Here is a 57,377-nt window from a genome sequence, read left to right on the forward strand (position 1 = left end):
ACTCTTGTTGTCGGATCCACGTGCACCAGATGATGCCCCACCACCAGAATGCCTGCCGATTTGACTTTAACGCCGATCGTTTGACCGCCGGGGATCACTTTCAGACCGGGTATGACGTGGACATTCACGGTTTTGAACGGAATTTTGCCGAACAACTTCAACGTTAATTTGGCGCTTCCGCTCTGTTGGGGCATCAGCTGAAGCGGATGCTGCGGAGAAACCTTCAGCGATGAAGCGGCGGAACCGTTCAGCTGAAGCACATCGGGACGGTCCACCGTAGCTTGTGCTTCCACCGGCATCGCCAGCTGAAAGGAGCTTTGATCGCCGGCAAACATCCTGATTTCGTTCGGAATCGACGCAAAACTTTTGACAGGTGCTGTCGTGCTGAAAAAAACCAGAAAGAAGACAATGAAAAGACCGAGCATTTTATTCCTGAGGCTGGAGTTCAATGGCTGTCACGCTCCCTTTTGCTTCTTTCGCTTGACGAAAAAGGTGGTCGCCAATTGCGTACCTTTAAGATTGCCCTGCCCCAAGTCTTTTATTACTGTCAATCATTACGCTGGTGCGGTTTTAACGGCCTTCCGCTCCTCCGCCAGCTTCAACATTTCTTGGGCATGATGGAGCGTTTTTTCGGTAATTTCGACGCCTCCAAGCATACGCGCAAGCTCTTCGACGCGCCCCTGGTCGGAAAGCTCCTCCACATGCGTCATCGTCCGTTCGCCTTCGATGTTTTTTTCGATCAAATATTGATGGTCCGCCATGCAAGCGACCTGCGGCAAATGCGTGATGGAGAATACCTGGCAGTTTTCGGCGAGTTTGTCCAGTTTTTCGGCGATCGATTGTGCAGCCCTTCCGCTGACCCCCGTGTCCACCTCGTCGAAAATAAGCACCGGAATCCGGTCATGCCTTGCAAAAATGCTTTTCATCGCCAGCATCATCCGGGAAAGTTCGCCGCCGGAAGCGATTTTGCTTAACGGCCGCAGCGGTTCGCCGGGGTTGGGCGAGATCATGAATTCGGCGGTATCGATGCCCTGCCGCGTCAGCCTGATCCTTCTGCCGTCGACTTCCACGCCTTTAGGATCCTCGATCCGGTCGAAACGAACTTGAAGCGAAGTCCGTTCCATATGAAGGTCCTTTAACTCCTTTTCCACTTGGCCGGCCAGGTCGGCCGCGCACATTTGGCGGGCTTCGCTGAGCTCCTCGGCCGTTGCGATCAGCGCCGCGAGCAATTCGTCGCGCCGGGTTTTAAGTTCCTCCAAACGTTCGTCCTTGTTTTCCAGCGCGCTGGTTTCCTGCAAAATATTGTTGTAGTACGCCAGGATCTCGTCCACGCTCTCCCCGTATTTCCGCCGCAGGGAAGAAATCAAGTCCAGCCGTTCTTCGACTTCGTCCAGGCGTTCGGGATTAAATTCGATGTCGTCGCGGTAGTTGCGAAGCTGAAAAGCGACGTCCTCCAGCTGGTAATACGCCGACTGCAGCTGCTCCAAAATGGGCTTCAGCTCTTTTTCGTCGTATTGCACCACGTCCTCGAGGCGCGATACCGCCGTACTGACGGCACCCAGTCCCTTCTCGCCGAAAACGAGGTCGTATGCGCCCGATACGGAATCCATCATTTTCTCGCTATGGGATAGCTTGACCCGTTCTTCCATCAGCCATTCATCCTCGCCCGATTTCAAGGCAGCCGCCGAAATTTCCTCCAGCTGAAAACGGTACAAATCCAGCATCTGGTACGTTTTTTGGCTGTTCATCATCAGCTCTTTGTATTCCTTTTCGACTTTCGAAAACGAGGCGTATTGCTCCTGATACGTTCTTTTGATCGGACCGATGACGGCTTCGCCGTACGTATCGAGAAGATGCAAATGGCGGTCGGCCCGCATCAGGTTTTGATGCTCATGCTGGCCGTGGATGTTGATCAGCTGTTCCCCGATTTCGCGAAGCATCGTCAAATTGACGAGCTGCCCATTGATCCGTGCCGTGCTTTTCCCCTGCTGGTTCACCTCCCGGCGAATGATCAAATGCTCCTCGGGATCGGCCTGCACGCCCATCTGCTCGAGCGACGCCCATACGGGATGATTGTGCTGCAGCTCGAAGCTCGCTTCGATTTCGGCTTTGTCGCAGCCGTAGCGGATCAGCTCGGCCGAACCCCGGCCGCCCGCGATGAGCCCCAGCGCATCGATGACAATCGATTTCCCTGCCCCCGTTTCCCCTGAAAGAACATGAAAGCCCGCATGAAAAGACACGTCGACCGATTCGATGACGGCCAAATTCCGAATACTTAATGTCAGCAGCATGGATTCAATCCCCCCATAAATATTGCCCGGTTTCCCTTATGAAATATAACTCATGATCAATTCGACCAAGCTTTCGCTGTCTTCGTTGGTGCGGCAAATCATCAAGATCGTATCGTCGCCGCAAATCGTGCCCATGATCTGGTTCCATTCCATGTTGTCGAGCAAAACCGCAATCGCGTTCGCCGTCCCGGGCAAACATTTCATGACCACCAAATTGTTGGTGTAATCGATATGCACGAAATTGTCCACGAGAGCCCGTTTCAGCTTTTGGAGCGGATTGTAGCGCTGGTCGGTCGGGAGCGAATATTTGTATCTTCCGTCGTCCATCGGCACTTTGATGAGCAGCAGCTCTTTGATGTCCCGGGACACGGTCGCCTGGGTCACCTGAAAGCCGGCGGCCCGCAGCGCTGCGACCAGCTCGTCCTGGGTTTCGATATCCTGCTGGGTAATGATTTCCCGGATTTTAATATGTCGTTGTCCTTTCATACATACCTCCTGGTAAAAGCTTATATTTATTCATCATATCCATTAGCGTCCTCTTCATCCCAGTCGAAATGGATGCAGGCAACCTCGTCGTTGTCCACGTCGACGTATAACACGCCGCCGCAGCCCGGATACAGGAGAAAATAAGGAAGCAGCCTGTCCCGGATCGAACTGCCCGTCCATTCCATCGGAAGCCGGCTTCGGGCCACCTTGACCAGATAAAGAACGTTCTCGTCATTTCTTGCGATAAAATCGATGAAGAGCCGGCTGTGAAAATCTTCCCCGTCCACATCGAACAGCAGCGGGATTTTGATCTTTCCGCCCAGCACTTCATAACCTGCATTCTCCAGCATGTCCACCGCCGGATGATCAGGGATATTCTCATTTATGGGCATGTCCGGCACGCGGGCGGGAAGGGGCCTAAAGAGCCACGTCCGAAGCCCGTGCGCGATCCAAACCAACAACAGCAATCCAATAAGAAGCATGACGAGCCAATCCGCCCGTTCCTCCATTTCGATCACCTCGATGGTTTATTTCGCGGCAGCCGGAAGAAAATCCTTTATAACCGTGAATGAACCGCATAAATATCAATTTCAAGTCCATTATATACCAAACATACGTTCTTATCAATTCACTTTTTGTGAATCTTCGGTCATGAACGAAAAGAAACTCATCCCTTGGATGAGTTTCCCGTAAACGTATGCGAGGCTTCCGCCACGATGTCATGGACGAGCGGCTGCAGCACGGCTTCAAACTCTTCGGTGGATGTCTCGTTTGCACCGCCCTCTTGATCGCTCACATGCCAGTGGGCCAAAAATTCGATGTTGCCTTCCCCGCCGGTGATCGGCGAATACGTCAGCCCCTTCAGCTCGAATCCGAGTTCATGGGCAAAGCTCAAAATGTTCACGAGCACTTCGCGATGAACGGCCGCCTCCCGGACGACGCCCGATTTTCCGACCTTCTCCCTTCCGGCTTCGAACTGAGGCTTGATGAGCGCCGCAACGTCCCCGGGGCGCTGCAGCAGCGCCTTTAACGGAGGCAAAATGATCCGAAGCGAAATGAAGGATACGTCTATGCTCGCAAAATCGGGCGCGGGTCCTTTCAAATCTTCAGGCGTCATATAACGGAAATTGGTTTTCTCCATCACGCAAACGCGCTCGTCGTTGCGCAGCGACCAGTCCAGCTGGTTCGAACCCACGTCGATCGCGTAAACGTATGCGGCCCCGTGCTGAAGGGCGCAATCCGTAAATCCGCCCGTGGAGGAGCCGATGTCCAGCATCGTTTTGCCCGCCAGATCAAGGCCGAATGTCCGAATGGCTTTCTCCAGCTTTAATCCGCCGCGGCTTACGTACGGATGAACGGCTCCTTTGACGCGGATGACCGTGTCCCTCGGAACCTTCATGCCCGCTTTTTCGATGCGTTCCTCGTTGGCGAGCACCAGGCCCGCCATGATGGCGGCCTTGGCTTTCTCGCGGCTATCGTAAAATCCCTGCTCCACCAGCAGGACATCAATCCGTTCTTTTGGCGAATTCATGATTATCTCCTGACTGTACGTTCCGCCTAGGAGGAGTACCCGGTTTTTCCGATCCCGAATGCATGCAGAGACATCAGCTTTTTGATCTCCGCGCATACGTTCTCGGCGGTCAATCCGGTTTCCTGGCGCTGTTCTTTGACGCTGCCGTGTTCGATAAAACGGTCCGGCACGCCCATCAAGGACACTCTCGTATCAAAAATATGCTTGGAAGCGTAAAATTCGAGCACGGCGCTGCCAAGGCTGCCTTTTTCGCTGGCCTCTTCCAGCACGATCATGTTCGTGTGGCTGTCGGCGAGTTCGATCAGCATCTCTTCGTCAAGCGGCTTGAGGAAACGCGCGTTGACCACGCGCAGGTTAATGCCTTCCCGCTTCAGCTGTTCGGCGGCTTCCAGCGCCACCTGCACCATAGGACCCGATGCCAAAACAGCGTAACCTTCGCCTTCGCGAACGGTTTCCCAGGAGCCGATCGGTATCGGCACAAGCTTTTCGTCCAAAGGAACGCCCAGCCCGTTAATCCGCGGATAGCGGTACGCGATCGGTCCGTCATCGTAATCCAGCGCCGTCTTCATCATGTGCCGCAGCTCGTTTTCATCCTTCGGCATCATCAGCACGAGATTCGGAATATGGCGCAAGAAAGCCACGTCGAACACGCCCTGATGCGTTTCGCCGTCGGCTCCCACGAAACCGGCGCGGTCGATGGCGAACATGACATTGGCGTTTTGGCGGCAAATGTCATGGACGATCTGGTCGTACGCCCGCTGCATGAACGTCGAGTAGACGGCGAACACCGGCTTCATCCCCTCCATGGCGAGAGCCGCGCACATCGTTGCCGCATGCTGTTCGGCGATGCCGACGTCGATCATTCGGCTCGGGAATTTTTCGCTGAATTCGATCAGCCCCGAACCTTTCGGCATGGCCGGGGTCACCGCCACGATGCGCGGATCCTTTTCCCCGAGCTCGATGAGCGTTTTGCCGAAGACGTCCGTGTACATCGGATTGCCGACGGACTTCAGCTCTTTTCCGGATTCGATTTTGTACGGCGAAATGCCGTGCCATTTATGGGAATCGGCTTCGGCCGGCTTGTAGCCTTTGCCCTTGGTCGTCAACACATGGACAAATACCGGGCCGCGCACGTTATCTGCCTGTTTGAAGGTTTCGATCAGCTTCTGGATGTCATGCCCGTCGACAGGGCCGAGATACGTAAGCCCGAGCTCCTCGAACAGCACGCCCGGCACCATCATGTATTTCAGGCTGTCTTTCAGGCGGGAACCGGTTTTAGCCAACATGCCTCCGATGGCCGGAATTTTTTTGAGCAGCACCTCGAGTTCGTCCTTCGCCCGCAAATAATGGCGGTCGGAACGAATTTTGCTCAAATAATTATGCATGGCCCCGACGTTCGGTGCGATGGACATTTCATTGTCGTTCAAGACGACCATCAAATCTTTTTGCTCATGGCCGATATGGTTCAACGCCTCGAAAGCCATGCCGCCCGTCAAAGCGCCGTCGCCGATGACGGCGATGACCTTGTTTTTTTCGCCCTTCAAGTCGCGGGCGACGGCCATGCCGATCGCTGCGGACAGCGAGGTGCTGCTATGCCCCGCTTCCCACACGTCGTGCTCGCTTTCATTGCGTTTCACGAACCCGCACAATCCTTTGTACTTGCGCAGCGTATCGAATTGGTCCATGCGCCCTGTCAACATTTTATGGACGTAGGCCTGGTGGCCGACGTCGAAAATGAATTTATCACGTGGACTGTCATAACAGTAATGCAGGGCCAGCGTGAGTTCCACCACTCCCAGGTTTGAAGCCAGATGACCTCCCGTCACGGACAGCTTTTCGATCAGAAATCGACGGATTTCAGCCGAAAGAAGGCCCAATTGTTCAACCGATAGAGATTTGATTTGTTCTGGCTGTTTAATTTGTGGAAGCAGCACGACAATCTCCCCGCTTTCCTCTATAGAATGGAATAATTTCTTCAAGTCCGGCTTCCATGTAAAAAGCCTCTTTTCATTATATATATGGTTAGCGCTTTCCTTGCAGAAAGACGATTCTTTTCGTCATTATATCACAAAACTTTACGCAATCCTAAGCACGGCGTCAATGATCGCGATTCATCAGGTAGTCGGCGATCTCCAGCAGGCGCGACGGGTCGGCCAAGCCGGCTTCGATCACCGCAGATTTCGCTTCGGCCGTCAATCTTTCGACCTCGCCCCGCGAAGCTTCAAGCCCGATAAAATAGGGATATGTTACCTTTTCCTGCTTCATGTCGCTCTGCGTTTTTTTGCCGAGTTTCGCCTCGTCGCCGATGATATCGAGGATATCGTCCTGAATTTGGAACGCCAGCCCGAGCTTTTGTCCGAACGTGCGGAGCGCTTCGAGTTTTTGTTCATCCGCCCCGGCGATCCTTCCCCCGGCAAGAAGCGAAAACGTGATCAAATCGCTCGTTTTGTGAAGATGGATGTATTCAAGCTGGGACAATTCGGTCAGCCCCTGCTCGCCTTCCATATCGGCCGCCTGGCCTCCGACCATGCCTTTAGGCCCCGCAAGCTCCGCCAAATCCATGGTGATGTTGACCACCTGCTCGGCCGGAACGCCATGGACCTGTGACAACCGGGCCACCAAATAAAAAGCGTGTGTAAGCAGCGCATCGCCCGCCAAAATCGCCGCCGCTTCGCCGAATACTTTATGGTTCGTCAGTTTGCCCCGACGGTAATCGTCATTGTCCATCGCGGGCAAATCATCGTGAATGAGGGAGTAGGTGTGCACCATCTCGACCGCGCACGCGGCGTCAAGCGCCGCATCCGCATTGCCGTCCAGCGCTTCGCAGGCAGCCATGACGAGCAGCGGCCGCATCCGCTTACCGCCGGCCATCAAAGAATAAAGCATCGCCTCCCGCAGCGAAGACGGGATTTGCCACTGCGCGGGAAGGCTCTCCTCCAGTCGCGTCGCGACCCGCTCGATGATGTTCTGATGATATTCCCTGAAGGAGGCACGTTCAGTCAATCGAGTCACCGCCATCCGGATCAAGCGGGCTGCCGAAAGGCTTTTTGCGCAATTCGCCGTTTTCTTCCACGATCATTTCGATTTTCCGTTCCACCTGCTCCAGCTTCTGGCTGCAAAGCTGCGAAAGCTTCATTCCCTGCTGGAACAGCTCGATCGCCTTCTCCAAAGGCACGTCGCCATGTTCGAGTTCACCGACGATATCCTCGAGCTGGATCATGGCGTCTTCGAATTTCAATTCATTTTCCTTTTCCGTCAATTTGCCCATCCTCCTTCATTCCCCATACCTGGCATGAAAGCTGACCGTCGCTTACTTTGATTTGGACCAAATCCCCAGGCTGTACGTCGTTTATAGATTTGATGAGATGCTGCTCTTTTTCGTCGTATACGAGGCTGTATCCCCGCGCCATCACTTTCAGCGGGCTTAACGCGTCCAGATGGCGCACCGATTCGCGCAGCTGCGACTGTTTGTGCTTCAAAATGGACTGCATCAGCGCAACCAGCTGTTTGCGGCTCGCCTCGTTTCGTTTTTTGGCGTAGGAAAGCTGTTCCTGCGGATGGTACCGCATCAGGCCGTGGTGAATCCGGAGCCGTTTCTCGCGGCTCTGGTTCAGCGCCGCGCGCATGCTGCCGTTTAACCGCATATGCAGCATGTCCAAGCGTTCGGCATGCTGCAGCAAATATCGCCGCGGGTGCATGAGCACCGGCGAACGCTGCAGCGACGCAAGCTGCTGGCGGCTGCGTTTGACCCGGTCGAGCAGCAGTTGCTTGAGCAGCCGCTCGAATTGGCGCAAACGATCCTGCAGCTCGGCCGCATGGGGAACCGCCAGTTCGGCGGCCGCCGTCGGCGTCGCGGCCCTGAGATCGGCCGCAAAATCGGCGATCGTAAAGTCCGTTTCGTGGCCTACGGCGGATATGACCGGGATCCGCGACTCGCGGATCGCCCGTGCCACCGGCTCCTCGTTAAACGCCCACAGTTCCTCGAGCGAGCCGCCGCCGCGGCCGACGATCAGCACGTCCGCCTCATCCATCTCGTTCATGCTGCGGATGGCGCGAACGATCGATGCGGCCGCTCCTTTTCCCTGCACGAGCACCGGGTAGAGCACCACCTTCGCTTGGGGATATCGCCGTCCGAGCGTAATGATGATATCCCGTACGGCCGCGCCCGTCGGCGAAGTGATGACGCCGACCGTCTCCGGGAATTCGGGAATCGGCCTTTTGCGTTCCGCGGCAAACAGCCCTTCTTCTTCGAGCTTTTTTTTCAGCTGCTCAAATGCCAAATACAAACTGCCGATGCCGTCCGGCTGCATATGCGTCGCGTAAAACTGGTACTGACCATCGCGTTCGTATACCGTGACGTTGCCACGGGCAATGACTTTGGCGCCTTCCTTCGGCTTGAAGGGCAGCCTTTGGTTATGGGACGCAAACATGATGGCGCGAATCCGGCTGCCCTCATCCTTCAAAGTAAAGTACATATGCCCGCTCGAATGGTGCGTGAAATTCGAAATTTCGCCGTGAATCCACACGTCGGACAACAGGCGGTCCGAGTCGAGCTTCATCCGGATATACCGGTTCAAATCCTTGATCGATAAAATTCGCTGCGGTTCCATGGCCATGCCCCCGCTTACATAAGCCCGTGATGGCGCTTTGCCGCGATGAGGGTGTTCTGCATGAGCATCGTAATGGTCATCGGACCGACGCCGCCCGGCACGGGCGTAATCGGACCGGACACTTCCTTCACGCTTTCGAAGTCGACGTCTCCCGCAAGCTTGCCGTTTTCGAGCCGGTTCATGCCCACGTCGATGACCACGGCTCCGGGTTTCACGTAGCTGGCGTCAATGAAATTGGCGCGGCCGATCGCAACGACCAGCACATCGGCTTGGCGCGCGATTTCCGCCATCCGCTCCGTACGGGAATGGCACATCGTCACGGTCGCGTTTTCCCGCTGAAGAAGAAGGGAAACCGGTTTGCCGACGATATTGCTTCGTCCGATGACGACCGCATGTTTGCCGGACAAAGAGATCCCAGCCCGTTTGATAAGCTCGATCACGCCGGCCGGCGTACACGGAAGCAGGCTGTCGTCGCCGATGACGAGGTTCCCGACGTTCACCGGGTGGAAACCGTCGACGTCCTTGTCTACGGCAATCGCGTTGATCACGGCTTTTTCATCGATATGTCCGGGCAGGGGCAGCTGCACCAAGATGCCGTCGATGTCCCCCTTGCGGTTCAGCCGGTCCACCAAAGCAAGCAAATCGGCTTGCGAGGTTTCGGCGGGCAGGCGGTGAACCTCGGAGTAAAACCCTAAATCGTGGCAAGCTTTTTCCTTGTTCCGAACGTACACCTGAGATGCCGGATCTTCCCCGACCAGCACGACGGCGAGGCCCGGAACGACGCCTTTGGCCGCCAATGCCCGCACTTCGCCGGCGATGCTGCCCCGGATCTCTTCGGATACCTGTTTTCCGCTGATGATGGTTGCTGTCATTTTACTCTCTCCCCCGTAATTAGAATGGTCAAATCGATATGCGGGCTTCGGTAACGCCAAGCGGAAGCGGCAAGGTCAGGAAAGGGTGTTTTTCAGCTTGTCCACTTCGCGGATCATGTTCCCCAGCACGCCGTTGACGAATTTGCCGGATTCCTCGGTGCCGAAATGCTTGGACAGCTCGATCGCCTCGTTGACGGCCACTTTCGCCGGAACGTCGCTCGAATAGAGCAGCTCGTAAGCCGCCAAACGCAAAATTTGCCGGTCGACCCGCGACAAACGGCTGATTTGCCAGCCTTTCAAATAATTTTCGAGCAAGCCGTCGATGGCTTGTTTCTGGCTCCATACGCCGTTGACCAGAGTCAGCACGTAATTTTTCAGCTCGATTTCGTTCGTGATGACGCGTTCCGTATCGTTTTCCTCGGCGGCCTCATCCAGCAGCATATTGACGGCTTCTTCGCTGCCCACTTCATTCATTTCCATTTGGTACAGACTTTGCACGACGATTTCCCTTGCCAAACGTCTTTTCATTTTGTTCCTCCTGAACCTGTCATTTATGGCACTTATCTTTATTATGGGTTACTGCGGATTGTTGCAATCTCCTATGGCAAAGGTTTTTCAAAGCATTTCCGCAAAAAAACCGCGATACGTTTCACCAGAAAATGGGCGTTATGAAGCTGCAGCTCTTTTTTCCGGAGAAAGCATATCACGGTTCATTTAAAAGGACGCCAGCGCTCGGAAAGCCATTTCCGCATCTCATCCCAGCGAAAAACGGACTCCATGCGCAAGTCTTTCCGCTTGCCGACGGCATATCCTATGAACACAACCAATGCAAAGAACAACATATCCCAAAATCCCGCGATCAAATAAATAAAACCAAAGAAAATCCCGCCGGCGATGCCGACGATCCGTCCTCTGTGACTCTCCCATACTTCCTTCAAGAATGCCATGGAAGACCACCCCTATTCCACTCTGCTCTTCATGGCCGTCGACTGGGCCACATTCGCGATATATACCGCCACATTCGATACCGGAATGCCCGTCGTCTCCTGAAGATAATCATGTACCTGCTTTTGAATGTCGGTCGTCATGGTCGGAATCGAAACGTCGCCTTCGACCACCGCCCGGATCTTGATTTCAAGCCCGGCTTCGGACACGCGGATCCGCGCCTTCAAATCTTTGGCTCCCCGGATGCGGGCTGCCGCCTTCAGGCATAAATTCTCGATCGTTTCCACCGATATTTGGATGTCCCCGTATTCGGTGCGCTGGTCGATCGAAGGAATTTGCGTACGATCTCGGCGGATCGAGATATAGAAAAATCGGACGCTAAGCAAAAACAAGACGGCGGCAATGACCAGCAGCGTGATTTCCAGCGTGGACGCATCCATGTATTCTCCCAAACCGGGAACCAAGCCGCTTAACCGGAGGAGGGCAAATACGCTTATGATTCCGATGCTCAAGCTGTAAATAAAGAGCAAAAATCTATCCAGTATTTTAGCCACGAACGGCGCAGCCTCCTTAAATTAGAGTAAACCCTCGACGTTCGTCGGGGGTTACGGATACGGAATGAACCCGGAAGCACGGCATGTTTCCAGGACTCATTCCTTCGGTCATCTCTTATTTCACGCGTTGTTGCGTCAAATCGATTTCTTCCGTTCTTTCGGCGCTTTTGAAATGGACGTCATGAATATGCACGTTCACTTCCACGACGTTCAAGCCGGTCATCATTTCGATCGATCGTTTGACGTTGCGCTGAATTTCGGTAGCGACTTGAGGCAGCCGGTTCCCGTATTCGATGATAACGGAAACGTCAACGGCCGCTTCGCGCTGCCCGACTTCCACCTTTACGCCTTTGGACAGGTTTTTGCGTCCAAGCAGCTCGGCGATGCCTCCGGCAAAACCGCCGCTCATGCCGGCTACGCCTTTGACCTCGACGGTCGCCAGTCCCGCAATCACTTCAATGACTTCGGGCGCAATCTGGATTTCGCCGATTTCGGTACGTTCAAACTCATTCGGTTCCGTGCTCATTATGGCTTAACACACCTTTCGGATAAGATGGATAAGAAGCACACCTTTCTGGACGCCGCATAATCACTCATACTATAACATTCGGGGCGATTCGTGACAAACGTCCGCGGAGGCTTATATCTCGTTTTCCTCTAAAAATTTGATATCGAAGTCGCCTCTGTTGAAGGTCGGATGATCCAGAAGCTTCATATGGAAAGGAATCGTCGTGTGAATTCCCTCCACGGCGAACTCGGATAACGCGCGTTTCATCTTGGCGATCGCTTCGTCGCGCGTCGGCGCCCATACGATCAGCTTCGCGATCATCGAATCGTAATACGGAGGAATGGTATACCCCTGATAAGCGGCGCTGTCAACCCGCACGCCCGGTCCTCCCGGCGGCAAGTAAAACTGGATTTTTCCTGCAGCAGGCATAAAGTTCCGATCCGGATCTTCGGCGTTGATGCGGCATTCGATGGAGCTGCCGCTGATCACGACGTCGTCTTGGTTAAAGGAAAGCGGATTGCCCTCCGCCACCGAAACCATTTCTTTAATCAAATCCACGCCCGTAACCATCTCGGTCACCGGATGCTCCACCTGGATGCGCGTATTCATTTCCATGAAGTAAAACTGACCATCCGGTCCGAGCAAAAACTCGAGCGTGCCCGCGCCGGAATAGTTTACGGCCTGCGCGGCGCGAACGGCCGCTTCGCCCATGCGCTGGCGCACTTCCGGGGAAAGCACCGGACACGGGGATTCTTCGACGAGCTTTTGTCTGCGGCGCTGCACGGAACAATCGCGTTCGCCCAAATGGACCGCGTTCCCGTAATTGTCGGCCATCACCTGAATTTCGACGTGCTTCATGCCGGTGAGGAACTTCTCCAGGTAAACGCCTGCGTTGCCGAAGGCTTTCTGCGCTTCCTGCTGAGCGGCCGTGATTTGCTTGATCAGGGTTTCTTCGTCTTCGGCGATGCGGATGCCTTTGCCCCCGCCGCCGGCCGTCGCTTTGATGATCAATGGATAACCGATATCCCGGCCGATCATCACGGCCTCCTCGATGTTTTCGACCAAGCCGTCCGAGCCGGGGATGACCGGCACGCCGGCCGCTTTCATCGTTTGCTTGGCGACCGATTTATCGCCCATCTTGTTGATGGCATCCGCCGACGGGCCGATGAACGTAATGTTGCAGGATTCGCAAATTTCGGCGAAGTCGGCGTTTTCGGCAAGGAATCCGTAACCCGGATGTACCGCGTCGCACTCCGTCAACGTCGCCACGCTCATGATGTTCGTAATGTTCAAGTAGCTGTCTTTGGACGTGGTAGGTCCGATACAGTAAGCTTCGTCCGCAAGACGGACGTGAAGCGCATCCTTGTCCGCTTCGGAATAGACCGCAACCGTCGAAATGCCCAGCTCTCGGCAAGCGCGAATGATACGGACGGCAATTTCGCCGCGGTTGGCGATCAGGATTTTTTGGAATTTCATGCAGATAACCTCCCTTTCGAATGCGGTGTTATTCCGTTTTCACCAGAAACAGAGGCTGCCCGTATTCAACCAATTGTCCGTTTTCCACGAGAATTTCGACGATTTCGCCTTTCACTTCGGCTTCGAGTTCGTTCATCAGCTTCATGGCTTCAAGAATGCAGACGACCGTTTTTTCATTGACCTTGTCCCCTACGTTCACGAACGGGCCCTTTTCAGGGGAAGGCGATCTGTAGAACGTGCCGACCATCGGGGATACGATTTTATGTAGGTTGGGATCGGCTGCTTTCGCTTCGGCTGCCGGCTGCTGGGCGGCTTCCGCTGCCGCAGCAGGGTTCTGGAATTGGGGAGCGGCCTGCTGCGGAACCTGAACGTACTGCGCAGGTACGGACGGCGCTGCAACAACCTCGGTTTTGTTTGCTTTGCGGATCGTTAAATGAGTTCCTTCCAATTCAATATCCAGTTCATGTACAGAGGTCTGATCGACCAATTGTATCAACTCTTTAATCTCGCTTAACTTCAACATGTACAATTCACTCCTTCGAGGGAAGCTTTCGGAAGCTTCCGGACATACATACACATAACGATAAGTATTATATCATAAACAAGCAAAATGGAAAGAGTCCGGGGAAATCCGGACTCTTTCGACATATTCCGTGCTTACCGCATCTTATGGCGCCATGTATTGAACGCTCACTTTGTCCTGGGTGACGTTCAGCTCTTTCATCACCAGTTCAACGATGCTGACGGCCTGCTTCACGTCCGGTTTGTCGCTGAGGACAAGCACTTGGTATTTATCGGTTTCTTCTTTGATAAACGCGTTGGCGAAGGAATATTTATGCTCCAGCTCCTCCTCGATGCCCTTGATTTTTTCTGTTTTCGTTTCCAGCGCGTTCAGTTCTTCGCTTGCTTTCGCGGTTTCAGCGGGATCCTTGCTCATGTCGTTCATGGCAGCCAGCAGATCGTTATATTTGGACTCGTTTTTTTGGTCCCGTTCCATCAGGAAGGAGTCGAACTGACTGGAAGCGGTGCTTTTTTGCGCGGCCACTTCCTTCAGCACTTCATCGTCGCTTTTTCCGGCTTGCGCTTCCTTGCCGCTATCCGTTTTTCCTGCCGAAGCCGATTTATCCTCTGCGGCCGTATCCTTGGCGGCGTCCTTGCCGTCCGTCTTAGCGGTCGTTTTGTCGCTGCTTTCTTTTGAAGCATCCTTCGCCGCGTCTTTCGTCGTGTCCTTGGCCGTGTCCTTGGCGGCTTCCTTGGAAGCATCCGCGCTGCTTGCGTCCGTTTTGGCGGCGGCCGCATTCTCGTTGACTTTGCCGTCGGTGATCACTTCGGTTACTTCCACTCCGCTTTCCGTCGTCGTCTTGGACGCCGTTTCCTTGGCGGACGACTTATCCGCGCCGCTCACCTGCTGGCTGTCGGCAACCGGGGTTTTCGGCGTTTTCGACGATCCCGAGTCCTCCGTAAACAGGTAGTAAGCGGATAACACAACCATCAAGCTCAGCATGGACACCAACCAAATCGTTTGTCTTTTACTGTTCATTCGTTAAATCCTCCTCAAATTTGAACTCATTATTTGAATTGCTGCCTACCCCTGTTTGCGCGGAACGACCGAGATCCGGTATTCCGGAACGTTCAGCCCTTTTTCGACCGCATCGACGATCAGCTGTTTGACGACCTCGTTTTCGGCGCCTTTGGCGACGACCAGGACGCCGCGGATTTGCGGTTTCACCCTCTTCGTAACGATCGGGGCCTGGGTGCCTGACTGCTCGTATGTAACCACTTCCCCGTCCCGCGTATATTGCGTCGTGCGGCGTTTGCCTCCGTTCGCGTCGTTTTCGTCCGATTGCTGCTGCGAATCCTTCATGTTTTTCTGGTAAACCACTTCTTCCGTCGAATCCACGTTGACCAGGACGTCAACGGTGCCCACTCCGACGATTTTTTCGAGGATCTCCTTCATCTTGTTTTCGGCGTCTTCTTCGATGCTGCTGAAGGCGTTTCTCTCCCCGCCGGCATTTTGCGCGCTTTCGTTGACGGTGGGTTGCGCCGGCGGTTCCCGCCCGATATTTTCGTTGTCCAGTTTTTTGACGTTGACGAAGGAGTTGAAGAGGATGATCGCCACCCCGATCAGTCCCACGATGATCAGCCAGCGGAAGGTGTTGATCCTGCTGCCGCCGCCCTGCCCTCCGCCTCCGATCCACTGCTCCAGTTTCTTGAACCATTTCCCCACGTTTATCACCTCTTTTTATAGCTTCCCGTTTTCGGCTGTTCCGTTTCGGACGGCGATGATTTCCGGGTCGATTCCCCATTCGCTTCCGATGATTCGTTTGATGGCTTCCGCGTTCGCGCCGCCGTTCTCCTCGCTGCTCGTCGCCGCTTCCCGTCCCGATTCCGTGCCGCTTGGATTTTCCTTTGGCGAGCCGCCGATTTCGATCTGCACGGGGAGCACCGGATCGATTCGGATTTCGCCGGACGCCGGCGGGGCGGCAGCCGTTTCTTCCGAGGCGGGCCCTGCTTTTATCGTGACGGTCACGTTTTTGATATAGGGGCTCTGGTTCGCGTCCTGCGCCGTCCCCTCCGGCATCGCCAGGACCACCGCCACGTCCGCGCCTTGCTCCCCGCTTTCCTTGCGGATCTGGTCTTTCATCTTCGCGGCGACTTCGCGTGCCGCCCATTCAAGGGACTGCTTCTGCTGCCGGGTTTGCAGCTGCTTCGCTTCGTCCATGATCTGCTGCAGGCTGCCTTTTCCTCCGGCCTCGTGGCTCTGGTTCATGCCGTTAAACACGGCCGCGATCTTGATGTCCGCCGCATCGGTCAGTATTTTGATCAGCGGCCCGAGGAGCGTGAGCAGGATCAGCAGGCTCAGCACCAGCTTGACGTAACGCTCCATGGAACGGCTCGGAAGGATGAGATCCACGAAGGAGGCCAGCAGAACCACCATAATCACTTCTTTCAGCCAACTGCTCAGCCAGGCCATCTTACGCCTCCTTCCTTACCTCATCATGACGGTGACGTTCCCCGCCGTAAGCATGATCGTGATCGCCAGGAAAAACATCAGTCCGACGACGGCCAGCGCGGCAAACACGTACAGCATGCTTTTCCCGATCGTTTCCAGGCAGGTCGTGATCGGCGAGTCTCCGAGCGGCTGCATGACGGCTGCGGATACCTTGTAGATCAACGCGAGCACCAATATTTTGATTGCCGGAAACGCGCACAGGAACAGGATGATGATGACGCCGACCAAACCGATGGAGTTTTTGATGAGCAGCGAAGCCGAGATGACGGTATCCGTTGCATCGGCGAACATTTTCCCCACCACCGGGATGAAGCTTCCGGACACGTATTTGGCCGCCCGGATCGTCACCCCGTCCGTCACGGAGCTCGTGATGCCCTGAACCGAAATGACGCCCAAAAAAATGGTCAACAGTACGCCGAGAAACCCTACGCTGATGTTGCGAAGCAAGTTGGCCAGCTGCGTCAGCTTGTATTTGTCGGAAAGGGAGCTGACCAAATGAAGCACCGCCGAAAAGAACAGAAGCGGGAAGATCAGCGTGTGGATGAGCGTGCCGACGGTGTTGATCATAAAAATGATGAGCGGATGCGTGACCGAAACCGTGATGACGTTGCCCATGGAGGCCAAAAGCGCGAACAGCAGCGGCACCATGGCCATCATGAAATCGATCATGCGGTCGATCGCTTCTTTGGCGTAACCGATCGCCACGTTGAAGCTGTTGATCGCCAGGACGATGATGACCATGTAACATAATGCGTAAGCGACCTTGCTGACGGTTTTTCGTTCGAACGCCGATTGCAGCGTCTCCAGAATCATGCTCATGATGCTCAGCATGACGATGGTGACGAGCAGCTTCCCGTTGTAAAGCACTTCGTGCCACATGAAGGAACCTAACGCCGCCAGAACGCTTTTGACGCTGAAGCCTTCTCCTCCGGGAAGCAGGATATCCATAAAGGAAGGCACTTTTTGATCCGGGAAAAACCCGCCGTAATCCTTCATCAGGCTTTCCCAGTAGGTTTCGACCTGGTCCTTCGGCAGCGACTCCGCTTGATGCTTGATCCACTCTTCGGCCGGGGAATCAGCGAAAACCCGGGTTGTCCCCGCGAGCAAAAACAGGATGAAAAAAAGGATCAAATGCCGTGTATCCCGGCGCGGTTTTAAAAGCATGGGTATTCCCACTTTCTCCTACGCTGGCAGCAATTTCAGCACGGTTTCGATGATGATGCCGATGATCGGTACCGCAAGGACCATGATCAGCATTTTGCCTGCCAATTCGATTTTTGAGGCGATATTCTCCTGCCCGGCGTCACGCACGACCTGAGCTCCGAATTCGGCGATATAGGCGATGCCGATGATTTTCAGGATCGTTTTCAGGTAGATCAGTTCGACGCCGGAGGACCTGGCCATCCGCTCCAGCTCCGAAACGACGGTGCTGATTTTGCCCATCAGGAACATGAAGATCAGCACGCCCGTCGCGGCGGCCAGCAGAAAAGCAAACATCGGCTTTTGCTCTTTGACGATCAGGATCAGAATCGTTGCTATGAGTCCAAGACCCACCACCTGTATAATTTCCATAAGCAACCCCTAATGGAACAGAAAAATGGTTTTGATCTCCTGCAGCAGGTTATCGAGCAGCCGGACGACCATGAACAGCACCACGACAAAGCCGATGACCGTCACCCAATGAGCCATATCTTCTTTTCCCATTTGCTTGAGTACCGTATGAATCATCGCAATGATGATGCCGATTCCCGCAATCTGGAAAATTGCGTTCACTTCAAAGTTCATTCCTTGGCACCTCGCTAAAAGATCAAAATGACGATCAATGCTCCAACCAATAGCCCGAGACTCCGGCTGATCTTTTCGTATTTCGCCTGCTCGTCTCTTGCCAGTGCTTCTTCATGCTTCAGCTGCTGGGCGGCCAAGGCAATATGCTTGATTTGATCCTGCCTGTCGCTTGTCCCAAGCGTAAAGCTGAGCTGATGGAGAATATCGCGCTCCGGCGCTTTCATCGCGGTCCGCTTCCAATGGTCGTGCAGGGAGCGCTGGATGCTTTCCTGAGCCGTATTTCCGCTCCCCGACGCCATATGGTTCGCCGCGCTTTTGAAGATGCTCCGCAGCGGTTCCCCGAGCTGCCCGGCCAATCTGCGGAACGCATCGGGAAGCGGCGTAAAGCCGTACGAGATTTCGGTTTCGAGCCTTTGCATCGCAAGAATGAGTTCGCGGATTTGCTTCGGCCTTGCCGCAAACCGGGCGGCCTGGTGAAATCCTGCAAGCGTTCCGGCCAGGAGGATCAGCACCGCCCCGAAAAGCTTAAGCATGGTTGGCTTCCCCCTTTGCCTGAAGCTGGAGCAAGCGCATCTGCCGGTCCATGATCCGGAATGCCGTTTTGCCGCGCATGCGGTGAAGCAGGACGTAAACTTCGAACATCCGGTTGTCCATCAGCCGTTTCATCGCCGGGCGGTTTTGGAGTTCCTCCGGGGCGCTGCCGTGAGCCGAAGCGATGACGGATATGCCCGCATGCAGCGCCTCGGTGACGGCTTCGGCATCTTCTTCCCTGCCGATCTCGTCCACGATGAGGACATCCGGCGACATCGAACGGATCATCATCATCATGCCTTCGGCTTTCGGGCACGCATCCATCACGTCGGTCCGCGGGCCGACATCGAAGCTTGGCACCCCGTGCACGCTGCCGGCAATTTCGGAACGTTCGTCGATGATGCATACCTTCATGCCCGCGGGCTTCGCAATCGGCGCCTCCATGCCGCCGGAGCTGATCTGCCTTGCCAAATCCCGAAGCAGCGTCGTTTTCCCGTGCTGCGGCGGCGAAAGGATCAGCGCGTGTTTCATTCTTCGCTCCCTTTCGTCGTACAAAAACGGCAGAATGGCGTTTGCGGCCCCCCTCACTTCCCGGGCGATCCGGATGTTGAATCCGCTGATGTCCCGGATATGCTCCACTTTCCCTCCGGATAAGACCGTTCTTCCGGCAAGCCCGATGCGATGCCCGCCCGGGACCGTAATAAAACCTTTCCGCAGTTCCTCCTCCAGGGTATATAAGGAATGGTTGCTGATCAGATCGAGAAACCTGCGGCTATCGTCGCGGCTGGGCCTGTACGCCTTGTCCCCGTCCAGCGTCGGCTGCCCCTCTTCGGTGACGAAGCGGTGCCCGCCCGATTCATTCACCTCCAGCGGCCTTCCTTCGCGGATCCGAACCTCTTCCAGCTTCCCGAGGAGTTCCCTCGGCAATCTTAGCAGGATGGACTTGATCCGGTCGGGAAACAGTTCTAGCCAGTTTGGATTCGTAATACGACCACCCCCAAGCTGTCTTCTCTTAAGTCCGTGAGCTTTTCGTTTATAGACTAGTAGATGTTTTTTATACCACATGTTTATGCTTGTACTTCAAAATTATGACGACCGAATCTATCATTTTTTTAAAATTCCGATTAAGAGACAGGAAACCCCTACGAATATCCAGGCGATCTTGCCCCATGACAGCTTGTCGGCAAGGCCGATCAGGCCGATGGAAGTGGTCAGGATCAGCACGGTCGGCCCTACGAAAGCCAGGAGCGAATTGATCGCCAGCGCCTTATCGACCTGGGCGAGCCTCAACATGAACAATGCCGCCGCAATTTCGATGCCGCCGGAGAGCATGCGCAGCGTAGCCATACTTAACACGAACTTGTCCAATCGGGAAACCTCCTTGAATTGAAATGTTCATCTTTTATATGGATATGCCGCATTCTCTCTTTTTAGTTATGTTTTGCGAGAAAAGCGTCCGGAACATTTCCGCGCCTGCTGCATATATTAGTTTTGAAGTTGCAATTCTCTGCGCGCAAAAACATGCTGATAGAGATTGGGACACATAAAGTGAAGGGCTTAAGGAGGATTTGACCCATGCGGGTGGATGTGATTGCCAATGTGGACGATATCAGATCGGAGGATTTTATTCAGAAAAGCGCTGCCGTCATCGATGTGCTGCGTGCAACCAGCACGATGATCACGGCGTTGGCCAAGGGCGCTTGCGGCCTGCTTCCCGTTGAAACCGTCCCCCAAGCCCAAAGCAAAAAAAGCGAACATACCTTTGTCGGCGGAGAACGATATTACAAGAAGATTCCCGGCTTTCAGGCAGGCAATTCCCCTCACGATTACATGACGGAAGAAGTTGCGGGCAAACTTGTCGTTCTGACGACCTCGAACGGAACAAGGGGGCTTCTCAAATCGCAGCGGGCAGCCAAACTTCTGGCGGCCTCCTTCATCAACGGCACGGCCGTCGCTTCGGCGCTCGCGGCCTTCGACCGCGACGTCATCCTGCTATGCTCGGGCTGCAGAAACGAGTTTTCGCTGGAGGACGGGTTGTGCGCAGGCATGATTATCGATGCCATGGAATCCATGGTGGACGGCCCGCTCCGCCTGAACGATTTGGGGCTGGCCATGAAACTCGCCTACAGGCAATGCCGCGCCAATCTGTACGAAACCGTCATGGAGGGAACGTCCGCCAAACAGCTGGTCAAGCTGGGATATGCCCATGACGTGGAATACTGCACCGGAATCGATACCGTGCCGGTCGTTCCCATCGCCAAAAACGATTTGATTCTGACGCCGTTATACGCGAAGGCTCCCTGCTGACCCGAGAACAAAAAAAGGCCCGAAGCTTCTGCTTCAGGCCTTTTTTCTATCTTTTTTCTATATTTTTTCTTCATTAGTATCCTAAAACGGAATCGATCCTTAACGTCTGACTTGCGGTCCGCCGACGTAAACCTGCGCGTCGGTATCCAGGTTGTAAGCGGTATGGAGAGCACGCACCACTTGCTCCAGGTTGCCGTTTTCGATGACGCAGGACGTTTTGATTTCCGAGGTGCTGACCATCTTGATGCTGACGCCTTGCTGCGAGATGACGTCGAACATTTGGGCGGCTACGCCCGGATGGCTGATCATGCCCGCTCCGACGATCGAAACTTTCACCAGGTCGCGTTCAGAGGTGACGTCACGGTACGGCAGCTTCGATTTGAGGCCTTGAATGACCTCCAGCGCAAGATCGCATTCGGCCAGCGACGTCGTAAAGGAAAAGTCCGCTTTGCCGTCCTGCACGCCGCTTTGCACGATAATGTCGACGTTGATCTGCGCTTCGGCAAGCGCCCCGAATACTTGGGCCAGCACGCCCGGAACGTCCTCCACGCCGAGGATGCTGATTCTTGCCACATTTTTGTCATACGCGATGCCGCTTACTACAACTCCCTGTTCCACGCTTGTTTCCTCCTTAACCGCTGTGCCTTCGTTATAGTTAAAGCTGGATCTGACCACCAGCTGGACGTTGTGATGCTTGGCGTATTCCACTGCCCGCGGATGCAGGACAGCCGCCCCCAAATTGGCAAGCTCCAGCATTTCGTCGTAGGAAATTTCCGCAAGCTTGCGCGCGCATTTGACGATCCTAGGATCCGTCGAATAAATGCCGTCCACGTCCGTGTATATTTCGCACACGTCCGCCTTGATCGCCGCAGCCAGCGCAACCGCGGTCGTATCCGAACCGCCGCGGCCCAGCGTCGTGATTTCCCCGTCTTCCGTCATCCCTTGGAAGCCCGCAACGATGACGATGTGGTTTTCATTTAGGGCGGACATAACCCGCTCCGGCGAAATATCGGTAATCCGCGCTTTTCCGTGCACGGGTTCGGTCCGGAATCCGGCCTGCCAACCGGTCAGCGAAACGGCGCTCCGCCCCAGATCGTGAATGGCCATCGACAACAAGGCTATGGAAATCTGCTCCCCCGTCGTCATCAGCATATCCATTTCCCGTGCCGGAGGATTCGGATTCAGCAGCTTTGCCTGGTCAATGAGATCGTCCGTCGTATCCCCCATCGCGGAAACGACCACGACGCATTGATGCCCTTCATCCTGTTTTTCGACGATGCGTTTGGCTACGCGCTTCATTCGCTCCGTATCCCCTACGGAACTTCCTCCGAATTTCATGACGTACAGTGACAACTTCGATTCACTCCCCACTCGTTTGAGGATCGCGCAACATCCGAACGATCGCCCTTCCGATCCATGCCGGATCATGTCGATTGAGATCGAGTGTTGCGACAATCCCGATTTAAGCCAATCCATGGCGTCATCGGCCCAAACAGCCCATGAAAACCGAGATGGATTGATGCAAATGTCTTTTTACGCTTTAACATAGTATAATACGAAAGTTCATCGGGTAGGTAGACTTTTTTTGCGGCGGCCGCGTATATAAAAATCCCCCTCACCGTTCGTGAGGGGAATCCGAAATTAAACCGCTTCTTTGTTCCTGCCGAAACGTTACGCGCGGGAAATGTATTTGCCTTCGCGGGTGTCGATCAGAAGCACGTCGCCTTCGTTGATGAACAGAGGCACCTGAACGTTAAGGCCGGTTTCGACCTTGGCGTTTTTGGTTGCGCCCGTCGCGGTGTTGCCTTTGATTCCAGGCTCGGTTTCAACCACTTTCAGCTCGACGCTGTTCGGCAGGTTGATCCCGAGGATTTCGCCTTGATAGCTGACGATGTTTACGATCATGTTTTCTTTCAGGAAGTTCAGTTCCCATTCCAGTTGTTTGCTGTCCAGGCTGAACTGGTCATACGTTTCGTTATCCATGAATACATGGTCTTGTCCGCTTGCATACAGGTACGAAACGGCGCGGTTTTCGATCATCGCGCGGCCGATCGTTTCGCCGGCGCGGAACGTGCGCTCAACCGTGTTGCCGTTGCGCAGGTTTTTCAGTTTGGAGCGGACGAACGCCGCGCCTTTGCCCGGTTTTACGTGCTGGAATTCAAGAACGGTAAAAATATCGCCATCCACTTCTACCGTTAGTCCTGTTTTAAAGTCGTTTACTGAAATCACAAAAATGCCTCCTAAAATTAAGTATATATTGCTTCAATCACGCCGGTAATACGGTATATTCTTTCGGCGAATGCGTCAAGACAGCATTTCCCGTTTCCGTGATCACAATATCGTCTTCAATGCGCACGCCGCCAAGGCCCGGTATGTAGATGCCCGGTTCGACGGTCACGACCATGCCCGGCTTCAGGATATCGTCGCTCAGCTTGGACAGGCGCGGATTTTCATGCACTTCCATGCCGAGTCCATGCCCCGTGCTGTGGCCGAATTGGTCGCCGTAGCCGTATTTCGCGATGATGTCGCGCGCCAGCGCGTCGGCTTCCCGCCCGGTCATGCCCGGTTTGATGTTCGCAACCGTATGCAATTGGGCTTCCAGCACGATATCGTAAATTTCCTTCAGCTTCGGATCCGGTTTGCCGATCGCGATCGTGCGGGTCAAGTCGGAGCAATATCCGTCCAGCAGCGCGCCGAAATCGAACGTAACCAGCTCGTTCCCCGCGATCACGCGCCCGCTGGCCACGCCGTGCGGCATCGCGGAGCGTTCTCCCGAAGCGACGATCGTATCGAACGAGGAGCTGGTCGCGCCGTTTTTGCGCATGAAAAATTCCATCTCCAGATCAACTTCGCGTTCGGTCATGCCCGGTTTGATAAAGTCCAAAATGTGTTTGAACGTCGCGTCCGCAAGATCCGCGGCCCGCTGCATCACCTTCAGCTCTTCGGCATCCTTGATGATGCGAAGCTGCTCGACCAGGCCGGAAACCGGCACCAGCTCCGCAGGTTTAAGCTGTTCAGCATAAGCGCTGTAGGCGGCGAACGTGACGTCATCCTGTTCAAACGCAAGCTTGCCGACGTTTGCGGCAGCCAGCAGTTCCTTCACGGTATCCATCACCCGCTGCCCGTGTTCGACGACCCGGAAATCCTTCGTTTGTTCGGCCGCCTGCGTCATGTAACGGAAGTCGGTCAGCAGGTAAGCATCGTTCATCGTAATCAAACAATAGCCCGAGGAGCCCGTAAATCCGGTCAAATAACGCCGGTTGATCGCACTCGTAACGAAAAGTGCCTCCACATTTTTTTGCTGCATCGCTTCACGCAATTTAAGCACACGATCTTTGCTCATTCGTTCTCGTCTCCTCTCTCTCGCGGGCTTCATCTCCTTGAAAAAAGCAGCGCTATTTTCCCTGGCTTTCCAAGTGACGAAGCAAGGCGATCAATCCCAGCTCGTAGCTGACAGCCCCGAATCCGGCGATTTGCCCGACAGCCACCGGAGCAATGACCGATGTATGGCGGAATTCCTCCCGGGCGTGGATGTTCGACAAATGCACTTCCACCGTCGGGATCCGGACAGAGCTGATGGCGTCGCGGACGGCGTAGCTGTAATGGGTCAGCGCCCCCGGATTCAGGACGATCCCGTCGGCTTGCCCCAAGGCTCCGTGGATCCGGTCGATGATGTCGCCTTCATGATTGGATTGGTAAAAACTGAGCGTCACGCCGAGCGCTTCGGCTTTTCGGCTCAGGCCTTCCTCAATCGATTGAAGGCTTTGGGATCCGTACACGCCGGGCTCCCGGAGCCCCAGCAGGTTCAAATTCGGTCCGTTGATCACCCAAATGGTTCTCAAAATGGTATTCCCACCCTTACTGTCAAATAACCATCTGCTATTTTAACATAGGGAATGTCTACTTGAGAAGTTTTTTTGGTTGCTTTAAGCCTTTGCCCGCTTCGGTTCCCGCATGCGTTCATCCGTAAATTCGAATGCGATCGTATAGCCGATGAACAGTCCCCACAGCAAAAAAAGGCAAAATTCGCTGACGATGGAATTCCAGCCGAGCTGGTTCAGCGGCTTCGTCATATGTAGCGGCGGCCCGGCGGCGGCAAAAATGACGCACCACCAGACGATCCCGTAGATGATCCCGGGCCACGGCCCTTTGAGTTTGCGGAACAACAGCACGTATATGACGGATGCGATCACCGAGAGAGCGATGAACATCAGCCAGCCGGCAAGCTGTCCCGCCCCGCTTTTCAGGAACCCGTGGTGAAAAAACGGTCCCCCCAGAAATCCCGGAATCACCTTCGTAAAGTTCAGCGTATAAAACAGCCAATGGATCGCGCCCCAGATGAATCCCGCAAAACATCCGAGTTCGAGTCCAAACGTAAGCGGGTTGGTCGGGCCTTCCTGCGACTTTTGGCGAAACGGTGCAACATAAGATGCCATCTTCGTCTGTCTCCTTTTGTTTTCCTTAGTATGGTTCATTTCCCTCGAGCCTAAACCAACTAGAAATCGGACCTGAAATTCGATACAATGGTAATAATCAACCCCGACTTTCGTGCGGAATCCCGCTTTGGAAGTCGGAAGCCAATCACGGGATGCAATGAAAATCCTGAATCCATCTATCCAGGGAAGGTGAACTGGTTGTCGCAACAATCGAAACCCGTCAGCTACGGCGGCCAAGCTGTCATCGAAGGCGTGATGTTTGGCGGCAAATATGTCAATGTGACAGCCGTGCGTCGGAAAAATCAAGAGATTACGTTTTTGGAAGTACCCAAGCAGGACAAGGATTGGATCCGGAAGCTGCGCAAAATTCCGCTCTTGCGCGGTATCGTAAGCATTATAGATTCGAGCGCCAAAGGGACGAAACATTTGAACTATTCGGCGGATGCTTTTGCGGACGATACGCTCGAACCCGAAGAACGCGAAAAGCTGAAGCAAAAGGAAGAATCCAAATGGAGCCTCGGCATGATTATCGGCGTTTCCGCGGTGGGCGTGCTCTCCTTCGTGGTCGGCAAGCTGGTGCTGACGCTGCTCCCCGTCTTTTTGGAAAAATTTTTGTTCGGGGCGATGTTCGAGAACTATATATTGCATAATCTGATAGAAGGAGTCATCAAACTGCTGCTCCTGCTCGCTTATCTTTGGGGAATTTCCCAAACTCCCGTCATCAAAAGGCTGTTTCAATACCACGGCGCGGAGCACAAAGTGATCACGACGTACGAAGCCGGCGAAGAGCTGACCGTGGCGAACGTGCAAAAGCACAGCCGCCTTCATTACCGGTGCGGAAGCAGCTTCATGATGCTCACCATCGTCCTGGGCGTGCTGATTTATTCCCTCGTGCCGTGGGATAACATGACCCAGCGCGTGCTGCAGCGGATCATTCTGCTCCCCGTCGTCATTGCCGTCTCTTTTGAATTTTTGAAATTGACCAACGCGCTGCGCGACGTGCCGGTGCTCCGGTACCTCGGATACCCGGGCTTGTGGCTGCAGCTGTTGACGACCAAAGAGCCGAAGGACGATCAAGTGGAAGTTTCCATCGCTTCCTTCAAACGGATGCTCGAGCTGGACGCGCAGATGGAAAAAGCGCCTGAAACGAACCAGCCTGTCAGAACAGGAGTCTTGGATCCCCTGAAAGGATGAGGATAAAATGAAAAGGCATGCTCTGATTTTTTGGATCGCCATCGGTTTGGCCGTACTCGGGATTGTCAATATCGTTTTTTCCGGCGGCTCCGGCCTTGGCAACATTCTCGTTCCGTTGTGCGTAATAGGCGTCGTATTTTTGCTGTATAAGTTTCCCCCTGCCCGTTACCGCAAAAAACCGAAGGTCAAACCTTCCGCCCGAACGATGGAAAAGGTGGCCGCGGCAAAACGTTCCCAATCGAATGGCAAAAGAAAGCATTATCCTTTTCAGGTCATTGAAGGCTCCAAGGGCAAAAACGATGACCAGCAGCCCAAATATCATTGACTCCCTCCGTTATCCGGCGGAGCATCCGCGAAACTGCAAACAAAAGGCGCTCATCCTCCCCCCAGGAAGATGAACGCCTTTTATTTTTAGGCAGGTCCCTAAATGCCTCTCTCAGCCCTGGGATAGCCCCCGGCTCTGCCGGTTTATGATCCCGATCCCTTGAACCTTGCAAAAAACTTCGTTCCCGCCTGCATCCCCGATTCGTACAGCTCCATCGTTTCCTCCGGGGTGATGTGGAACTGCGTCGTGCCTACGCCCAGCGTCGGAATTTTGATCGTCCGAAAACGGTTCACCTGCTCGATATACCGCTCGTCGTGCGCGGACAACATCGTTTCGAACATGGCCGTCAGCATGCTGATGGGTCCCCGGATCACATGCGGCCTGCCCGAGCTGCGCCCCACCATTTGAAAACCGATCGTTTGGATCGGAGGCTGCCCGAAGTTTTCCGCGGAATCGTCGAACAGCCACAGCGGAAGGTTGCTGAGCAGCCCGCCGTCGACGACATATACGAACTGGTCCTTGAATGCTTTGCCGCGGGCGGCTTTTCCGCACATCCGCAAAATGACCGGATCAAAAAAATACGGAATGCTGGTGCTCATCCGGATCGCTTTGGACACTTCGAACGCGGCCGGATCGATGCCAAGCTTCGCCAGATCGCCGGGGAGGACCAAAATTTTGCCGTTCGTGATATCCGAGGCGATGATCATCAGCTTGCCTGCAGGCAGATCCGAAAACGTGCGAATCCCTTTCGATCTTAATATGTGATGAATCCAATATTCGAGGGCTTCGCCGGAATAAAGCCCTTTCTTCAGCAAGAGGCGGACGGCCGGACCGATGATTTTGGCGTTGAAAATAGGAGCGCGGTGGAGGAAGGATTGGAAAGGGGTCGTTTTGATGATTTCGCTCATTTCGCCGGCCGTAAACCCGGCGGCAAGCAGGGCCGCCACGATGGATCCCGAAGAGGTCCCCGCCACCCGGTTAAAAACCACTCCCGCGTCCTCCGCAGCTTTAACGGCTCCCGCAAGCGATATTCCTTTGACGCCGCCGCCCTCAAATACCGCATTAATGAGCATAGGAAAAACCCCCGTCCTCATCTATTCAACATAATGTATGAGAACGGGGGTCGATTCATGACTTCATATGAACGATATTATTGCTGATAAAACGCGGTCAATGCCGGAACGAGTCCGAGCGGGTTGTTAATCAGGTTGGCCGCCCTGAAAAAGATGCTGCCTTTGACTTCGTCGTGCTGCGCATTGTATTTCAACTGATTGATGATCTCCTGGGCGCTCTGCCAGCCGGCTTCCGAAGTGCCCAGCTTATAGGCGGCATGGCCGACGTACAGGTCAACCCCGGTGCCCGCCACCTCATGGGACCACCAATCGACGAGCTTGTCGTATTGGGCGTTTTTGAACGACATGCTCCAATAGATTTGCGGAGCTACATAATCGATCCAGCGGTTTTGAATCCAGGTTCTGACGTCGGCGTAATAGGAGTCGTATGCGGTGATGCCTGCATTCGTATCCGAACCGGTCGAATCCTTCGCTTTATTGCGCCATACGCCGAACGGGCTGATCCCGAAGGAAACCGCAGGTTTCGCCGCATGGATCGATTGGCCGAGCCGCTCGACGAAATCGTTGATATTGCCGCGCCGCCAGTCCGCTTTCGAAAGCCCTGCCGTGTTGTACGCGGCAAATGCGGCATCGTCATTAAACGTTCCGCTTGTCGGATAGAAATAATCGTCGAGGTGAACGCCGTCGATGTCGTATTTATTGACGACTTCCATGATGACGTCGATGACATGCTGCCGGGCTTCCGGAAGGCCGGGATCGATGATCAGCTGATTGTTCGATTTTACGATCCAGTCGGGATGCTGGATCGCCACATGATTCGCCGCCAGCTTGCTTGTGGCGGAGTCCATGCTCGCCCGGAACGGGTTGAACCAGGCATGGAACTGCATGCCGCGTTTATGCGCTTCTTCAATCATGAAACCCAGCGGATCGTAGCCGGGGTCCGTGCCTTGCGTTCCCGTCAAATATTTGGACCATGGCACCAGGTCCGATGGGTACAATGCGTCGCCTGCAGGACGAACCTGAACGAACACGGCGTTGATGCCTATCGCTTGCAGCTTGTCCAGCATCGCGGTGAACTCCTGCTTTTGCTGATCTATTTTTCCATAGGATTTCGCAGTCGGCCAATCGAGATTGGTCACGGTCGAGATCCATGCCCCGCGCAGATCCGTCGTCTGCTGCCCGCCTCCATTGCCGGGAAGGGCCGGATCAGGTATGTATGCGCCCGAAATCAAGGCGATGTTTTGCGCCGTTTGGTTCCATAACACCTGCAGTCCCAGGTTTTCGCCGATAAAACGCAGCGGCACCATGATTCTGCCGTTTTTGATTTGGACGGAAGCATCGAGCGCAACGTCGGCGCCGTTGACCTGCGCCGTTTTTTTGCCGTTTGTGAGCGACATCGACGAACCGTTCTGGTTGATCGTGACCGTTTTCGTGGTCTGCTCCCAATTGACGTTTGCTCCCAAACCTTCGCTGATGACCCCGAGCGGAACCATCGTCACGTAAACTTTCGGTATGATGTAAGGCGCTACGTCGCTGGCGACGGGGGTGCCGTCCAATGTGATCGTGATCGGCGGCTTCGAGGATTTTGCTTGAACGTTGGCGACGGGTAACATCAGGATCAATACAAGTGCCAGAACCATCCATCGTTGAAACTTCCAAAACCTCATTCTACGAATCCTCCACAAATAATAGATTTGCAGGCATAGAGCACCGCGCCGGAAAAGGCCGGCGTCTGCCTTGTGCTGTATGGGCTTCTTGCAAAAACGAAGAGGCATCCGTCTCTTTAAGAAGGGACAGATGCCTTTTTTACGAATCGCCCACTAGTTCGTTATGAATGTTCCGCAATTCCTGAAGACGCTGCTCATCCCGGCGGAAATATTCTACAAGCGTTTCGATGTGCGTAATGGAATCCCAGCTTAAATGATGCTCGATCCCTTCCACGTCGGTGTAGATATGCTCATCAGACACGCCGATCATGGTCAAAAACTCTTCCAAGAGTTTATGGCGGTCAACCAGGCGTTTTCCCATTTTTTTGCCTTTGCTGGTCAACACGAGTCCCCGGTATTTTTCGTAGATGAGATACTCGTCTTTATCCAGTTTTTGAATCATTTTGGTTACGGATGAAGGATGAACCTCCAGGCCTTCGGCAATGTCCGAAACGCGAGCATATCCTTTTTCGTCAATCAGCTTGTAGATGCGCTCCAAATAATCCTCCATGCTGGGCGTTGGCATCTTCTTCCCTCTCTTCTCTTTTTAAGCATGACACTAAATACCTGCTCTTGTAATGATACATGTTTCCGAGATCACTTGGCAAGTCCCGCCGGGGAACGCCGCTTCCTCATGGCAGCCCCGAAACCGCTTCACGCCTCGTAAACCGGACGCCGTCCCGGACCGAAAATGCCGGAGGGAACCAAGCGAACACGAAGCCGCCAAAACGCTGCGCAGGCCGAGCCGTTCGTTGCCTGGGCCTTGTTTATTTTTAGCCGGATGCACCGAACTATTCCAAAAGCCCAAAAATGAATCGAATCCTTCCAGCAATCATCGGGTGCTGCCATCCCCTCTTCAAATTACGCCGGCGGCCAAGCGTCGGTGCGTGTCTACGTCAACATGATGCAAAATGGAGGAAGCCAAAGCCTGAAATGGAGGAGAGAAACGAGAACCTCCCCCGTTGTAAGGCCTGAAAGGCGCGAGCGCCGCTTTACCGCCTGGTTTCGCCATTGCCCCGACCGGTTGGGGTATGATCTCTGAAAAAACGGCTGCAGGAAGCTTCTGAAGCGTTTGACCGCAGGCGCTGTTTGATGCCCGATTGCCCGAAGGAACAACAAAAACGCCCTGCGCCGGTTTCGGCACAGAGCGTATTGTTTTTCCCTCCGCTTCGAACGATGGTTCGGCTAGAATTTCATCCATTCCGGCGTGATCGCCTGCAGCCAAATCGTGATTTTGGTCATCTGGTTCGTAAACAGCAGCACGCCCATCAACAGCATCAACGCGCCGCCGATTTTCATCATGATGCCGGAATATTTTACGATCCAGCGGGTCGACCCGATAAAAAACGCAAGCACGAAAAACGGGATCGCAAACCCGAGCGAATAAGCCGTAATCAGCGAAAACCACGAACCAGGCTGAGTTGCGGCAAGCCCAATAATTGCAGTTAAAATCGGTCCGACGCAAGGCGACCATCCGGCGGAAAACCCGATGCCGAAAATAAAGGAACCTATGTATCCGGCAGGCTTGAATTTCAGATCCATTTTATAGTCCCGCATCAAAAACTTCGGCTGAAAGATACCGATAAGGAAAAGTCCCATCAAAATGATCAAAATGGCGGAAAGCTGGCGTATCAGATCCCGATTGTTGTAAAAAAAGCTGCCTAAAAAACCTGCACTCACCCCAAGGGTGTAAAACACTACCGAAAAACCCAAAATAAATGCGAGCGTATGCGTCATCGTCCGGAACCGGACTTCCCTTTTGTTTTGCTCCGTTTTAAGCTGCTGCACCGACATGCCCGTAATATAAGACAAATAGGACGGATATAGCGGCAAACAGCAAGGAGAAATGAAAGAAGCCAGTCCCGCCAAAAACGCGATACCGATATTCAAGTTCGACAAGGCCGTACCCCCTAATCTAGGTTAAACCGAAAGTCCTTTTTTGCCGGCCATGGTTAACACGAGAAGCAGAATCAGCAGGAGCACGATGGTGGCCCCAGGCGCCAAATTCCAAATGCCGGCGATGACGAGCCCGATAATGACGGCGATTTCGGAAATGACCACGGATAAGATGACGGAGGATTTGAAGCTGCGCGCGATCAGCAGGCTGATGGCGACCGGTATCGTCAGCAAAGCCGACACGAGCAGCGCCCCGACGATTTTGATGGCCGTGCTGATGACGAGCGCGGTCAAAACCGTGATCAGCATGTTAAGCAAACGCACCGGCAGCCCATTGACGCTTGCGGCGTCCTCCTCGAAGCTGAGCAGGAAAAACTCTTTGAAAAACAGGGCGACCACCGCGACCACGACCACCGTAACGGCACCGACCACGTATAAATCCTGCGTATCCAAGGTATAAATGCTTCCGAACAAATAACTCATCACATCTGTATTGTAACCCATACCGAGCGTAAAAAACAAAGAAGCCAGCGCGACGCCGCCGGACATGATGATGGCAATGGACAGCTCGGCGTAGCTTTTATAAGCTTTCCGGAGCTTTTCGATCGCAAACGACGCGACAACCGCAAAGACAAGGCCTGCGCCAAGCGGGTACACCTCGATCAAAAAACCGAGCGCCACCCCGGCAATCGTGACGTGCGCAAGCGTATCGCCGATCATGGACAACCTGCGCAGCACCAAAAATATCCCGATCAGCGGAGCGGTAATGCCGATCAAGATCCCCCCGGCAAGCGCCCGCTGAAAAAAATCACTTAGCATAATATCGATAACCATTCAAACGACTCCTTCTCGCAAATTGCTTTCGGCTCCGGGTCAAGACAACGAATGCTGCAAATCCGGAACCTCGCAATTTTGAATATCATGGGAATGCCGGACGTAAAAATTGATGCTGCCGTTCTGCTGTTTGGGCTCTTGGCCCAGGTAACTTTCGACCATCCCCATATCATGCGAAACCATCAGGAACGTCATGTGGTGATGCTGGTGCATATGCGTGACGAGCTCGAAAAAGTCGGCCTGGGTTTTGGCGTCGATGCCGACGGTAGGCTCATCCAAAATGAGCAAATCCGGACGATTGATCATCGCCCTTGCCAGAAAGGCGCGCTGCTGCTGGCCTCCGGACAGCTCCCCGATCTTTTTGCCGGCGATCGATTCGATGCCCATGACCTCCATCGCGTCGTCGCATCTTTGCTGCTGGCTTTTGCCGACTCTTCTAAACAGCGTTTTGTTATTGTACAAGCCCGACATCACGACCTCGCGCACCGTGGCCGGGAATAAAGGATTAAACGCGTTTTTTTGCGGAACGTAACCGATCCGCTCCCAGTCCTTGAACTTGCGGATCGGCTGGCCGAACAGCCGGATCTGCCCGTCCCCCGCAGGCAAAAGCCCGACGATCATCCGGAGCAGCGTCGATTTGCCCGCGCCGTTGGACCCGATAATGCCGACGAAATCCCGTTCTTTGGCTGAAAAACTTAAATCGGAGATGACCTGCTGGCCCCGGTAGGAAAAAGAAACATGCTCCAGTTCCACCACGGGCTGATGGCAATCTTCGAGGTTCGGCGTAAACATAGTGGATCTCCACCTTTCTCATAGGAATCGCTGCCGGAATCTCCTATTCCTGCAGCGCCAAAATCAGATTCGCCAAATTATTGCGCATGAGCGAAAAATAATCGTCGCCGCGCTTCAGCTGATCTTCGGTCAAACCTTCGACCGGGTTCAGCACGAGCACTTCCGCCCCCGTTTCGGAAGCCAGCGTTTTGGCCAGTTTATCGGAAACGAGCTCTTCGAAAAAGATATAATGGATTCCTTCTTCCTTCACGAGGTTCGACAGCTCCAGCAAATCCCGCGAACGCGGCTCCGCATCGGGAGAAAGGCCCATAATGGCATGCTGCGTCAAACCGTAATCCCGCGCCAGATAACCGAAAGCCTCGTGGGACACGACGATCTCCTTGCGCGGCATCTTGCCGAGCTGGGAGGCGAATTCACGATCCAGTTCTTCAAGACGTTTCTTCAAATTCAAATAACGTTCGTTATAAGCATCCTTGTGGGCCGGATCGGCTTCAATATAACTGTTTTTCATGTTTTCCGCCATGATCAGCGCCGATTTCGGGCTTACCCACGTGTGCGGATCGACATGATGCTGATGGCTGTGCCCTGCGCCTTCCTGATGCTCGTGTTCATGCTCGTCCTCTTCGTTTGCTTCGATCAGCTTGATGCCCCGGCTGACCTCGTAAGCCTTCACCTGGCTGTCCCGGTTCAGCCCCTTCAAAAACTGCGGAACCCATCCTTCCAGTCCGGCGCCGTTATAAAAAAACAGCTGCGCTTTCGACGTATTGACGATGTCCTGGCTTCGCGGCGTCCAATCATGGGGTTCGACGCCCGCCGGCAGCAAATTGATGACGTTGGCGTCTTCGCCGCCGATCGCTTTCGCAAATTCGTATATCGGGTAAAAGGTAGTCACCACATTGACCTTGCCTTCAACGATTTTCCCTTGGCTCTGCGGACCGCAGCCTGCCGCCAGCATGACGATCAGCACGATCAGCCCGACCGCCCCGCTTCTAAGCCTCCATGTTTTTTTCACCTGACTAAAACCTTCCTTAATCGTAATTTTTACTAACAAATTATAGAATGGGCTTTGAAAACTTGTCAACACCCAGGCAAAAAAAGACGTAATACCTTATGGCTGCAAAGGTACTCCGTCTTATTATTCCCTAGATATACTCTTGTTCAGACCGTTTGGGGCCGATTACTTGACTACGGCTCCGTTCGGCATGCCGTCAGGCACGGTGGCCAAGGTCAGTTGGTCGCCTTGGGAGGCCGCCAAAATCATGCCTTGCGACAGCTCGCCCCGCAGCTTGACCGGCTTCAGGTTCGTCACGCAGATGACCTTCCGTCCGACCAGCTCATCCGGCTTATAAAATTTGGCGATGCCGGAAACGACCTGGCGTTGTTCGAAGCCAAGGTCGAGCTGGAGCTTCAGCAATTTGTCGGCTTTTTTGACGGGTTCGGCGGCGATGACCTGCGCGACGCGCAGCTCGACTTTGGCGAAGTCCTCGATGCCGATCTCTTCTTTGAGCTCCGGCGCTTCCGCCGCGGCCGGCGTTTCGGCTTTAGCCGTTTCCGCTTCGCTTGCGGCAGGCGCGCCGCCGGTCATCGCTTCCTTAATATAGGCGATTTCCTGCTCCGCATCCAGCCGCGGGAAAATCGGGTTGCCTTTGACCAGCTGCGTGCCGGCCGGAATCAAACCGAATGTTTTTCCGCTGTCCCACGCGGTCAGTTCGCCTTCTTGAATGCCCAGCTGCTCCCAAATTTTGCGCGGCGCCTGGGTCAGGAAAGGTTGCAGCAGAATCGAGGCAATGCGCAGGCTTTCGACCAAATGCGTCATGACCGAAGCCAATTCGACGCGTTTGCTTTCGTCTTTTGCGAGCGCCCAAGGCTGGGTTTCGTCGATGTATTTGTTGCTGCGGCTGATGAACTGGCTGATCGCCGTCAAAGCGACGCTAAACTCCATGTTTTCCATGGCTTCTTCGACCTTTTGATATACGGCTTTTGCTGCATCTTCAAGCTCGCCGTCGAATGCGGTGACGCCGGATTTGTACTCAGGCACCCGCCCGTCGAAATATTTGTCGACCATCGCAACGGTACGGTTCAGCAGGTTGCCGAGGTCGTTCGCCAAATCGGAATTGACGCGTTCCACAAAACTTTCGGGCGTAAAGGTTCCGTCCGCGCCAAACGGCACTTCGCGAAGCAGGTAATAACGCAGCGTGTCCAGGCCGTAGCGGTCGATGAGCGTCACCGGGTCCACGACGTTGCCTTTGGATTTCGACATTTTGCCGTCCTTCATCAAAAGCCAACCGTGCGCAAACACTTTTTTTGGCAGCGGCAGATCCAGCGCCATCAAAATGATCGGCCAATAAATCGTATGGAAACGGACGATCTCCTTGCTCATGAGATGGACGTCCGCAGGCCAATATTTATCGAACAACGACGTATCCTCCGAGCCGTAGCCGAGCGCCGTGACATAGTTCAGCAGGGCATCGATCCATACGTAAACGACATGCTTCGGATCGCTTTTGACTTTGACGCCCCATTCGTAGGTCGTCCGGGAAACGGCCAAATCTTCAAGACCCGGCTTGATGAAATTGTTGATCATTTCGTTTTTGCGGGAAACCGGCTGAATGAAATCCGGATGCTCTTCGTAGTACTGAAGCAGACGATCGACGTATTTGCTCATGCGGAAGAAGTAGCTTTCCTCTTTTACGCGCTCCACGGGACGTCCGCAGTCCGGACATTTGCCGTCCACGAGTTGTCTTTCCAGGAAAAAGGACTCGTCCGGCGTGCAATACCAGCCTTCGTATTCGCCTTTGTAGATGTCGCCTTGCGCAAGCAGGCGTTCAAACACTTCCTGCACGACTTTCGTATGGCGCGGTTCGGTCGTGCGGATAAAATCGTCGTTTGAGATGTCGAGTTTTTTCCACAGCTCCTTGATGCCCGCCACGATATCGTCGACGAACTGCTGCGGCGTTTTGCCCGCTTCGGCTGCTTTGCGTTCGATTTTTTGCCCGTGCTCGTCGGTTCCCGTCAAATAACGCACGTCATAGCCGCGAAGCTTTTTGTAACGGACCATGGCATCGCCGGCCACCGTCGTGTAGGCATGGCCGATATGCAGCTTGTCGCTCGGGTAATAGATCGGCGTCGTCAAATAAAACGTCTTTTTTTCGGACATAGGTTTGTCATCCTCCACATACTGATATTTTCCTGAATCAGGATTTGGCAAAGTCGCTTTTTGGATTTCGCAAAATCCCTGTAAAACAAAAAAATCCCGCCCCGCTATGGGACGAGAGTTCTCTCACGTGTTACCACCCAATTTCCCCGCTTCCTCCCGGAAGACAGGCTCCATCGGTTCCCGGCAGCCGCCGGTGACCATCCATTAACGCTGGAACACGCCGCATCCTTACGCAGCCGGACGTCAACGTCCGCTCCGCTCGAAAGCAGTTCCTCCGGGACCATCTTCGGAAAATCGCCTAGACCGGTTTGCAGCTCCCCCGGCTCTCTGAGCTAAGCGGACATTTTCTTACTCATCCGTTCGTCGGAAATGCCATATATTCCTTAATATACTGAACCGAACCTGCCAAAGTCAAGTGAGGCGTCCGGCGCTGCTCCCGTGATTGCCGCCTTTTTCCTTGCGCGGCGGGACCGGATCCAGTCCACCGGGGTGAAACGGCTGGCATTTGGCGATCCGTTTGGCCGCCAGCCAGGAGCCTTTTAAGGCCCCGTGCACTTCGATCGCTTCCAAGGCGTAAGCCGAGCAGGTCGGATAAAACCTGCATGTCGGCGGCTTGAGCGGCGAAATGAATTTGCGGTAGAACCGGATCGGGCCTTGAACCGCTTTCCGGGAAATGCCCATCTTATCGCCCTCCGGCGGTTTTGGAGGCACCGGAGCCCGCCTCGTCCGGCACGGCATGCTGGCAGTCCTTACAATATCCGAACACTTCGAATTTATGCGTCACGACTTGAAATTGTTCGGGAGCATCCGTAAATTGCACGGGGCAGAAATGGATCGGATACGTCCGCTGGCACTGCAGGCAGATCATGTGGTGATGATGGTGATCCTCGCTGCAGCTGGCCTTGAATTTGATGCCGTCCTCAAAGACGACCTGCTCCAGGACGCCAAGCTCCTGCATGACCCTGAGGTTCCGGTATACCGTATCAAAGCTTAAACCGCTATATTTTTTGCACATATACTCATAAACGTCCTTGGCCGACAAATACCCCGCATGTTCGCCAAACAATCCGGCGAGCGTCTTCCGCTGGTCGGTAATGCGCAGTCCCTGTTCCGACATGGCGTTAATGATCTGGTCCGTCGAAAGCATTACGCTCATCCTCCCGTCGAGATCAACGCAAAAAGCATTGTCTTCGCTTTTGCCGCTTTCCTCAAAATCGTTCGAATTTTGCGGCATGTTAATACTTTTAATAATGCCTCAAAACGGCATGACAGTCAATCGAAGCACCTGCTTCCGCTGCCCAAGCAAGAACGTTTGAAGCAGGATCCGTCCAGCAACAAAAAAAGAAGCTCCCCCGCGGCAAGCTGCGGCTTGCTCTTCGGGAAAGCCTCTTTTTGTCGACTTTCTGAATGTTTTTTTCTTTATTTTACGAAATAAGTTTTCAGCTGATCCAGCATCAGGTTAGCCGCGAGAACGCCGCCTGCCGTGTTCCAGATGACGTCGTCGACTTTATGGGCATTGCCCTTTTTCACGACATCGAGGTTTTTCCACAGATTATCGTTGGTCCATTCTTTTTCCATTTCGCTTCCTTTGCCGTCGCCGGTTTCATACGTGAAATAGAACAGAATGTCGCCGTCCATTTCAGGGATGCGCTCTTTGCCTACGTCGTCGGCGAAACCTTGTTTTTCCTGGGCTTTCGGACGGGCGAACCCAAGCTCATTCAGGATGATTCCCGAGAACGTGTCGCTGTAATAAATACGGGCTTTGCCCGGCATAAAACGGACCATGGACACTTTCGTTTTCAGCTTGTCGCCGAGTTCCGCCTTCAGGTCGGCCACGTGCTTGTCGTATGCGGCCAGGACTTCGTCGCCTTTGTCCTTCATATTGACGGCATCCGCCCACAGCTTGAAGTTTTCCTTCCACTCGCCGCGCAGCGTCTCGGAGAAGACGGTCGGAGCGATCGCGGACAGCTGGTCATAGATTTTTTCCTGGCGCATTTTCGTGCCCAGAATGAGGTCCGGCTTCAATGCGGCGATGGCCTCCACGTTCGGCTGGCCTTCTTCGCCCAGGTTTTCTACGCCCTGCATCTGATCCTTGATATGCGGATACCATGGATCCCCGGTCCAGGATTTAACGGCTCCGACGGGTTTGATGCCAAGCGACAAAAGGGCTTCGGTGCCTTCGTTGGTCAGAACGACGACACGCTGCGGGTGAGCCGGCACTTCGACCTTGCCCATGATCGTCTCGACGGTGCGTTTCGCATTGTCCGTGCTTTGCTCCGCCTCTTTATTTCCGCTTTCGCTTCCCGTGCCCGCGGTATTTCCGCTGCCGCAGGCGGACAAAACGAGTACCGCTGCCAGAAGCATAAGTATGATTCCGTTCCACTTTTTCATATGATCTATGTCTCCCCTTCGAATTCTCTGATAATGATTATCAGTATCGAATCTTATCCTAATCGATAACGCTTTGGCTTGTCAACAACGAAGAGAAAACATCGGACTTCCGTATGCGAATCCCCTTTCATTGCCTGCCTCAATTGAGAATGATATTCATTGACAAGTTTCATCCCTCCCCTTACACTTTTAGATGTTGTTTATTTGCCTGATAGGAATGAGGGATCTGCCTTGCAGACGGTTTGGCTGCAAAAAACTACATATAAATGGATCGGATTGGTCGCCGGGATCATCCTCCTGCTGCTCTGCGTCGCGGCCAGCATCCTGTTCGGCGTCCATGCCACCGCTTGGCGTCAAGTATGGGAGGCATTTACGTCCTACAACGGAAGCACGGAGCATCTGATCGTGCGCGAAGTCCGGGTGCCCAGGGCGTTGATCGCGGCGTTTGTCGGAGGCAGCCTCGGCATTTGCGGGGTGCTGCTGCAATCCTTGACCAAAAACCCGCTGGCCGACTCGGGCATTTTCGGCATCAATGCGGGAGCTTCCCTGTTTGTGGTCGCTTCTTTCGTGCTTTTCGGGGTCAGCTCGCTCACTTCTTTTACTTGGATCGCCTTCATGGGCGCGGGCGTCAGCTGCCTGTTCGTTTTCGTGCTCGGCTCCGCCGGGCGGCAAGGGCTCACGCCGCTGAAAATTACGCTGGCCGGCGCGGCCATCACCGCGTTTTGCAGTTCCATGACCAACGGCATGCTCATCATTAGCGGGCGCGCGATGGAAGAGGTCCTCTTCTGGATGTCCGGATCGGTCGAAGGCAGAAGCCTGGATATATTGCTTCGCCTGCTTCCGTATATGCTTGCTGCATGGGTGGTTTCCATCCTGATCAGCTCTTCGGTCAACACGCTGATGCTGGGCGACGACGTCGCCAAAAGCCTTGGGCAGAAAACCGCGCTGCTCAAGCTTACGATGGGCGTGCTGATCGTTGTCCTGGCAGGCAGCTCCGTTGCCGTGGCCGGCCCGATCGGTTTTCTCGGTCTCGTCATCCCCCACATCGCGCGAACCGTCGTCGGCAAGGACATCCGCTGGCTGATTCCGTACAGCGCGGCGATGGGCGGCATCTTATTGCTGCTCGCCGACATCGCGGCACGTTTCATCGCCATGCCTCGGGAAATCCCGATCGGCGTCATGACTGCCATCATCGGCGTTCCTTTCTTTATTCACGCTGCCAGAAAGGGGCTGTTAAAAAAATGAGCCGTTCCGATAAATCCAAAGAACCGATCGCCATTCGGATGAAGGGCAGCCGGATTTCCTTTCTGACCAGCCGAAAACAAATAACCGTCTTGACCAGCCTCGCCGTTTTGCTATTGCTTGCCGTCATCGTAAGCATCGGCTTTGGCACGAAATACGTAAACCCTTGGGCCGTCGTGCAGGGCATTTTCGGACAAGGCAATGCTTTGGACGTCGTGGTCGTGCAGAAGCTGCGCCTGCCGCGGGTGTTGGTCGGAGCCATGGTCGGAGCATGCCTGGCCATGTCCGGCGCCATCACGCAGGGGTTGATCCGCAATCCGCTCGCTTCCCCGGACGTCATGGGGGTAACCAGCGGCGCTTCGCTTGCGGCAACGGCCATCATTACCCTGGTTCCTTCGGCAAGCATCTTTTGGCTGCCTCCGGCAGCCTTCATCGGAGCGACCTTGACGACCCTGCTCATTTATTTCCTGTCGTGGAAAAAAGGAGTCAACCCTTTGATGCTGGTGCTTGTCGGGGTCGGAATCGGGGCCGTCGCTTCGTCGCTGTCGACCATGCTTCTGGTGACCGGCCCGACTGACGTCGCGCAAAAAGCTTTTAACTGGCTGCTGGGCAGCGTATACGGCAGCTCCTGGAAGCACGTCAACATGCTGCTGCCGTGGTTTATCGTGTTAGGCCTGTTAAGCCTGGCGTTATCCCGCCGCATCAACATGCTCCAGCTTGGCGACGACCTTGCGGCCGGCGCGGGGAGCAGCGTCGAAAAAGACCGGACGATGCTCATCTTTATTGCGGTTGGTTTGGCGGGGGCAGGCATTTCCGTCGGCGGGGCCATCGGCTTTGTTGCGCTGCTGTCGCCGCATATCGCCCGGAAACTGATCGGATCTTCCTACGGCTCGCTGCTTCCGGCAAGCGCCTTATGCGGGGCCTTGATCGTCGTTCTCGCCGATTTGCTGGCCCGGAACCTTGTCCCCCCGCTCGACATTCCGGTCGGCGTTTTCACTTCGGCGGTGGGCGCTCCGTTTTTCATTTATTTGCTGTGGCGAAGCCGAAGCTCATAAGGCTAAATCGCCTTCAGCCTTGAATGATCCGGCTACGATTTCTTAAAAAGCAACCTCTTTAAATGCACGAAAGCCTTCCCATTACATGACGGGAAGGCTTTTTTGTGAATTTTCAAAAATGACCTTGGGGATTTTATCTATTCGGCGGCGCGATGTTCGTATTGATATCCGGCAAGCAGCCATTCGTACATTTCCGGGGAAATGACCCTTTGTTTTTCTTGGCCGCGGCTGACGACGATTTCGTTTTCCGCCGGCGTGCAGGTCTTCATGCCGCTGCCGTCCGGATTCGTAACCGAAACGCAATCATACGCCGGCTCAACCCTCATCTTTTGTTGATGTTCGGTCGTAAGCTCGGCAGCCATCGGGTAACCGTGCCGCCCATATTCCGTTTGACCCGGGACAGGTTCGGCTGCTTGAAGCCACCCCGTCATTTGGGCGATGATCGGGTCATCCTTCGTCCAAATCGTTCCCCGCAGTTCATCCCCGGGTTTTCCGCCCACCAGCTTAACGGATGCGACTTCTTCTCCCGGGATTTTCCGGTTCCCTGAACCGTGTTCGTCGGCACGTACGGCCGCCGCCGTTAACAAAAAAGCAATGGCCAAAACGCCGGACATAACGATCAACCGTTTCATACGTCTCCCCCCGTTCCTCTGATCCATATCGACGCTTAAATCGATCCTGTTTAGGTTAGGGATACACGATCCCCTTGATTGCAAAAACTGCCTCTATATCATCGGATATAAAGGCAGTTTTCGGTTTCATCTGAAATGATCGGATTTCGTTGAATTGACCAACTATACGCCTTAAGGCGTTTTGACTTCAGGCAGCGGCGTAAACAGCAAGTTGATCGGCAGGTTGCTGCCCGAGGCAGCGGTATACCAAATTTCCACGTTTTCTTCGCCGTTACCCGTGCGGTACAATACGCTGGCTTCATGCGGCGCATTGACGGACACGTTTTTGGCAACCTGTACAGGCTGGCCGTTCACCAGCACCACGCCCGTGTACAAACCTCCGCGCGGATTCAGCGTGATCAACGTATGCGGAGCTACCCGGCTTAACGTGATTTTATACAAGACGCCGAAGTTGCCCGCGTTCGAGGCTTCCGTTCCATAGATGCCATCCAGACCTCTCAGGTTTGGATCCTGATTGTCATCCCCGAGCACCAGACGGGACGGAGTATCGCCGACAACATCGTCATACCGGATCAAACGGGTGGAGTCCGGATAGGTTCCGCGGTTATGAACGTCCCGCTCCAGGTTCGTCAAAAACGGCAGTGTTTTCAGCGGATCCTTGTTTTCGTCGATCATGATGAACGTGTACTGGATCGGAAGATCGCTGAATGCATCGGAAAGCACGGAAATGGTATCCCCTTGCTTCATTTTGATTTTGCTGATGTCCGGCATGATGACCTTGCTTTCGCCCGGCGCCAGGGTGACGACCTGACGGGCCGATTGGTTTTGCATCGTTTGGAAATAACGCTCCGTCGAAACCTTGCCGGTCAACGTCGGATACGGGTTAGGACCGCCCATGCCAAAATTCTCAAACGTCAATTGCGCAGGCGCATCCGTATAGGTGTTGGTCGCGATCACGTACAGCTTCATGTTTTTACCGGTCGAATTGACGTGGTGAATCATGAAACGGGTAGCGCCAAGGCCGGTTTCGCGATACAGGATTCCTTCCTGATATACGGTTTCCGGACTGTTGCTGCGGATCAGGGTCGACGCTTCCGAGGAAATCTGGTACTGCAGGTTTTTCCATGACGGAACTTGGGAGCCGTCAAACGTAAATTTGTCCCCTACGTCCGTAAACAGCTTGTTGAACTGATCTTCGGTATACAGCGTTTCGTTCGTAATGTTGATCGTTTTCTGGAATTCGCTGGTCGCGCCATGTTTGTCGGTCACGATCAAGCGGATGGTCACCGGACCCGGCGTAAAAAATGCCTTGCGGCCGTTCAGCCACTCGCGGCTTACGATCGCATCCTCGTCATCGGTGCTCAGATCGGTGATCGTTACTTTTTCGCCCATCTTGTATTCTTCTTTATCGGTCGTAAAGTTGGCGACCGGCGGTTCGTTCGGCTTCAGGACGTTGACGGTAACCGTGTAAGGTTCGCTCCATTGTCCGCTCGAGTCTTGCACGTAGTGCGTAATCGTGTGTTGACCCGGCTCCTGGAATACGTCCTCCTTGCCTTCCCAACGCTCATCCACGATTTCCCGTCCGTCCGCAACTTTCGTTTGGGTCGTGTACGTCACCGTCGTTTCTCCCGCAAAAATATCCTTAGGCGATACGGTAAACGCGGCAACCGGCTTCGAGGACAACGTCAAAATGACTCTCTTATTCGGCTGATCGACCGTATATGGAATGTTCAGCGCTTGAGTAATGGAGGTCAACGGAACCATAAACACGTTTTTTTGCTGATACGCCGGGCCTTTCATATTCGTAGGAACGCCGTCAACGCGATACACGTTGCTGTTCGTTTTGAAGCGGAGTTCCTTCCCGTCTTTCATGATAATCGTTTCTTTTGTTTTGTTGTCGTATGTAAGCTTAAGTCCTGCACGCTCTACCATAGCCCGGATGGCCACGTAGGAAACCCCGTTTTTGACGGCCATCGGTTGGCCTGCAAGATACAGCTTTCCGTTCTGGTACATTTTGTTGCTGTTCATCATCAGAATCAGCTGATCGGGACCTGCTTGCAGCGGATCGGAGAACGTTACCGGAGTTCCCCCGGATTGGCCTTGATCCGTTACGGTTCCGGTTTGGCCGTTCACGTCACCGGTCGATTTATCGTCACCCTGCTCTCCGGTCGGGTCCGAAGCATCCTTGCTTCCGTTCTGCGACGCCGGATCGGTTTGGGCATCCCCTGGTTGAACATTGCCTGTTTGGGCATCTTCCGTTTTGCCGGAGTTATCCGCCGGAGTTCCGTTCGTCGTGCCCGGCGTGCTCTGGCCGGTTGCCCCTTGGTTTGTCGTACCCTGGTTTGTCGTTCCTTGATTTGTTGTTGCCTGGTTTGTTGTTCCTTCCGTTACTGCTTGATCTTTTCCTGCAACTTCGTTTTTCTGATCCCCGCTGAGGGAATTGCTTGCCATTCCTGCTGCTTGGCCGCCGTCCTGCTGGACGCCAGACGTGCCGTCAGCGCTGCTGGCTGCATTCATGGTGAAGTTTTGAACCGTTTCGATTGAACCTGTGCCCGCTCCTTCCGCGCCGGCGGCCGGAACGACAAGCGCCGTTTGCGCCGCAGCTAACACAGCAATCATTGTCAGTTTCTTGAAATTCATGTACAGAGACTCCTTTACACTCCCATTTTTCTATCTCGCCCTCAAACAGACATAGTATTAGACGCAGTTTCCGTTAAAAAGTTTCTAACCGTTTTCAAGCAAAATAAGAAAAATGTCAAACGGCTTAACTTTCAAATAGGACAATCCTCGTTTTATGGCCAATTTTCCGCAAAAATATCCTGCTCAACTTGTTAAAAACAATACAAGACGCAGGGTTCCCAAAAAACGAAACGGAAGATTCCCGGAATGAAGGAACCCTCCGTCAATCATGTCCATGACTACTATTAAAGTATTGTCGGTTGCTTTAGTGAGCGCCCTGCAAATCCAGGCTGACCGGAAGTTTGCCTTCGGCTTTGCTTTTTCCCGCCAACACGGACGCCAGCGCTTCCATGAAATAAGGCGTGTTTTCGTAGCAGCACAGATAAGCCGGCATGGACGGAATTTCGTTCAGATCATACGGATTCCGGGTGGAAGCGGCCACCAGCTTGTCATGTTTCTGCTCCATCAGCTTCTCGGCCAGCAGGCGTTGCCCTTCGGGCAGCGCGCTTCCCGCCGTATACGTCACCAGAACCACTTGGCTGAAGCCCGCCGCGGCGGAAAGGGCCCGTTCGATCTCCTGCTCATCCGGCTCGGCGCTGACGACGATTTCCTGAACTTGCTCCAGATGGCTGGATAATGCGTCCCCAAGGGTGACGAACTCCGTCCATGGCTCGTCGACCTGCGTCTCGGACCGCAATTCGGGCCAAATGACCAGTACCGGCGCTTCGGCTTGAAGCGGCAGCTGCCCGCGATCTTTGACGAGCGTTACGCTCTTCAGGGAAATTTCCTTTAAAAGGCGGTCCACTTCGGGTTTTTCGTGTCTCTCGACAAATACCGCCGGTGCGGGCGCATCCGAAGTTTTCAGGCCGGCCAGCCGTTTGTTTTTGAGCGCCAAAATGCGCGTCACGGCGGCGTCGATCGTTTTTTCGCTGATTCTTCCCGTCCGCACGGCATGTTTGATGGCTTCGATCGCTTCGATCTGATCGTTCAGCGTATGGCTGACGAGCACGACGTCCGCTCCGGCCTCGATCGCTTTGACCGCTCCTTCCCCGATGCCGAAAAATTTGGCGATCGCATGCATTTCCAGGCAATCGGTCACGATAATGCTGTCGTAGGCCAAATCCTCGCGCAGCAGTCCGGTCAGCACCGATCTGGACAACGTGGCCGGGATTCGCTCCGGTTCGATGGCCGGGAAAATGACGTGGGCGGTCATGATCACGTCGACCCCTGCGCGGATCGCTTCGATGAACGGCTTCAGCTCAACCTGCTGCAAACGGTCCAAATCATGCTCGACCGTTGCCAGTCCCATATGGCTGTCGACGTTGGTGTCCCCGTGCCCCGGAAAATGCTTGGCGGCTGCGGACAGCCCCTTTTCCTGAAACGCCTTGATGACGGCCACCCCGTGTTCGGCGACCCGCTCCGGATCTTCCCCGAAGGACCGGACGCCGATGACCGGATTGCGGGCATTGTTGTTGACGTCGAGGCACGGGGCAAAGTTCATGTTGATGCCAAGCTGAAGCAGTTCCTCGGCGCTGACCCGCGATACCTCATAGCTGTAATCGGGGTTGCCCGTGGCTCCCAGCGCCATGTTGCCTGGAATCCGGCTCACTCTCTTATGGTCGATCCGCGCCACCATCCCGCCTTCCTGATCGATGGCGATCCACAAGGGCAGGTTCCCTTGATCCGCGGAAAGCTTTTGCAGCGAAGCCGAAAGGTTCGCTACCTGCTCGGGGTCGCCGATATTCCGGCGAAAATAGATGACTCCTCCCAAATGGTGCTCCTGAATCAGCTTCTTGATCTGGTCGTCCGGTACCAACGAATGAAATCCGCAGATGAACATTTGGCCGATTTTTTGCTCCAGCGTCATTGTAGATAAATCCATTTTTCTCTGCACTCCCTTTGATTAACGTAAAAATAAGTTCCAACCAAACGCTTTGATGCAATCCTTGCTTTTCCAACATTTCTATCATAACGGAAATCAGCCCATGGGGATACTTCTGGCCTGATCGCGGAATTCCGACGGCGTCATGCCGGTATGCCGCTGAAACACCTTCGTAAAATACCGCCGCTCATGGTAGCCGATGCCGGCGCCGATCTGCGTGATGCTTTTGTCGCTGTGGAGCAGCAAATATTTCGCGGCCTCGATGCGTTTTCCGGTAACGTATTCCACAAAGGTCATGCCCAGATGGTTTTTGAACAGGAGGCTGAAATAACTGCAGCTGATTCCCAGATGCCCGGCAAGCTCTTCGATCCCCAAATCCGTATCCAGCTTGCTTGCAATGTACGCCACGGCTTCGGCCATGAGCTGCTGCGGGTTTTTCCTCGCGCTCTGCTGCCCTTCCGTCTCCTCGATGCGGGATACCGTCTGCTGGAAAGGATCCTTCAACCGCTGCTGAACGATTTGCTCCCCGACGGCCCGGATGGTGTTTTCGAGCTCTTTGTAATGGATCGGCTTGCAGATGTAGTCGCGGACCTTGTATTTGATCCCGGCCCTGGCGTATTCGAACTCCTGGTAACCCGTAAGCAAAATGATCTCCGCTTTGGAGCCCCTCTCCCGGAGTTCCCCGATCAGGGTCAATCCGTCCATGACCGGCATGCGGATGTCGCATAAAATAATGTCCGGGTTGTGGATGTCGAACAGCTCCAAAGCTTCTTTGCCGCTGCGGGCGGCCAGCACCTGCATGTTCATTTCCTTCCATGGAATGATGCTTTTCAAATTGTTGAGGATCGGCGCCTCGTCATCGACAAGCATGACGTTAAGGATCATCTTTTTCCCTCCATTCGGCATCAGGCAAAACGCACTGAATGATCGTTCCCGTCAAAAGCGAGGAACAAATGAACAATCCGTAGTACTCCCCGTAATGAATCCGGATCCGGTCGGCCACGCTCCTTACGCCCAGCCCCCTCCGCTCTTCATTGATATGCCGATCCTGATCGCCGTTGCGGCCGGATTCCTCTTCCTTGTCGTTCTTCATGTAAACGAATTTCCGAAGCTGCTCCGGACTCATGCCGATGCCGTTGTCCTGTACCTGCAAAATGAAGCGGCCCCGGTCCGTCCAGCAGGAAACATGGATATGGCCTTTATAGGCAATGCCTTCGAAGCCGTGCTGGATGCAGTTTTCCACGAGCGGCTGAAGGGTGAGCTTAAGCACGCTGCGCCGGCTGAGTTCCGGCGGAATGTCCAGCTCGTAATCGAACAGGTCGTCGAACCGGAACTTCTGGATTTCCAAATAACTCCGCAGATGCTCGATTTCCTGGTCGAGCGGAATTTCCTCCTTATCCTGAATGCTGATCCGCAAAATATTGCCCAGCCTGTGCACCATTTCGCTGACCTTGACGCCTTCGTTCTGGATCGCGAGCACGTTGATCGACTCCAGCGTGTTAAACAGGAAATGCGGCTTGATCTGGGCCTGCAGCACGCGCAGCTCCGCCTGCGTTTTCTGCTTTTGCTCGGTTTTGATCTGCTTGAACAGGCTGTTGATTTGGCCGACCAGATCATTGAAGCCTTTTGCCAAAATATGCAGCTCATCCTTGCCCCGGTCCTCGACCTGAACGTTGAAATCGCCGCCTTCGACCTTTCTCATGAAACGCACGATCACCCCGATGGAGCCGGTAATCCTTCTCATGAACACCATGTTGAACGTGATGGCTGCCAGAAGGCAAAGCAGCGTAATTCCGATGAACCACTGGGCAAACACGAGCGTTTCCTTGGATAAGGAAGCCCAGGACGTCACCGCGACCACGTTCCAGGAATAATCCTCCATATGGTAGATCGAAACGATGCTTTTTTCATCGTCGAAATCCGTTTTGAAGCTCTGGTACCCGGAGCCGAACCGGACCGTTTTTTTCATGACGGAGGAGATCGGCTTTCCTTCCAGCGTTTTGTTCGGGTCGTACAAAATGAGGCCGTCGTCGTTGACGAGCAGGAACTGGGTGGACTGCATGTTTTGCGTCGGCGACAAATTGCGGAAGATCGACTCGATGTCCCAGTTTTTGATTTGCACGACCAGAATGCCGATGTTTTTGAAATAACTCAGCTCTTTGACGAGGCGAATCTGCGTAAAAACCGGTTCGGTTCCGGTCAATTCCGGATATTCGTGCGGCGCGATCCATTTGGGCACCCCGTTCAGTTCCAACACTTCCCGGTACAAGGGTTGCTTTTTGAAATCCTCGAAAGGCATGGTCTTGAAGTTTTCCTTGGTGAACACGGACACGACGGCACCGTGCAAATTGTACAGAAAAGCGTAGCTGATCGCGGGATGGTTATACAGCAGGTTGCGGAAATTCCGCTGGCTGTTGTTCAGGCTGAGCTGCTCCTCGTTCAAATCCTGTTTGGACGGGTCTTTGGCGGCCAGCGCCATATGGAAAACGGAGGTGGCGATGCCGTTGTCCGTCACGTTGTCCATCTGCCGCAGCACCGTGCCGATGCTGTAGCTGATCGATTTGAGCGAATATTCGGTTTGGCGGCTGTATTTTTCCTCGATCGAATGCGACGATACGATATACGTGACGACGCCCAGTATGCATAACGGCACGATGATCAATACGACGAATGCCGTAAACAACTTGTTGCGCAAATTCATGGACACTCTTCCATTTCTCAAGATTTGCAAAATCCGGTATTTTGCAAAAATCAGCAGTCTGTAACTTGATCGCTGCGGCATGGCATGCCGCTGACAACGCCGGTGCCGGCAAACCGCAAAAACGGTCCTTTATCTGGCGGATTCCGCCGCCTGATTGGCGTCATCCTGCACCTTCTGCAGCGCTTCGGCCATTTTCTCCGGCGTCGTTTGGCCGCTGATCAGCTTCTGGATTTGCACGTTGCTGATTTCCGAGGTGACGTCGGCTTGAACGAGGGCGTCGAACGCAGGGAACTTCGTATCGGCTTTTTCGATCACGTCAACGATCTCCTTCATCAGATTGTCGTTGATGCTTGAAGCCAGCACGGCCGCATCCAGCTTCATCGCCGGCAGCACGCCGTCTTCGACGAGCCCGCGGATTTGCATGTCTTCGTTGAACATGTTTTTGATGAAGGACTTTACGGCGGCGATTTTGCGGGGATCCTTGGCGACGGCGGCCGAAAAGCCGTAACCGTTGTTGAAATTCAGCATCAGCGCGGTTTGGTCCCCGACGCCGCCCTCCACCGGAGGCATATTAAAAAATCCCACCTTCCCGAACATCGCGGCCCCCGATTCCCCCTGCTTGAACACGGACGATTTCCAGGTGCCGTCGTACATCAGAATCGCTTGGCCGCTCGTAAACTGGGCCGTATATTCGGGATACTCCAAACCAAGCTCGCCTTCGGTAAAGTAACCTTTGTCCTTCCATTCCTTATGCTTGGCGAATGCCTTCACGACGTTCGGGTCGGTCCACTTGGCTTCTCCGGTGGCAAACTTCGCGGTGATGTCCGGGCCGGCGTAACGGGACCAGAGATGGTTGGTGATCATCAGCGGAATCCAGCCGGCTTTGGACGCGGCAGCGATCGGGGTTTTGCCGTCCCGTTTGATCTCGGCCAGCATGCGTTCCAGCTCCGCGAACGTGGCCGGCGGTTTCCAGCCCTTTTTTTGGAAATAGGCCTTGTTGTAATAAAAACCTTCGCCCGATCCGCCGATGGGCAGGCCGTACACCCTTCCCTCGTACGTAAAGGCGTCCAGCGAAGAAAATTTGTCCTTGATGCCCAATTCTTCGATGATGGGCGTCAAATCCAGCAGCTTCCCCTGTTTGGCGTACATCGCGGAATCGGGGCTGCCGAACAGGTCGAAAATATCGGGAGGATTGCCTGCCGCCATCTCGCCGCGAAGTTTTTCCTTGCGGTTCACGTCGGAATCGACGCCGTCCAGCCTGAAGGTCAGCCCATCGACTTCGGCCTCCACCTTTTTGACCACGTCGTTCAGGATGGCAAACCGTTTCTCTTTGTCTTTGCCGACCTGGGTGTGACGGAGCGTCAGATCGAAGGGTTCGGCCTTTTTTTCGGTTTTGGCCCCCTTGCCGTTGGATGCGTTTTCATTCGCGGGCGAGCTTCCGTTCTCGCAGGCCGTCAACACGAATGAAGCAGCGAAGCACAGCGATATCAAAAGAATCAAGCTTCTCTTGACCTTCATCGTTGATCCCCCTTAAATCTCTCAATTCTCATTATAAGAATGAGTATACATCAAGGTTAGTGCAACAATCTGCTATTTTGGGGATAAAAATCTCTACTGGGCTTGAAATTTCGCAAAAATGCTCCCTCCTCGAATGCCTTGCCCCCGGCAGAAATCGAACAAAGAGCCCTTTTCTTTTGCAGAAAAGAGCTCTTCAGGTCCGGCCCGGTTAACCGGTTCCGGTTTGCTTGCGCCCCGCTTCGATCAAGCGGTAGGCCCGCTCGACCTCATCGTCGGTAGGGCTCGGGACGCCATGCAAAGGATAAGTTTTGCCAAGCTCCTCCCATTTGTAGACGCCCATCTGGTGGTAAGGAAGGATTTCGAACTTTTCGACGCCGCGGAGCGTGCCGATGAAACGGCCGAGCCGGAGCAAATCCTCCTCGTCGTCGTGGATGCCGGGAACGTATACATGCCTGATCCACATGCTGCGCCCGTGCTCCGACAGCCACTTCGCCGTCTGCAGCGTTCGTTCGTTGGATTTGCCCGTCAGCCGGATATGCTTGGCGTCATCGATATGCTTGATGTCCAGCAACACCAGGTCCGTGACGTCCAGCAGCCGGCGGATTCGCTCCGCTTCGTTAAATCCGTTGCTGTCCAGCGCGGTGTGCAGGTTCCAGCGTTTTTTCGCTTCCTGAAACAGTTCCGCCACAAAATGCGACTGCAGCGTAGGTTCGCCGCCGGAAACCGTGAGGCCGCCTCCGGATGCCCGGTAATACGGCAAATACGGCTCGATTTCGGACAACGCTTCTTCCACCGTCATTTCTTTGCCGCCGTCCAGCGCCCACGTATCCGGGTTATGGCAATATTGGCATTTCAGCAGGCAGCCTTGCATGAAAAGAACAAAGCGGATGCCCGGCCCGTCGACGGTCCCGAAGGTTTCCATGGAGTGGATATGTCCCTTGATCATTGAAGTCACCCTTTCCGCATCCGCTATCGGTTCCGGCAGGCCCGGAGCCCGCCTGTTATCCCGTTTCTTACATGGATCCGTGGAACGTGCGGTTGATCACGTCAAGCTGCTGCTCCCGGGTCAGCTTCACGAAGTTGACGGCGTAACCCGACACGCGAATCGTCAGCTGCGGATAATTTTCCGGATGTTCCATCGCGTCGATGAGCTGCTCGCGGTCGAATACGTTGACGTTCAAATGATGCGCCTTGCTGCCGAAATATCCGTCAAGCATCGATACGAGGTTCGATTTGCGGGTCTCCGGCTCTTTGCCGAGCGCTTTCGGCACGATGGAAAACGTGTTGGAGATGCCGTCCAGGCTTTCCTCGTAAGGCAGTTTGGCTACCGAGCTGAGGGAAGCGAGCGCCCCTTTTTTGTCCCGTCCGTGCATCGGATTGGCGCCAGGCGCAAACGGCTCGCCCGCTTTGCGGCCGTCCGGCGTCGTTCCGGTTTTTTTGCCGTATACGACGTTCGACGTGATGGTGAGAATCGATTGGGTCGGCAGCGCGTTCCGGTACGCTTTATGTTTGCGGATCATGCTCATGAACGTTTCCACCAGCCAGACGGCGATTTGGTCCACCCGGTCGTCGTTGTTGCCGTAGCATGGGTATTCCCCTTCGATTTCGAAATCGACGGCGATGCCCTGTTCGTTGCGGACCGGCCGGACCTTGGCGTGTTTGATCGCGCTCAGCGAATCGGCCGCCACGGACAACCCTGCGATGCCGCAGGCCATCGTACGGAGGATGTCCCGGTCGTGCAGCGCCATCTCGATGCGTTCGTAGCAATATTTGTCATGCATGTAATGGATGACGTTCAGCGAGTTCATGTACAGTTTTGCCAGCCATTCCATCATCGGCTTCAGCCGTTTGACCACTTCGTCGTACGAGAGGACCTCGGAGGTGATCGCCGGATATTCCGGTCCGACCTGCGCGCCGGACTTTTCGTCGACGCCGCCGTTGATGGCGTACAGCAAACATTTCGCCAGGTTGGCCCGCGCCCCGAAAAACTGCATTTGCTTGCCGATCCGCATCGCGGATACGCAGCAGGCGATTCCGTAGTCGTCGCCGTAGATCGGGCGCATCAGATCGTCGTTTTCATATTGGATGGAGCTGGTCTCGATCGATACCTTCGCGCAATATTTTTTGAAGGCTTCCGGCAGCTTCTCCGACCATAATACCGTCAGGTTCGGTTCGGGCGCGGGTCCCAAATTGTACAGCGTATGCAGGAAACGGAAGCTGTTTTTCGTCACCCGGGTTTGGCCGTTGACCGACATCCCGCCGATCGATTCCGTCACCCAGGTCGGGTCGCCGCTGAACAGCTCGTTGTAGTCCGGCGTCCGGAGGAATTTCACGATGCGAAGCTTCATGACGAAATGGTCGACGAGCTCCTGCGCCTGCGTTTCGGTCAGCGTGCCTTCCTCCAGATCCCGTTCGATGTAAATATCGAGGAACGAAGATACGCGGCCAAGCGACATCGCGGCGCCGTTTTGCTCCTTGATGGCAGCCAAATAACCGAAATACAGCCACTGGAAAGCTTCTTTGGCGTTTTGCGCCGGTTTGGAAATGTCGTATCCGTGCATTTCGGCCATCCGCTTCAGCTCGCCGAGGGCGCGAATTTGTTCGGACAATTCCTCCCGCAGGCGAATGACGTCTTCTTCCATGGCGTCCACCTCAAGCTCGAGCAGCTCCTGTTTTTTCTGCGCAACGAGGAAATCGACGCCGTACAAGGCAACGCGGCGGTAGTCGCCGATAATCCGGCCGCGGCCGTAAGCATCGGGCAAGCCCGTGATGATGCCCGCTTTGCGCGCAGCCCGCATCTCGGTCGTGTATGCGTCAAAGACGCCCTGGTTATGGGTTTTGCGGATGTTCGTGAATAGGTCGATCAGCTCTTGCGGAAGTTCAAACCCGTACGCTTTGCATGCATCCACCATCATGCGGATGCCGCCGAACGGCTGAATGGACCGCTTGAACGGAGCGTCGGTCTGGACGCCGACGATTTGCTCCTTGTCTTTGTCCAAATATCCCGGCCCGTGGGACAGGATCGTGGAAGGCGTATGGACGTCGACGTCCAGAACGCCGCCGTTTTCCCTTTCCTTTTTCGTCAGATCGGAGACGATCTTCCACAGCTCGGTCGTATCGTCCGTCGGCCCCTGCAAAAATCCCTCGTCCCCCAGGTACGGGCGGATATTCCGCTCGATAAAGTCGTTGACGTTGACTTTGCGCGTCCAGTTCCCTTTTTTGAATCCCCGCCAGCCCGTTGGCATGGTTTGTACGTCTTGTTCCAGCACAGACATTGGAATCCCTCCGTTTTTGAGGATGTAAATGCCGCATCGATGGATATTTTTTGTGATTTATTTCACTTAGTTGAAAATTTGATCTTGCTATTGTCTTGCTCCATCTGATCCTGCTTTTATGCTGCTTGCTCTCCTCGATGCGGCGGTCTTGCTTCAGGATTTTGCAGCATCCGATGGCAGCCGCTTCCGGGTACATTTTATGGAACGAAACGATTTCGCTTCCATAAATCAAATCGCGGACCGAAAGTCGTTTTTTCGGATGTTTGACAAAATCCCCGTTTACAAGTCCAGTGTAAAAAACTTCCGGCAAAACGGCTGTGATAAACATCACTTTGCAGGCGGTCTTCCTAAGGGGAAGGTCGATTTCACGCGCCTGCAAAGGATGCGGTCCGCATTGGGCGGCAGCCTGTTCGGGGATAGGCGGGCGGCGCGGTCGTCAAGCAAATACGTCACGCTTCCCCGATCCGCCGCCGGCTCCCGCTTCGCTTATTCTTCGAACCGCCCGTAAAACGCGTTCCGGTAAATGTCCGCCAGCTCCGATACGAGCGGCAGCTTCGGATTCGCCGTCGTGCATTGGTCCTCGAAGGCGCGGTCCGCCAAATAATCGACCTTTGCTTCGAACGCTTTGGCGTCAAATCCGAGCTCCTGGAACGATTCCTCAATGCCAAGCGCCTTGTTCAACTTCCGTATGGCCTGAATCAGGCTGTTTACGCCTTCCTCCGTCGTGCGGGCAGGCAATCCCAAAATGCGAGCGATTTCCGCGTACCGCTCGTCGGCGACGAAATGCGAATATTTCGGGAACGACGCGAACTTGCTCGGTTTTTTCGCGTTGTAGCGGATGACGTGCGGCATCAGGATCGCATTGGTCCGGCCGTGGGCCGTATGGTATTCCCCGCCCCATTTATGCGCCAGGCTGTGGTTGATGCCCAGGAACGCGTTGGCGAAAGCCATGCCGGCCAGCGTCGAGGCATTGTGCATTTTCTCCCGGGCGATCTTGTCGCCGGTCAGCGCGGACTTTTCAAGGTACTGGAAGACGAGCTGGATCGCTTTGATCGCCAGGCCGTCCGTATAATCGCTAGCCATCACCGAGACATACGCTTCGATCGCATGCGTGAGCACGTCCATGCCCGTATCGGCCACCGCCGTTTTCGGCAGCGTGTACACGAACTCCGGATCGACGATCGCGACGTCCGGCGTCAACTCGTAGTCCGCAAGCGGGTATTTCGTGTTTCCTTGGTTTTTGTCCGTGATGACGGCAAACGAGGTGACTTCCGATCCCGTGCCCGAGGTCGTCGGAATGGCGACGAATTTGGCCTTTTGCCCGAGGCGCGGATATTTGTAGATCCGTTTGCGGATGTCCATGAACTTCTGCTTCAGGTTCGAAAAATCGGTGTCCGGATATTCGTAGAACAGCCACATCGCTTTGGCCGCGTCCATCGGCGAGCCCCCGCCGAGCGCGATGATGCAGTCCGGCTGGAACCGTCTCATCATCTCGGTGCCCCTGTCCACCGTCGTCGTCGACGGATCGGGCTCCACTTCCGAAAACACTTCGATAACGACCGGATTTTGGCGCTGGCGCAGGAAATATTCGACCCTTTCGACATATCCCAGCTTCACCATCATCTCGTCGGTCACGATCGCGATCCGGCTGATGTCCGGCATCTTGGCCAAATATTGCGTTGCCCCTTTTTCAAAATAAATTTTATCCGGTACTTTGAACCATTGCATATTCACGGTACGGCGCGCCACCCTTTTAATGTTGATGAGATTGACCGCGGTGACGTTCGAAGACGTCGAATTCCGGCCGTACGACCCGCAGCCGAGCGTCAGCGAAGGCAGGTTCGTGTTGTAAATGTCCCCAATCGCCCCGTGGGTCGACGGCGAATTGACGATGATCCGTCCGGTCTGCAGCCGGTCCGCGAACGCCGATATCACTTCCTCGTTATGCGAGTGAATGACCGACGAGTGTCCCATGCCGCCGAACGCGACGACCTCCGCCGCACGCCGGATGCCCTCCTCCGCGTTTTTGACTTTGTAGCAGGCCAGCACCGGGCTGAGTTTTTCCGCGGACAGCGGGTACTTCGGACCGACGCCTTCGATTTCGGCCACCAAAATTTTAGTGCCTGCCGGCACGCTAAAACCGCATGTTTCCGCGATCTTCACGGCGGATTGGCCGACGATGGCCGGGTTAACCGCGCATTTTTCGAGGTTGATCGCGCCAGCCGTCAGCTTAGCGGTTTCTTCCTTATTGACGAAGTAGCAGCCGTTTGCGATCATTTTCTTTTTGACGGCCTCAAAAATCGGTTCCTCGATGATGACCGCCTGCTCCGATGCGCAAATCATCCCGTTGTCGAACGACTTGGACAAAATGAGGTCGGTGACCGCCTGGTCGATATCCGCCGATTTTTCGATGAAGCAAGGCACGTTGCCCGGACCGACCCCAAGAGCCGGTTTGCCGCAGCTGTAGGCGGCGCGCACCATGCCCGAACCTCCCGTCGCCAAAATGAGCGCCACGTCGGGATGGTTCATCAGCGCGTTCGTTTTGTCCATGCTCGGCTCTTCGATCCACTGGATGCAGCCGGCCGGGGCTCCGTGCTTTACCGCCGCCTCCAGCATGATTTTCGCCGCTTCGCGGCTGCACTGCTGCGCCGACGGGTGGAAGCCGAAAATGATCGGGTTGCGGGTTTTGATCGAAATCAGCGCCTTAAACATCGTCGTGGACGTCGGGTTGGTCACCGGCGTGATCCCCATGATGATGCCGACGGGTTCGGCGATTTTTTGATAGCTTTCATACGGGTTATCCTCGATGACGCCTACCGTTTTTTCATATTTGATGCTGTGGTAAATGTATTCGGTGGAAAACATGTTTTTGGTGATTTTGTCTTCATATACGCCTCTGCCGGTTTCGTCGACGGCCATCCGGGCCAGCCGCATATGCTGGTCGAGCCCCGCCAGGGCCATCGCCTGAACGACCTCGTCCACCTGCTCCTGCGTCATGTCCATGAAACTTTGCTGCGCCTCGTTGGCTCTGTCGATCAGAGTCTGGATATACGCTTCCGGCGCCGGTTTCGGTGTTGCTGCGGGTTCTTTTTTAACAGCCATGTCTCTCATCCTTCCGGGGTTTTTTGAAAACTTTTCTCTCTGGCCCGATCATAACAAAACCGGGTAAGGCCCGGAGGTGATGTTTTTCACACGGTAAAGTGAAAATAATCACAAATTCGGAATTTCGACACTTTTTCGGGCTTCAAAACCCCCAAAAACCAAATTTTTCAGGTTATAATTTACTTAAAATTTATTTTAAAAATGAAAGAGATAAAGGGGATAACGAGTATGAGCAACCAACTGAACGTGATCGAAACCCGCGGGAATGCAAGCTGCTTCTCGGAACAAAACCTGGATCGGCTGATGGCTGTCATGCATGACCGTACCGTACCCGAAGGCTCCCATCTGTTTTGGGAAGGCGACAGCTCGGATAAGCTTTATTACGTCAAAAGCGGTCGCGTCCAGCTGACCAAATCCACGGATGAAGGCAAAGAGCTGATATTGTACATGTACCAGGCGGGGGACATCGTTGGCCATGCCGACCCCTTTTTCAGCCATAAGCAAACCTATACCGCCGAAGTGATGGAAGAAAGCGTCGTCGGCGTCATCGACCACAAAGACCTGGAATCGCTGATCTG

General features: G+C 54.4%; 57 protein-coding genes (2 of these 57 running past the window's edge). 6 read left to right on the forward strand and 51 right to left on the reverse strand.

Annotated features, from left to right (window positions below; all coding sequences use genetic code 11):
• From spoIVB to NYE48_RS17970, 25 genes are all read right to left on the reverse strand, one after another.
• Positions 1-449 carry the 5' portion of a SpoIVB peptidase gene (gene spoIVB, locus NYE48_RS17850; protein ID WP_156124710.1) on the reverse strand. The gene continues 880 nt to the left of window position 1, outside the view, so 449 of the gene's 1,329 nt are visible here — the first part of the coding sequence; its start codon is at positions 447-449; the stop codon falls past the left edge of the window.
• Between the two features lie 105 nt (positions 450-554).
• A complete protein-coding gene (gene recN, locus NYE48_RS17855) occupies positions 555-2,291 on the reverse strand; it encodes a DNA repair protein RecN (protein ID WP_212946914.1) in 1,737 nt (578 codons plus the stop codon).
• Positions 2,292-2,327: 36 nt separating this feature from the next.
• Positions 2,328-2,777: a transcriptional regulator AhrC/ArgR gene (gene ahrC, locus NYE48_RS17860; RefSeq protein ID WP_036714325.1), complete on the reverse strand. Its 450-nt coding sequence runs from the start codon at positions 2,775-2,777 to the stop codon at positions 2,328-2,330.
• Between the two features lie 26 nt (positions 2,778-2,803).
• Positions 2,804-3,286, reverse strand: a complete 483-nt coding sequence (locus NYE48_RS17865) for a hypothetical protein (protein WP_036714322.1) — start codon at positions 3,284-3,286, stop codon at positions 2,804-2,806.
• 158 nt (positions 3,287-3,444) lie between these two features.
• Complete coding sequence (locus NYE48_RS17870; protein WP_036714319.1) at positions 3,445-4,308, reverse strand: TlyA family RNA methyltransferase; 864 nt, start codon at positions 4,306-4,308, stop codon at positions 3,445-3,447.
• Between the two features lie 26 nt (positions 4,309-4,334).
• Positions 4,335-6,242 carry a 1-deoxy-D-xylulose-5-phosphate synthase gene (gene dxs, locus NYE48_RS17875; protein ID WP_212947428.1) on the reverse strand — a complete coding sequence of 636 codons (1,908 nt, stop codon included), beginning with the start codon at positions 6,240-6,242 and terminating at the stop codon, positions 4,335-4,337.
• A gap of 163 nt (positions 6,243-6,405) precedes the next feature.
• Complete coding sequence (locus NYE48_RS17880; protein ID WP_445324014.1) at positions 6,406-7,326, reverse strand: polyprenyl synthetase family protein; 921 nt, start codon at positions 7,324-7,326, stop codon at positions 6,406-6,408.
• Positions 7,304-7,567, reverse strand: coding sequence for an exodeoxyribonuclease VII small subunit (xseB, locus tag NYE48_RS17885; protein WP_281422473.1), 264 nt, complete (start codon positions 7,565-7,567; stop codon positions 7,304-7,306). The genes NYE48_RS17880 and xseB overlap by 23 nt, the downstream gene beginning before the upstream one ends.
• Positions 7,548-8,918 carry an exodeoxyribonuclease VII large subunit gene (xseA, locus tag NYE48_RS17890; RefSeq protein WP_340999611.1) on the reverse strand — a complete coding sequence of 457 codons (1,371 nt, stop codon included), beginning with the start codon at positions 8,916-8,918 and terminating at the stop codon, positions 7,548-7,550. Before xseA ends, xseB begins: the two co-directional genes overlap by 20 nt.
• Before the next feature lie 14 nt (positions 8,919-8,932).
• Positions 8,933-9,790: a bifunctional methylenetetrahydrofolate dehydrogenase/methenyltetrahydrofolate cyclohydrolase FolD gene (gene folD / locus NYE48_RS17895; protein ID WP_340999612.1), complete on the reverse strand. Its 858-nt coding sequence runs from the start codon at positions 9,788-9,790 to the stop codon at positions 8,933-8,935.
• Positions 9,791-9,865: 75 nt separating this feature from the next.
• The gene (gene nusB / locus NYE48_RS17900) at positions 9,866-10,318 is read right to left on the reverse strand and encodes a transcription antitermination factor NusB (protein WP_036714317.1); all 453 of its coding nucleotides are present in this window, start codon (positions 10,316-10,318) and stop codon (positions 9,866-9,868) included.
• Between the two features lie 182 nt (positions 10,319-10,500).
• Positions 10,501-10,737 (reverse strand): DUF2273 domain-containing protein, encoded by a 237-nt coding sequence (locus NYE48_RS17905; protein WP_212946921.1) that lies wholly within the window; start codon positions 10,735-10,737, stop codon positions 10,501-10,503.
• A gap of 12 nt (positions 10,738-10,749) precedes the next feature.
• Complete coding sequence (gene amaP, locus NYE48_RS17910) at positions 10,750-11,289, reverse strand: alkaline shock response membrane anchor protein AmaP (protein WP_212946922.1); 540 nt, start codon at positions 11,287-11,289, stop codon at positions 10,750-10,752.
• A 115-nt stretch (positions 11,290-11,404) separates the two neighbouring features.
• Positions 11,405-11,815, reverse strand: coding sequence for an Asp23/Gls24 family envelope stress response protein (locus NYE48_RS17915; protein ID WP_212946924.1), 411 nt, complete (start codon positions 11,813-11,815; stop codon positions 11,405-11,407).
• 114 nt (positions 11,816-11,929) lie between these two features.
• Complete coding sequence (gene accC / locus NYE48_RS17920) at positions 11,930-13,273, reverse strand: acetyl-CoA carboxylase biotin carboxylase subunit (protein ID WP_212946925.1); 1,344 nt, start codon at positions 13,271-13,273, stop codon at positions 11,930-11,932.
• Positions 13,274-13,301: 28 nt separating this feature from the next.
• Positions 13,302-13,796, reverse strand: a complete 495-nt coding sequence (accB, locus tag NYE48_RS17925) for an acetyl-CoA carboxylase biotin carboxyl carrier protein (protein ID WP_212946926.1) — start codon at positions 13,794-13,796, stop codon at positions 13,302-13,304.
• Positions 13,797-13,940: 144 nt separating this feature from the next.
• Complete coding sequence (locus NYE48_RS17930) at positions 13,941-14,813, reverse strand: SpoIIIAH-like family protein (protein WP_340999613.1); 873 nt, start codon at positions 14,811-14,813, stop codon at positions 13,941-13,943.
• Between the two features lie 45 nt (positions 14,814-14,858).
• The gene (gene spoIIIAG, locus NYE48_RS17935) at positions 14,859-15,500 is read right to left on the reverse strand and encodes a stage III sporulation protein AG (protein ID WP_340999614.1); all 642 of its coding nucleotides are present in this window, start codon (positions 15,498-15,500) and stop codon (positions 14,859-14,861) included.
• Between the two features lie 15 nt (positions 15,501-15,515).
• Positions 15,516-16,247: a stage III sporulation protein AF gene (gene spoIIIAF / locus NYE48_RS17940; RefSeq protein WP_036714309.1), complete on the reverse strand. Its 732-nt coding sequence runs from the start codon at positions 16,245-16,247 to the stop codon at positions 15,516-15,518.
• A gap of 15 nt (positions 16,248-16,262) precedes the next feature.
• Positions 16,263-17,450 carry a stage III sporulation protein AE gene (gene spoIIIAE, locus NYE48_RS17945; protein WP_212946934.1) on the reverse strand — a complete coding sequence of 396 codons (1,188 nt, stop codon included), beginning with the start codon at positions 17,448-17,450 and terminating at the stop codon, positions 16,263-16,265.
• An 18-nt stretch (positions 17,451-17,468) separates the two neighbouring features.
• Entirely contained in the window at positions 17,469-17,858 is a 390-nt protein-coding gene (spoIIIAD, locus tag NYE48_RS17950; RefSeq protein WP_212946935.1) for a stage III sporulation protein AD, read from the reverse strand.
• 9 nt (positions 17,859-17,867) lie between these two features.
• Positions 17,868-18,071 (reverse strand): stage III sporulation protein AC, encoded by a 204-nt coding sequence (gene spoIIIAC / locus NYE48_RS17955; protein WP_036714303.1) that lies wholly within the window; start codon positions 18,069-18,071, stop codon positions 17,868-17,870.
• Between the two features lie 14 nt (positions 18,072-18,085).
• Positions 18,086-18,604: a stage III sporulation protein SpoIIIAB gene (gene spoIIIAB / locus NYE48_RS17960; RefSeq protein WP_036714302.1), complete on the reverse strand. Its 519-nt coding sequence runs from the start codon at positions 18,602-18,604 to the stop codon at positions 18,086-18,088.
• Positions 18,597-19,667, reverse strand: coding sequence for a stage III sporulation protein AA (spoIIIAA, locus tag NYE48_RS17965; protein ID WP_340999616.1), 1,071 nt, complete (start codon positions 19,665-19,667; stop codon positions 18,597-18,599). Before spoIIIAA ends, spoIIIAB begins: the two co-directional genes overlap by 8 nt.
• Before the next feature lie 39 nt (positions 19,668-19,706).
• Positions 19,707-19,970, reverse strand: coding sequence for a YqhV family protein (locus tag NYE48_RS17970; RefSeq protein ID WP_373316190.1), 264 nt, complete (start codon positions 19,968-19,970; stop codon positions 19,707-19,709).
• A 207-nt stretch (positions 19,971-20,177) separates the two neighbouring features.
• Here NYE48_RS17970 and NYE48_RS17975 point away from each other — a divergent pair, with 207 nt between their 5' ends.
• Positions 20,178-20,909, forward strand: a complete 732-nt coding sequence (locus NYE48_RS17975; protein WP_212946938.1) for a 2-phosphosulfolactate phosphatase — start codon at positions 20,178-20,180, stop codon at positions 20,907-20,909.
• A gap of 99 nt (positions 20,910-21,008) precedes the next feature.
• Here the strand turns inward: NYE48_RS17975 and NYE48_RS17980 are convergent, their stop codons facing one another.
• The 5 genes from NYE48_RS17980 to NYE48_RS18000 all read right to left on the reverse strand — a co-directional run bounded on the left by NYE48_RS17980 (position 21,009) and on the right by NYE48_RS18000 (position 25,345).
• Positions 21,009-22,262 (reverse strand): aspartate kinase, encoded by a 1,254-nt coding sequence (locus NYE48_RS17980; RefSeq protein WP_340999617.1) that lies wholly within the window; start codon positions 22,260-22,262, stop codon positions 21,009-21,011.
• Between the two features lie 318 nt (positions 22,263-22,580).
• Positions 22,581-23,138: an elongation factor P gene (gene efp / locus NYE48_RS17985; protein ID WP_036714300.1), complete on the reverse strand. Its 558-nt coding sequence runs from the start codon at positions 23,136-23,138 to the stop codon at positions 22,581-22,583.
• Positions 23,139-23,175: 37 nt separating this feature from the next.
• Complete coding sequence (locus NYE48_RS17990) at positions 23,176-24,252, reverse strand: M24 family metallopeptidase (RefSeq protein WP_340999618.1); 1,077 nt, start codon at positions 24,250-24,252, stop codon at positions 23,176-23,178.
• Positions 24,253-24,304: 52 nt separating this feature from the next.
• Positions 24,305-24,751, reverse strand: coding sequence for a type II 3-dehydroquinate dehydratase (aroQ, locus tag NYE48_RS17995; protein ID WP_340999619.1), 447 nt, complete (start codon positions 24,749-24,751; stop codon positions 24,305-24,307).
• An 84-nt stretch (positions 24,752-24,835) separates the two neighbouring features.
• Positions 24,836-25,345: a YqhR family membrane protein gene (locus NYE48_RS18000; RefSeq protein ID WP_036714295.1), complete on the reverse strand. Its 510-nt coding sequence runs from the start codon at positions 25,343-25,345 to the stop codon at positions 24,836-24,838.
• Between the two features lie 198 nt (positions 25,346-25,543).
• On the opposite strand from NYE48_RS18000, the gene NYE48_RS18005 reads away from it, so the two are divergent.
• Entirely contained in the window at positions 25,544-26,539 is a 996-nt protein-coding gene (locus NYE48_RS18005; protein WP_036714294.1) for a DUF1385 domain-containing protein, read from the forward strand.
• 7 nt (positions 26,540-26,546) lie between these two features.
• Positions 26,547-26,864 (forward strand): hypothetical protein, encoded by a 318-nt coding sequence (locus NYE48_RS18010; protein ID WP_212946945.1) that lies wholly within the window; start codon positions 26,547-26,549, stop codon positions 26,862-26,864.
• Positions 26,865-27,007: 143 nt separating this feature from the next.
• Here the strand turns inward: NYE48_RS18010 and NYE48_RS18015 are convergent, their stop codons facing one another.
• The 12 genes from NYE48_RS18015 to NYE48_RS18070 form a co-directional block, all read right to left on the reverse strand.
• The gene (locus NYE48_RS18015) at positions 27,008-27,937 is read right to left on the reverse strand and encodes a patatin-like phospholipase family protein (RefSeq protein ID WP_340999620.1); all 930 of its coding nucleotides are present in this window, start codon (positions 27,935-27,937) and stop codon (positions 27,008-27,010) included.
• A 77-nt stretch (positions 27,938-28,014) separates the two neighbouring features.
• Positions 28,015-29,604, reverse strand: coding sequence for a family 10 glycosylhydrolase (locus tag NYE48_RS18020; RefSeq protein ID WP_340999621.1), 1,590 nt, complete (start codon positions 29,602-29,604; stop codon positions 28,015-28,017).
• A gap of 139 nt (positions 29,605-29,743) precedes the next feature.
• The gene (gene mntR, locus NYE48_RS18025) at positions 29,744-30,169 is read right to left on the reverse strand and encodes a transcriptional regulator MntR (RefSeq protein ID WP_036714291.1); all 426 of its coding nucleotides are present in this window, start codon (positions 30,167-30,169) and stop codon (positions 29,744-29,746) included.
• 330 nt (positions 30,170-30,499) lie between these two features.
• Complete coding sequence (locus tag NYE48_RS18030; RefSeq protein WP_340999622.1) at positions 30,500-30,844, reverse strand: hypothetical protein; 345 nt, start codon at positions 30,842-30,844, stop codon at positions 30,500-30,502.
• Positions 30,829-31,542, reverse strand: a complete 714-nt coding sequence (locus NYE48_RS18035; protein WP_212946951.1) for a cytochrome c biogenesis CcdA family protein — start codon at positions 31,540-31,542, stop codon at positions 30,829-30,831. Before NYE48_RS18035 ends, NYE48_RS18030 begins: the two co-directional genes overlap by 16 nt.
• Positions 31,543-31,563: 21 nt before the next feature.
• Positions 31,564-32,373, reverse strand: a complete 810-nt coding sequence (locus tag NYE48_RS18040) for a metal ABC transporter permease (RefSeq protein WP_081992869.1) — start codon at positions 32,371-32,373, stop codon at positions 31,564-31,566.
• A 39-nt stretch (positions 32,374-32,412) separates the two neighbouring features.
• Positions 32,413-33,165, reverse strand: a complete 753-nt coding sequence (locus NYE48_RS18045; protein WP_212946952.1) for a metal ABC transporter ATP-binding protein — start codon at positions 33,163-33,165, stop codon at positions 32,413-32,415.
• Between the two features lie 43 nt (positions 33,166-33,208).
• Positions 33,209-34,120: a metal ABC transporter substrate-binding protein gene (locus NYE48_RS18050; protein ID WP_212947429.1), complete on the reverse strand. Its 912-nt coding sequence runs from the start codon at positions 34,118-34,120 to the stop codon at positions 33,209-33,211.
• Between the two features lie 222 nt (positions 34,121-34,342).
• A complete protein-coding gene (metG, locus tag NYE48_RS18055; RefSeq protein ID WP_340999623.1) occupies positions 34,343-36,322 on the reverse strand; it encodes a methionine--tRNA ligase in 1,980 nt (659 codons plus the stop codon).
• A 411-nt stretch (positions 36,323-36,733) separates the two neighbouring features.
• Positions 36,734-37,003: a membrane protein insertion efficiency factor YidD gene (gene yidD, locus NYE48_RS18060; RefSeq protein ID WP_036715687.1), complete on the reverse strand. Its 270-nt coding sequence runs from the start codon at positions 37,001-37,003 to the stop codon at positions 36,734-36,736.
• A gap of 1 nt (position 37,004) precedes the next feature.
• On the reverse strand, positions 37,005-37,469 hold the full coding sequence (locus NYE48_RS18065; protein ID WP_036715689.1) for a Fur family transcriptional regulator: 465 nt from the start codon (positions 37,467-37,469) through the stop codon (positions 37,005-37,007).
• Between the two features lie 272 nt (positions 37,470-37,741).
• Positions 37,742-38,713: an ABC transporter substrate-binding protein gene (locus NYE48_RS18070; RefSeq protein WP_036707761.1), complete on the reverse strand. Its 972-nt coding sequence runs from the start codon at positions 38,711-38,713 to the stop codon at positions 37,742-37,744.
• Positions 38,714-38,944: 231 nt separating this feature from the next.
• Between NYE48_RS18070 and NYE48_RS18075 the strand changes: the two genes are divergently transcribed.
• Both NYE48_RS18075 and NYE48_RS18080 read left to right on the forward strand, forming a co-directional pair.
• Complete coding sequence (locus NYE48_RS18075; protein ID WP_052146841.1) at positions 38,945-39,958, forward strand: FecCD family ABC transporter permease; 1,014 nt, start codon at positions 38,945-38,947, stop codon at positions 39,956-39,958.
• A complete protein-coding gene (locus NYE48_RS18080) occupies positions 39,955-41,010 on the forward strand; it encodes a FecCD family ABC transporter permease (protein WP_339324233.1) in 1,056 nt (351 codons plus the stop codon). The genes NYE48_RS18075 and NYE48_RS18080 overlap by 4 nt, the downstream gene beginning before the upstream one ends.
• A gap of 137 nt (positions 41,011-41,147) precedes the next feature.
• On the opposite strand, the gene NYE48_RS18085 is transcribed toward NYE48_RS18080, so the two are convergent.
• The 9 genes from NYE48_RS18085 to adhE all read right to left on the reverse strand — a co-directional run bounded on the left by NYE48_RS18085 (position 41,148) and on the right by adhE (position 56,799).
• Positions 41,148-41,642: a hypothetical protein gene (locus tag NYE48_RS18085; RefSeq protein WP_212946960.1), complete on the reverse strand. Its 495-nt coding sequence runs from the start codon at positions 41,640-41,642 to the stop codon at positions 41,148-41,150.
• A gap of 171 nt (positions 41,643-41,813) precedes the next feature.
• On the reverse strand, positions 41,814-44,282 hold the full coding sequence (locus NYE48_RS18090) for a stalk domain-containing protein (RefSeq protein ID WP_340999624.1): 2,469 nt from the start codon (positions 44,280-44,282) through the stop codon (positions 41,814-41,816).
• A gap of 304 nt (positions 44,283-44,586) precedes the next feature.
• Positions 44,587-46,203, reverse strand: coding sequence for a beta-N-acetylhexosaminidase (nagZ, locus tag NYE48_RS18095; protein ID WP_340999625.1), 1,617 nt, complete (start codon positions 46,201-46,203; stop codon positions 44,587-44,589).
• A 96-nt stretch (positions 46,204-46,299) separates the two neighbouring features.
• Positions 46,300-47,088: a response regulator transcription factor gene (locus tag NYE48_RS18100; RefSeq protein ID WP_306433211.1), complete on the reverse strand. Its 789-nt coding sequence runs from the start codon at positions 47,086-47,088 to the stop codon at positions 46,300-46,302.
• A complete protein-coding gene (locus NYE48_RS18105; protein WP_036707750.1) occupies positions 47,078-48,904 on the reverse strand; it encodes a cache domain-containing sensor histidine kinase in 1,827 nt (608 codons plus the stop codon). The genes NYE48_RS18100 and NYE48_RS18105 overlap by 11 nt, the downstream gene beginning before the upstream one ends.
• Positions 48,905-49,033: 129 nt before the next feature.
• The gene (locus NYE48_RS18110; protein ID WP_036707747.1) at positions 49,034-50,422 is read right to left on the reverse strand and encodes an extracellular solute-binding protein; all 1,389 of its coding nucleotides are present in this window, start codon (positions 50,420-50,422) and stop codon (positions 49,034-49,036) included.
• Between the two features lie 208 nt (positions 50,423-50,630).
• A complete protein-coding gene (pflA, locus tag NYE48_RS18115) occupies positions 50,631-51,368 on the reverse strand; it encodes a pyruvate formate-lyase-activating protein (RefSeq protein WP_340999626.1) in 738 nt (245 codons plus the stop codon).
• Positions 51,369-51,435: 67 nt separating this feature from the next.
• Complete coding sequence (gene pflB, locus NYE48_RS18120; RefSeq protein WP_340999627.1) at positions 51,436-53,697, reverse strand: formate C-acetyltransferase; 2,262 nt, start codon at positions 53,695-53,697, stop codon at positions 51,436-51,438.
• Positions 53,698-54,183: 486 nt separating this feature from the next.
• Positions 54,184-56,799 (reverse strand): bifunctional acetaldehyde-CoA/alcohol dehydrogenase, encoded by a 2,616-nt coding sequence (gene adhE / locus NYE48_RS18125; protein ID WP_340999628.1) that lies wholly within the window; start codon positions 56,797-56,799, stop codon positions 54,184-54,186.
• A gap of 228 nt (positions 56,800-57,027) precedes the next feature.
• Here adhE and NYE48_RS18130 point away from each other — a divergent pair, with 228 nt between their 5' ends.
• Positions 57,028-57,377, forward strand: the 5' portion of a protein-coding gene (locus tag NYE48_RS18130; protein ID WP_036707741.1) for a Crp/Fnr family transcriptional regulator. It continues 367 nt past the right edge of the window; only the first 350 of its 717 coding nucleotides appear in the window; its start codon is at positions 57,028-57,030; its stop codon lies off the right edge, out of view.

Origin of the sequence: Paenibacillus sp. FSL M7-1455 (assembly GCF_038004655.1) — a bacterium.
GTDB lineage: Bacteria > Bacillota > Bacilli > Paenibacillales > Paenibacillaceae > Paenibacillus_AQ > Paenibacillus_AQ cookii.

Excerpts from the sequence above, each read along its gene's own strand:
- NYE48_RS18065 (WP_036715689.1), bottom strand. The coding sequence starts at position 37,469 with ATGCTTTCGACGGACCAGATCATTAACGCCATGTCGGAACAGGGACTG.
- NYE48_RS17930 (WP_340999613.1), bottom strand. The coding sequence starts at position 14,813 with ATGAACAGTAAAAGACAAACGATTTGGTTGGTGTCCATGCTGAGCTTG.
- NYE48_RS18050 (WP_212947429.1), bottom strand. The coding sequence starts at position 34,120 with ATGCTGGCGGCAGGCTGCGGTCCGCAGAGCCAAGGGAAAATCGTTGAA.
- NYE48_RS18105 (WP_036707750.1), bottom strand. The coding sequence starts at position 48,904 with ATGAATTTGCGCAACAAGTTGTTTACGGCATTCGTCGTATTGATCATC.
- NYE48_RS17880 (WP_445324014.1), bottom strand. The coding sequence starts at position 7,326 with ATGGCGGTGACTCGATTGACTGAACGTGCCTCCTTCAGGGAATATCAT.
- NYE48_RS18070 (WP_036707761.1), bottom strand. The coding sequence starts at position 38,713 with ATGAAAAAGTGGAACGGAATCATACTTATGCTTCTGGCAGCGGTACTC.
- NYE48_RS18015 (WP_340999620.1), bottom strand. The coding sequence starts at position 27,937 with ATGCTCATTAATGCGGTATTTGAGGGCGGCGGCGTCAAAGGAATATCG.
- NYE48_RS18040 (WP_081992869.1), bottom strand. The coding sequence starts at position 32,373 with ATGGTTATCGATATTATGCTAAGTGATTTTTTTCAGCGGGCGCTTGCC.
- NYE48_RS17905 (WP_212946921.1), bottom strand. The coding sequence starts at position 10,737 with ATGGCATTCTTGAAGGAAGTATGGGAGAGTCACAGAGGACGGATCGTC.
- NYE48_RS17870 (WP_036714319.1), bottom strand. The coding sequence starts at position 4,308 with ATGAATTCGCCAAAAGAACGGATTGATGTCCTGCTGGTGGAGCAGGGA.
- nagZ (WP_340999625.1), bottom strand. The coding sequence starts at position 46,203 with ATGGATTTATCTACAATGACGCTGGAGCAAAAAATCGGCCAAATGTTC.
- NYE48_RS18085 (WP_212946960.1), bottom strand. The coding sequence starts at position 41,642 with ATGAAACGGTTGATCGTTATGTCCGGCGTTTTGGCCATTGCTTTTTTG.
- NYE48_RS18000 (WP_036714295.1), bottom strand. The coding sequence starts at position 25,345 with ATGGCATCTTATGTTGCACCGTTTCGCCAAAAGTCGCAGGAAGGCCCG.
- spoIIIAB (WP_036714302.1), bottom strand. The coding sequence starts at position 18,604 with ATGCTTAAGCTTTTCGGGGCGGTGCTGATCCTCCTGGCCGGAACGCTT.
- spoIIIAF (WP_036714309.1), bottom strand. The coding sequence starts at position 16,247 with ATGGCCTGGCTGAGCAGTTGGCTGAAAGAAGTGATTATGGTGGTTCTG.
- accB (WP_212946926.1), bottom strand. The coding sequence starts at position 13,796 with ATGTTGAAGTTAAGCGAGATTAAAGAGTTGATACAATTGGTCGATCAG.
- yidD (WP_036715687.1), bottom strand. The coding sequence starts at position 37,003 with ATGGGCATTTCCCGGAAAGCGGTTCAAGGCCCGATCCGGTTCTACCGC.
- folD (WP_340999612.1), bottom strand. The coding sequence starts at position 9,790 with ATGACAGCAACCATCATCAGCGGAAAACAGGTATCCGAAGAGATCCGG.
- nusB (WP_036714317.1), bottom strand. The coding sequence starts at position 10,318 with ATGAAAAGACGTTTGGCAAGGGAAATCGTCGTGCAAAGTCTGTACCAA.
- adhE (WP_340999628.1), bottom strand. The coding sequence starts at position 56,799 with ATGGCTGTTAAAAAAGAACCCGCAGCAACACCGAAACCGGCGCCGGAA.
- NYE48_RS18030 (WP_340999622.1), bottom strand. The coding sequence starts at position 30,844 with ATGGATGAAATTCTAGCCGAACCATCGTTCGAAGCGGAGGGAAAAACA.
- NYE48_RS18020 (WP_340999621.1), bottom strand. The coding sequence starts at position 29,604 with ATGAGGTTTTGGAAGTTTCAACGATGGATGGTTCTGGCACTTGTATTG.
- metG (WP_340999623.1), bottom strand. The coding sequence starts at position 36,322 with ATGTCCGAAAAAAAGACGTTTTATTTGACGACGCCGATCTATTACCCG.
- NYE48_RS18090 (WP_340999624.1), bottom strand. The coding sequence starts at position 44,282 with ATGAATTTCAAGAAACTGACAATGATTGCTGTGTTAGCTGCGGCGCAA.
- mntR (WP_036714291.1), bottom strand. The coding sequence starts at position 30,169 with ATGCCAACGCCCAGCATGGAGGATTATTTGGAGCGCATCTACAAGCTG.
- NYE48_RS18010 (WP_212946945.1), top strand. The coding sequence starts at position 26,547 with ATGAAAAGGCATGCTCTGATTTTTTGGATCGCCATCGGTTTGGCCGTA.
- NYE48_RS18080 (WP_339324233.1), top strand. The coding sequence starts at position 39,955 with ATGAGCCGTTCCGATAAATCCAAAGAACCGATCGCCATTCGGATGAAG.
- ahrC (WP_036714325.1), bottom strand. The coding sequence starts at position 2,777 with ATGAAAGGACAACGACATATTAAAATCCGGGAAATCATTACCCAGCAG.
- spoIIIAE (WP_212946934.1), bottom strand. The coding sequence starts at position 17,450 with ATGCTTTTAAAACCGCGCCGGGATACACGGCATTTGATCCTTTTTTTC.
- NYE48_RS18045 (WP_212946952.1), bottom strand. The coding sequence starts at position 33,165 with ATGTTTACGCCGAACCTCGAAGATTGCCATCAGCCCGTGGTGGAACTG.
- pflA (WP_340999626.1), bottom strand. The coding sequence starts at position 51,368 with ATGATCAAGGGACATATCCACTCCATGGAAACCTTCGGGACCGTCGAC.
- NYE48_RS17915 (WP_212946924.1), bottom strand. The coding sequence starts at position 11,815 with ATGAGCACGGAACCGAATGAGTTTGAACGTACCGAAATCGGCGAAATC.
- spoIIIAD (WP_212946935.1), bottom strand. The coding sequence starts at position 17,858 with ATGGAAATTATACAGGTGGTGGGTCTTGGACTCATAGCAACGATTCTG.
- accC (WP_212946925.1), bottom strand. The coding sequence starts at position 13,273 with ATGAAATTCCAAAAAATCCTGATCGCCAACCGCGGCGAAATTGCCGTC.
- spoIIIAA (WP_340999616.1), bottom strand. The coding sequence starts at position 19,667 with ATGTGGTATAAAAAACATCTACTAGTCTATAAACGAAAAGCTCACGGA.
- recN (WP_212946914.1), bottom strand. The coding sequence starts at position 2,291 with ATGCTGCTGACATTAAGTATTCGGAATTTGGCCGTCATCGAATCGGTC.
- xseA (WP_340999611.1), bottom strand. The coding sequence starts at position 8,918 with ATGGAACCGCAGCGAATTTTATCGATCAAGGATTTGAACCGGTATATC.
- NYE48_RS18110 (WP_036707747.1), bottom strand. The coding sequence starts at position 50,422 with ATGAAGGTCAAGAGAAGCTTGATTCTTTTGATATCGCTGTGCTTCGCT.
- spoIIIAC (WP_036714303.1), bottom strand. The coding sequence starts at position 18,071 with ATGAACTTTGAAGTGAACGCAATTTTCCAGATTGCGGGAATCGGCATC.
- NYE48_RS18100 (WP_306433211.1), bottom strand. The coding sequence starts at position 47,088 with ATGATCCTTAACGTCATGCTTGTCGATGACGAGGCGCCGATCCTCAAC.
- NYE48_RS17975 (WP_212946938.1), top strand. The coding sequence starts at position 20,178 with ATGCGGGTGGATGTGATTGCCAATGTGGACGATATCAGATCGGAGGAT.
- NYE48_RS17865 (WP_036714322.1), bottom strand. The coding sequence starts at position 3,286 with ATGGAGGAACGGGCGGATTGGCTCGTCATGCTTCTTATTGGATTGCTG.
- pflB (WP_340999627.1), bottom strand. The coding sequence starts at position 53,697 with ATGTCTGTGCTGGAACAAGACGTACAAACCATGCCAACGGGCTGGCGG.
- NYE48_RS17990 (WP_340999618.1), bottom strand. The coding sequence starts at position 24,252 with ATGAGCAAAGATCGTGTGCTTAAATTGCGTGAAGCGATGCAGCAAAAA.